This window comes from Thiothrix caldifontis (genome assembly GCF_900107695.1).
In the GTDB taxonomy this organism is placed as follows: domain Bacteria; phylum Pseudomonadota; class Gammaproteobacteria; order Thiotrichales; family Thiotrichaceae; genus Thiothrix; species Thiothrix caldifontis.
In genome coordinates this window covers 1-57,671 of the sequence record NZ_FNQP01000015.1, presented here as the reverse complement: position 1 = coordinate 57,671, position 57,671 = coordinate 1, and the positions used below count along the sequence as shown (strand labels likewise).

57 protein-coding genes are annotated in these 57,671 nt (G+C 50.8%); 26 read left to right on the top strand and 31 right to left on the bottom strand.

All coding sequences use genetic code 11. The annotated features are described in order from the left end of the window. Window positions 1–128: 128 nt before the first annotated feature. Window positions 129–1,610, top strand: a complete 1,482-nt coding sequence (locus BLV87_RS12785; protein ID WP_093069269.1) for a tetratricopeptide repeat protein — start codon at window positions 129–131, stop codon at window positions 1,608–1,610. A gap of 23 nt (window positions 1,611–1,633) precedes the next feature. Continuing rightward, on the top strand, window positions 1,634–4,900 hold the full coding sequence (locus BLV87_RS12780) for a tetratricopeptide repeat protein (RefSeq protein ID WP_093069263.1): 3,267 nt from the start codon (window positions 1,634–1,636) through the stop codon (window positions 4,898–4,900). Window positions 4,901–5,103: 203 nt separating this feature from the next. Here BLV87_RS12780 and BLV87_RS19995 read toward each other — a convergent pair whose 3' ends face one another. Beyond that, complete coding sequence (locus BLV87_RS19995; RefSeq protein ID WP_281241324.1) at window positions 5,104–5,229, bottom strand: hypothetical protein; 126 nt, start codon at window positions 5,227–5,229, stop codon at window positions 5,104–5,106. 113 nt (window positions 5,230–5,342) lie between these two features. Between BLV87_RS19995 and kdsC the strand changes: the two genes are divergently transcribed. The 9 genes from kdsC to corA all read left to right on the top strand — a co-directional run bounded on the left by kdsC (window position 5,343) and on the right by corA (window position 11,885). Next, window positions 5,343–5,897, top strand: coding sequence for a 3-deoxy-manno-octulosonate-8-phosphatase KdsC (kdsC, locus tag BLV87_RS12775; protein ID WP_093069298.1), 555 nt, complete (start codon window positions 5,343–5,345; stop codon window positions 5,895–5,897). Further along, window positions 5,894–6,334: an LPS export ABC transporter periplasmic protein LptC gene (gene lptC, locus BLV87_RS12770; protein ID WP_093069261.1), complete on the top strand. Its 441-nt coding sequence runs from the start codon at window positions 5,894–5,896 to the stop codon at window positions 6,332–6,334. Before kdsC ends, lptC begins: the two co-directional genes overlap by 4 nt. Before the next feature lie 7 nt (window positions 6,335–6,341). Then, a complete protein-coding gene (gene lptA, locus BLV87_RS12765; protein WP_245707025.1) occupies window positions 6,342–6,818 on the top strand; it encodes a lipopolysaccharide transport periplasmic protein LptA in 477 nt (158 codons plus the stop codon). Next, window positions 6,815–7,540 carry an LPS export ABC transporter ATP-binding protein gene (gene lptB, locus BLV87_RS12760; RefSeq protein ID WP_093069258.1) on the top strand — a complete coding sequence of 242 codons (726 nt, stop codon included), beginning with the start codon at window positions 6,815–6,817 and terminating at the stop codon, window positions 7,538–7,540. The genes lptA and lptB overlap by 4 nt, the downstream gene beginning before the upstream one ends. 161 nt (window positions 7,541–7,701) lie before the next feature. Then, complete coding sequence (locus tag BLV87_RS12755) at window positions 7,702–9,147, top strand: RNA polymerase factor sigma-54 (RefSeq protein ID WP_245707024.1); 1,446 nt, start codon at window positions 7,702–7,704, stop codon at window positions 9,145–9,147. A gap of 62 nt (window positions 9,148–9,209) precedes the next feature. After that, entirely contained in the window at window positions 9,210–9,545 is a 336-nt protein-coding gene (gene hpf, locus BLV87_RS12750) for a ribosome hibernation-promoting factor, HPF/YfiA family (RefSeq protein WP_093069255.1), read from the top strand. Between the two features lie 6 nt (window positions 9,546–9,551). Beyond that, window positions 9,552–10,040, top strand: coding sequence for a PTS sugar transporter subunit IIA (locus BLV87_RS12745; RefSeq protein WP_093069253.1), 489 nt, complete (start codon window positions 9,552–9,554; stop codon window positions 10,038–10,040). Continuing rightward, window positions 9,988–10,908 (top strand): RNase adapter RapZ, encoded by a 921-nt coding sequence (gene rapZ, locus BLV87_RS12740; RefSeq protein ID WP_245707022.1) that lies wholly within the window; start codon window positions 9,988–9,990, stop codon window positions 10,906–10,908. The genes BLV87_RS12745 and rapZ overlap by 53 nt, the downstream gene beginning before the upstream one ends. Window positions 10,909–10,931: 23 nt before the next feature. Next, on the top strand, window positions 10,932–11,885 hold the full coding sequence (gene corA / locus BLV87_RS12735; RefSeq protein WP_093069250.1) for a magnesium/cobalt transporter CorA: 954 nt from the start codon (window positions 10,932–10,934) through the stop codon (window positions 11,883–11,885). A gap of 45 nt (window positions 11,886–11,930) precedes the next feature. On the opposite strand, the gene mltB is transcribed toward corA, so the two are convergent. Both mltB and BLV87_RS12725 read right to left on the bottom strand, forming a co-directional pair. Then, complete coding sequence (mltB, locus tag BLV87_RS12730; RefSeq protein ID WP_093069249.1) at window positions 11,931–13,082, bottom strand: lytic murein transglycosylase B; 1,152 nt, start codon at window positions 13,080–13,082, stop codon at window positions 11,931–11,933. 71 nt (window positions 13,083–13,153) lie between these two features. Beyond that, window positions 13,154–13,870 carry a hypothetical protein gene (locus BLV87_RS12725; RefSeq protein ID WP_093069241.1) on the bottom strand — a complete coding sequence of 239 codons (717 nt, stop codon included), beginning with the start codon at window positions 13,868–13,870 and terminating at the stop codon, window positions 13,154–13,156. A gap of 89 nt (window positions 13,871–13,959) precedes the next feature. Here BLV87_RS12725 and BLV87_RS12720 point away from each other — a divergent pair, with 89 nt between their 5' ends. After that, on the top strand, window positions 13,960–15,138 hold the full coding sequence (locus BLV87_RS12720) for a M20 aminoacylase family protein (RefSeq protein WP_093069239.1): 1,179 nt from the start codon (window positions 13,960–13,962) through the stop codon (window positions 15,136–15,138). Between the two features lie 31 nt (window positions 15,139–15,169). On the opposite strand, the gene BLV87_RS12715 is transcribed toward BLV87_RS12720, so the two are convergent. Then, window positions 15,170–16,477 (bottom strand): glycoside hydrolase family 18 protein, encoded by a 1,308-nt coding sequence (locus BLV87_RS12715; protein ID WP_175517933.1) that lies wholly within the window; start codon window positions 16,475–16,477, stop codon window positions 15,170–15,172. Window positions 16,478–16,719: 242 nt separating this feature from the next. On the opposite strand from BLV87_RS12715, the gene BLV87_RS12710 reads away from it, so the two are divergent. The 4 genes from BLV87_RS12710 to folK all read left to right on the top strand — a co-directional run bounded on the left by BLV87_RS12710 (window position 16,720) and on the right by folK (window position 18,525). Further along, a complete protein-coding gene (locus tag BLV87_RS12710; protein WP_093069232.1) occupies window positions 16,720–17,001 on the top strand; it encodes a glycine zipper 2TM domain-containing protein in 282 nt (93 codons plus the stop codon). A 68-nt stretch (window positions 17,002–17,069) separates the two neighbouring features. After that, window positions 17,070–17,546 carry a glycine zipper 2TM domain-containing protein gene (locus tag BLV87_RS12705; protein WP_093069230.1) on the top strand — a complete coding sequence of 159 codons (477 nt, stop codon included), beginning with the start codon at window positions 17,070–17,072 and terminating at the stop codon, window positions 17,544–17,546. A 101-nt stretch (window positions 17,547–17,647) separates the two neighbouring features. Then, entirely contained in the window at window positions 17,648–18,019 is a 372-nt protein-coding gene (folB, locus tag BLV87_RS12700) for a dihydroneopterin aldolase (protein ID WP_093069224.1), read from the top strand. Then, complete coding sequence (gene folK, locus BLV87_RS12695; RefSeq protein ID WP_093069218.1) at window positions 18,001–18,525, top strand: 2-amino-4-hydroxy-6-hydroxymethyldihydropteridine diphosphokinase; 525 nt, start codon at window positions 18,001–18,003, stop codon at window positions 18,523–18,525. Before folB ends, folK begins: the two co-directional genes overlap by 19 nt. Here folK and BLV87_RS12690 read toward each other — a convergent pair. From BLV87_RS12690 to BLV87_RS12655, 8 genes are all read right to left on the bottom strand, one after another. Beyond that, a complete protein-coding gene (locus BLV87_RS12690) occupies window positions 18,491–18,991 on the bottom strand; it encodes an SRPBCC family protein (protein ID WP_093069217.1) in 501 nt (166 codons plus the stop codon). The genes folK and BLV87_RS12690 overlap by 35 nt on opposite strands. 65 nt (window positions 18,992–19,056) lie before the next feature. Next, window positions 19,057–19,227, bottom strand: coding sequence for a 50S ribosomal protein L33 (gene rpmG / locus BLV87_RS12685; protein WP_028487722.1), 171 nt, complete (start codon window positions 19,225–19,227; stop codon window positions 19,057–19,059). A gap of 20 nt (window positions 19,228–19,247) precedes the next feature. Continuing rightward, complete coding sequence (rpmB, locus tag BLV87_RS12680) at window positions 19,248–19,484, bottom strand: 50S ribosomal protein L28 (protein ID WP_093069216.1); 237 nt, start codon at window positions 19,482–19,484, stop codon at window positions 19,248–19,250. Window positions 19,485–19,574: 90 nt separating this feature from the next. Next, complete coding sequence (locus BLV87_RS12675) at window positions 19,575–20,438, bottom strand: DUF72 domain-containing protein (RefSeq protein WP_093069213.1); 864 nt, start codon at window positions 20,436–20,438, stop codon at window positions 19,575–19,577. A gap of 52 nt (window positions 20,439–20,490) precedes the next feature. Continuing rightward, window positions 20,491–21,924: a cardiolipin synthase gene (gene cls / locus BLV87_RS12670; RefSeq protein ID WP_093069212.1), complete on the bottom strand. Its 1,434-nt coding sequence runs from the start codon at window positions 21,922–21,924 to the stop codon at window positions 20,491–20,493. A 21-nt stretch (window positions 21,925–21,945) separates the two neighbouring features. After that, entirely contained in the window at window positions 21,946–22,386 is a 441-nt protein-coding gene (locus BLV87_RS12665) for a molybdenum cofactor biosynthesis protein MoaE (RefSeq protein ID WP_093069211.1), read from the bottom strand. Between the two features lie 2 nt (window positions 22,387–22,388). Further along, complete coding sequence (locus tag BLV87_RS12660; protein ID WP_093069210.1) at window positions 22,389–22,622, bottom strand: MoaD/ThiS family protein; 234 nt, start codon at window positions 22,620–22,622, stop codon at window positions 22,389–22,391. A 70-nt stretch (window positions 22,623–22,692) separates the two neighbouring features. Then, window positions 22,693–23,565: a YihY/virulence factor BrkB family protein gene (locus BLV87_RS12655; protein WP_093069209.1), complete on the bottom strand. Its 873-nt coding sequence runs from the start codon at window positions 23,563–23,565 to the stop codon at window positions 22,693–22,695. Between the two features lie 81 nt (window positions 23,566–23,646). Between BLV87_RS12655 and BLV87_RS12650 the strand changes: the two genes are divergently transcribed. Further along, entirely contained in the window at window positions 23,647–23,844 is a 198-nt protein-coding gene (locus tag BLV87_RS12650; RefSeq protein WP_245707021.1) for a hypothetical protein, read from the top strand. On the opposite strand, the gene BLV87_RS12645 is transcribed toward BLV87_RS12650, so the two are convergent. The 4 genes from BLV87_RS12645 to BLV87_RS12630 form a co-directional block, all read right to left on the bottom strand. Continuing rightward, the gene (locus tag BLV87_RS12645; RefSeq protein WP_093069208.1) at window positions 23,841–29,213 is read right to left on the bottom strand and encodes a DUF7379 domain-containing protein; all 5,373 of its coding nucleotides are present in this window, start codon (window positions 29,211–29,213) and stop codon (window positions 23,841–23,843) included. The two genes, BLV87_RS12650 and BLV87_RS12645, sit on opposite strands and share 4 nt — an antisense overlap. A gap of 116 nt (window positions 29,214–29,329) precedes the next feature. After that, entirely contained in the window at window positions 29,330–30,478 is a 1,149-nt protein-coding gene (locus BLV87_RS12640) for a cytochrome-c peroxidase (RefSeq protein ID WP_093069203.1), read from the bottom strand. Between the two features lie 64 nt (window positions 30,479–30,542). Continuing rightward, window positions 30,543–32,927 (bottom strand): hybrid sensor histidine kinase/response regulator, encoded by a 2,385-nt coding sequence (locus BLV87_RS12635; RefSeq protein WP_093069202.1) that lies wholly within the window; start codon window positions 32,925–32,927, stop codon window positions 30,543–30,545. Window positions 32,928–33,124: 197 nt separating this feature from the next. Next, window positions 33,125–33,727 (bottom strand): hypothetical protein, encoded by a 603-nt coding sequence (locus BLV87_RS12630; RefSeq protein ID WP_093069200.1) that lies wholly within the window; start codon window positions 33,725–33,727, stop codon window positions 33,125–33,127. Window positions 33,728–34,046: 319 nt separating this feature from the next. Between BLV87_RS12630 and BLV87_RS12625 the strand changes: the two genes are divergently transcribed. After that, window positions 34,047–35,453 carry a sigma-54-dependent transcriptional regulator gene (locus tag BLV87_RS12625; RefSeq protein WP_093069198.1) on the top strand — a complete coding sequence of 469 codons (1,407 nt, stop codon included), beginning with the start codon at window positions 34,047–34,049 and terminating at the stop codon, window positions 35,451–35,453. 3 nt (window positions 35,454–35,456) lie between these two features. Here BLV87_RS12625 and BLV87_RS12620 read toward each other — a convergent pair whose 3' ends face one another. The 8 genes from BLV87_RS12620 to bfr (BLV87_RS12585) all read right to left on the bottom strand — a co-directional run bounded on the left by BLV87_RS12620 (window position 35,457) and on the right by bfr (BLV87_RS12585) (window position 42,961). Continuing rightward, window positions 35,457–36,593 (bottom strand): hypothetical protein, encoded by a 1,137-nt coding sequence (locus BLV87_RS12620; RefSeq protein WP_139282183.1) that lies wholly within the window; start codon window positions 36,591–36,593, stop codon window positions 35,457–35,459. Beyond that, the gene (locus BLV87_RS12615; RefSeq protein ID WP_093069195.1) at window positions 36,586–37,077 is read right to left on the bottom strand and encodes a hypothetical protein; all 492 of its coding nucleotides are present in this window, start codon (window positions 37,075–37,077) and stop codon (window positions 36,586–36,588) included. The genes BLV87_RS12620 and BLV87_RS12615 overlap by 8 nt, the downstream gene beginning before the upstream one ends. Before the next feature lie 3 nt (window positions 37,078–37,080). Then, window positions 37,081–38,529 carry a type II secretion system protein GspD gene (locus tag BLV87_RS12610; protein ID WP_093069193.1) on the bottom strand — a complete coding sequence of 483 codons (1,449 nt, stop codon included), beginning with the start codon at window positions 38,527–38,529 and terminating at the stop codon, window positions 37,081–37,083. A 151-nt stretch (window positions 38,530–38,680) separates the two neighbouring features. Beyond that, window positions 38,681–40,228, bottom strand: coding sequence for a hypothetical protein (locus BLV87_RS12605; protein ID WP_093069192.1), 1,548 nt, complete (start codon window positions 40,226–40,228; stop codon window positions 38,681–38,683). 54 nt (window positions 40,229–40,282) lie between these two features. Beyond that, on the bottom strand, window positions 40,283–40,876 hold the full coding sequence (locus BLV87_RS12600; RefSeq protein ID WP_093069191.1) for a hypothetical protein: 594 nt from the start codon (window positions 40,874–40,876) through the stop codon (window positions 40,283–40,285). 207 nt (window positions 40,877–41,083) lie between these two features. After that, the gene (locus tag BLV87_RS12595; protein WP_093069190.1) at window positions 41,084–41,686 is read right to left on the bottom strand and encodes a hypothetical protein; all 603 of its coding nucleotides are present in this window, start codon (window positions 41,684–41,686) and stop codon (window positions 41,084–41,086) included. Window positions 41,687–42,010: 324 nt separating this feature from the next. Next, the gene (bfr, locus tag BLV87_RS12590; RefSeq protein WP_093069188.1) at window positions 42,011–42,478 is read right to left on the bottom strand and encodes a bacterioferritin; all 468 of its coding nucleotides are present in this window, start codon (window positions 42,476–42,478) and stop codon (window positions 42,011–42,013) included. Window positions 42,479–42,490: 12 nt separating this feature from the next. Next, window positions 42,491–42,961, bottom strand: coding sequence for a bacterioferritin (bfr, locus tag BLV87_RS12585; protein ID WP_093069186.1), 471 nt, complete (start codon window positions 42,959–42,961; stop codon window positions 42,491–42,493). 145 nt (window positions 42,962–43,106) lie between these two features. On the opposite strand from bfr (BLV87_RS12585), the gene BLV87_RS12580 reads away from it, so the two are divergent. The 3 genes from BLV87_RS12580 to BLV87_RS12570 are packed head-to-tail and all read left to right on the top strand — an operon-like array spanning window position 43,107 to window position 46,698. After that, on the top strand, window positions 43,107–44,894 hold the full coding sequence (locus tag BLV87_RS12580) for an AAA family ATPase (RefSeq protein ID WP_093069185.1): 1,788 nt from the start codon (window positions 43,107–43,109) through the stop codon (window positions 44,892–44,894). Window positions 44,895–44,918: 24 nt separating this feature from the next. Then, on the top strand, window positions 44,919–45,917 hold the full coding sequence (locus BLV87_RS12575; protein WP_093069183.1) for a GDP-D-glucose phosphorylase 1 family protein: 999 nt from the start codon (window positions 44,919–44,921) through the stop codon (window positions 45,915–45,917). A 16-nt stretch (window positions 45,918–45,933) separates the two neighbouring features. Continuing rightward, window positions 45,934–46,698, top strand: coding sequence for an energy transducer TonB (locus BLV87_RS12570; protein ID WP_093069181.1), 765 nt, complete (start codon window positions 45,934–45,936; stop codon window positions 46,696–46,698). Between the two features lie 53 nt (window positions 46,699–46,751). Here the strand turns inward: BLV87_RS12570 and katG are convergent, their stop codons facing one another. The 7 genes from katG to BLV87_RS12535 form a co-directional block, all read right to left on the bottom strand. Next, the gene (gene katG, locus BLV87_RS12565; RefSeq protein WP_093069179.1) at window positions 46,752–48,929 is read right to left on the bottom strand and encodes a catalase/peroxidase HPI; all 2,178 of its coding nucleotides are present in this window, start codon (window positions 48,927–48,929) and stop codon (window positions 46,752–46,754) included. 128 nt (window positions 48,930–49,057) lie between these two features. Beyond that, window positions 49,058–49,771 (bottom strand): intradiol ring-cleavage dioxygenase, encoded by a 714-nt coding sequence (locus BLV87_RS12560; RefSeq protein ID WP_093069177.1) that lies wholly within the window; start codon window positions 49,769–49,771, stop codon window positions 49,058–49,060. Between the two features lie 73 nt (window positions 49,772–49,844). Next, on the bottom strand, window positions 49,845–50,036 hold the full coding sequence (locus tag BLV87_RS12555) for a hypothetical protein (RefSeq protein ID WP_093069175.1): 192 nt from the start codon (window positions 50,034–50,036) through the stop codon (window positions 49,845–49,847). A gap of 11 nt (window positions 50,037–50,047) precedes the next feature. Beyond that, on the bottom strand, window positions 50,048–50,815 hold the full coding sequence (locus tag BLV87_RS12550) for an energy transducer TonB (protein ID WP_093069174.1): 768 nt from the start codon (window positions 50,813–50,815) through the stop codon (window positions 50,048–50,050). Beyond that, complete coding sequence (gene exbD / locus BLV87_RS12545; protein ID WP_093069173.1) at window positions 50,812–51,195, bottom strand: TonB system transport protein ExbD; 384 nt, start codon at window positions 51,193–51,195, stop codon at window positions 50,812–50,814. The genes BLV87_RS12550 and exbD overlap by 4 nt, the downstream gene beginning before the upstream one ends. After that, complete coding sequence (gene exbB / locus BLV87_RS12540; RefSeq protein ID WP_093069172.1) at window positions 51,192–51,623, bottom strand: TonB-system energizer ExbB; 432 nt, start codon at window positions 51,621–51,623, stop codon at window positions 51,192–51,194. The genes exbD and exbB overlap by 4 nt, the downstream gene beginning before the upstream one ends. A 129-nt stretch (window positions 51,624–51,752) precedes the next feature. Next, complete coding sequence (locus BLV87_RS12535; RefSeq protein WP_093069171.1) at window positions 51,753–52,862, bottom strand: alpha-hydroxy acid oxidase; 1,110 nt, start codon at window positions 52,860–52,862, stop codon at window positions 51,753–51,755. A 164-nt stretch (window positions 52,863–53,026) separates the two neighbouring features. On the opposite strand from BLV87_RS12535, the gene BLV87_RS12530 reads away from it, so the two are divergent. From BLV87_RS12530 to BLV87_RS19405, 5 genes are all read left to right on the top strand, one after another. After that, window positions 53,027–55,324, top strand: coding sequence for a TonB-dependent receptor (locus tag BLV87_RS12530; protein WP_093069170.1), 2,298 nt, complete (start codon window positions 53,027–53,029; stop codon window positions 55,322–55,324). A gap of 2 nt (window positions 55,325–55,326) precedes the next feature. After that, window positions 55,327–56,010 (top strand): Fe2+-dependent dioxygenase, encoded by a 684-nt coding sequence (locus tag BLV87_RS12525; protein WP_093069169.1) that lies wholly within the window; start codon window positions 55,327–55,329, stop codon window positions 56,008–56,010. A gap of 63 nt (window positions 56,011–56,073) precedes the next feature. Then, on the top strand, window positions 56,074–57,081 hold the full coding sequence (locus BLV87_RS12520) for a Fe(3+) ABC transporter substrate-binding protein (RefSeq protein ID WP_093069168.1): 1,008 nt from the start codon (window positions 56,074–56,076) through the stop codon (window positions 57,079–57,081). Between the two features lie 55 nt (window positions 57,082–57,136). Further along, window positions 57,137–57,361 carry a HupE/UreJ family protein gene (locus BLV87_RS12515; protein WP_217629988.1) on the top strand — a complete coding sequence of 75 codons (225 nt, stop codon included), beginning with the start codon at window positions 57,137–57,139 and terminating at the stop codon, window positions 57,359–57,361. Between the two features lie 85 nt (window positions 57,362–57,446). Next, entirely contained in the window at window positions 57,447–57,605 is a 159-nt protein-coding gene (locus tag BLV87_RS19405) for a hypothetical protein (RefSeq protein WP_175517813.1), read from the top strand. The last annotated feature ends 66 nt before the right edge of the window (window positions 57,606–57,671 follow it).

The following is a 57,671-nucleotide window of genomic DNA, read 5'->3' as shown; positions in this document are numbered from 1 at the left end:
TAGTGGCATGGTTGTTTTATCAAAAAAGCAATCGTGGCAGACATAGGCTTAAAAGTATTGTCCTAATTTACTTGGTCATTACAACCCAAAACCACAAAACCGTGAAACTAGCATGAGGCAATACGCGAATGCGTCCATCCATATCCTCTTTTCGTCCATTCGCACTACTCCTGTTGTTGATTCCATTCCTGAACGGATGCAGTGATAAAACCCCATCTGAGAAAACAGCGATACAGGAACCAAAACAAACCACCCAGGCCACCGAGGCAACCGCAGAAAACTTACTAGCAAAAGCTCAGCAAGCGGCTGTAGATTACAGCTTAGGCGACCAGCGCATTGCACGAGCCAGCGAGTATTTTGAGCAAGTCCTCAAGTCTGGCAGAACGGCAGAACACCTGCTTGACTATGCTGAATTTTTACGAGCAAACAATCAGTACCGGGAAGCGGAAAACCTCTACAATGAAGCACTAACCAGCTACCGCCAGCTAACCAAAGGCAATCCAGCGGCTTACACTCTAACGATAGCAGGCATACTCAGCGACCTTGGCATCGTAGTATCAGCAGACAGCCAGCGGCGTGAGGAAGCTGAAGCCCTGTTTCGCGAAGCACTGACTAACTATCGTCAACTTGCCCAAGGTGTTTCAAAGGATGTGGACTTTGTAGTAATCGACCCAGATCAATCAGAGCTGATGCACCCAACGGTATACATATCTTTTGTGGCAATGACCCTGAACAATCTTGCTATCTTGGTAGCGGCTGATAGCCAGCGGCGCGAGGAAGCCGAAGCCCTCTACCGCGAGGTACTGGCCATTTACCGTCAGATGCCCACGGCAATCCAGCCAGCTTACGCACACGCAGTGGCAACGGCTCTAAGCAATCTCGGTAACTTAGTAGCAAATAACAGCCAGCGGGGTGACGAAGCCGAAGCCCTTTTTCGTGAGGCACTGGTCAGCTACCGCCAACTTGCCGAAGACAAGCCGGAAGTGTATTTGCCGGATGTGGCAATCGCGCTGAACAACCTTGGCAACTTGGTGAAAAAAGACAGCCAGCGGAGTGACGAAGCTGAAACCCAGTACCGTGAAGCCTTGGATATCCGTCGTCAACTTGCCAAAAACAACCCTGATGTGTACTTACCGGCCGTGGCAACAACGCTAAGCAACCTTGGCACTGTGGTGGCAACCAACAGCCAACGGTTGAAAGAGGCTGAAGCCTTGTACACCGAAGCCCTCACTATCCAACGCCCGCTTGCCCAGTATAACCCGGTGGTCTATCAGCCTGCTTTGGCAGCCACACTGCATAACCTTGGTAATTTAGTGTCTGCGGACAACCAGCGACGCGAGAAAGCCAAAGCTTTTTATACCGAGGCACTGGACATTTACCGCCCGCTTGTCCAGTACGACCCAGCGGTATACCAACCTGAGATTGCAGAGACACTGTGGGTCTTTGGGTCGGCTTATCTGGATTGGGATGAGCCCACCCAAGCCCTGCCGCTGCTGCAAGAATCTGCTGAACTTTTTGCACCACTTGTCCAAAAAGACCCCGGTGTTTTCGGCAGTCACTACCAGCAAGTATTGCAGTTACTGGAACAAGCCAGTCCTGCCAAGCCGTGAAACCCAAGCGAGGCAAGCTACCTATGTGGTTATCTAACTCCTATTGTCACCCATTGGCACTCCTGCTAGTGTTAATTCCACTCTTGAACGGGTGCGGTGATAAGCCCCCATCAGAGGCGGCAGTACAAGAGCCAGCGAAAACCACACAAATCACCGAGGCATCCGTAGCCGACTGGTTGGCAAAAGCACAGCAAGCAGCAGAGGATTACAGTCTAGGAGACCAACGCATTGCCCAAACCAGCGCGTATTTTGAGCAAGCCCTGGAAGTAGAGCGGACTCCTGAGCATTTGTTTGTTTACGCCCGTTTTTTGCAAGATAACAATCAATATCAGCAAGCAGAGACATTGTACCGCAAGGCATTGGATGGCTATCGCACCCGTGGTAAGGATGATCCAGCAGCTTACCAGGCTGCCGTGGCATTAACGCTCAACAACTTGGGTCTTTTAGTCTCTGCGGACAGCCAGCGTTTTAAGGAGGCGGAATCACTCTACAGGGAAGCATTAGACAGTTACCGTGCGCTTGCCAAGGATAACCCAGCGACCGACCAGCCCGAGTTAGCTAGAACGCTCAATAACTTGGGCATATTGATAGCGGCAGACAGTCAGCGGCGCGAGGAAGCGGAAGCTCTTTACACGGAAGCGTTAGGTATTCTACGCCCCTTGGCTCAAGATAATCCTGCTCGTTATCTGCTTGATGTGGCTAACCTACTGAATAATTTTGGTCTCTTGGTACAAGAAGATCCACATAGGCGCGAGGAAGCAGAAACGTTGTATACCGAAGCCTTGGACAGTTACCGCACTTTGGCTAAGGATAATTCTGATGTGTATTTGCCCGATGTAGCACGAGTGTTAAGCAATTTCGGTTTATTGGTAAATAAAAATAGTCAGCGTTACAAGGAAGCTGAAAGCCTGTTCCGGGAATCGTTGGTGATTCGGCGCAAACTTGCCCAAGATAACCCTGATGTTTACCTGCCGGTGGTCGCAGCCATACTGGACAACCTTGCACTGCCCATATCACAAGACCCGCAACGCCAACAAGAAGCGGAAGAACTCTCCCTTGAGTCACTGGCTATCTATCGCCAACTTGCAGAAGAAAACCCCGGCGTTTATCGCCATGACCTTGGCATAACCCTGAACAATTTGGCGAATATTGTCGGCGAGAATCGCCAACGGCAACAAGAAGCCAAGGCATTGTTTAAGGAAGCATTGGCTATCCATCGAACACTGGCTGAAGACAACCCAGCGGCATACCTGCCGTTCTTGGCGCAGACACTGGGAGGATTTGGGAATGCTTATCTGGATTGGGACGAACCCACTGAAGCCCTGCCACTGTTGCAAGAAGCCGTCGAGCTGTATACCCCTTTAGCCAAACAGCACCCGAAAATTTTTGAGGGTAAATACCATTCCACACTGGAGTTACTAGAACAAGCTACTAAGGCAACAGCAACCGATTGGTTGGTAAAAGCGCAGCAAGCAGCAGAGGATTACAGCTTAGGCGACCAACGTATTGCACGAACCAGTGAGTATTTTGATCAAGTACTTAAAGCAGAACGTACTCCTTACCACCTGTTTGTTTACGCCCATTTTTTGCAAGACAACAATCAATATCAGCAAGCAGAGACATTGTACCGCGAGGCACTGGATAGCTATCGCAAGCTTGCTAAAAGCGACCCAGCAGTATACCAGTCTGATGTAGCGAGTACGCTGAACAACCTTGGCATCTTGGTGGCAGCAGACAACCAGCGATTTAAGGAAGCAGAAACCCTGTACACCGAGGCACTGGATTACTACCGCACGCTTGCCAAGGACAACCCAGCGTCCTACCAGCCGAACGTAGCGCATACGCTGAACAACCTTGGCATCTTGGTGGCAGCAGACAGCCAACGATTTAAGGAAGCAGAAGCCCTGTACGCTGAAGCCCTAGCTATCCGCCGCAAGCTTGCCAAGGAAAATCCGATACTTTATCAGCCGGATATGGCAGGCTCGCTTAACAATCTTGGTTTGTTGTTGACAGCCGACAATCAACGACGCAATGAAGCAGAAGCCTTTTACACTGAGGCATTAGACTGTTACCGCAAACTTGCCAAAGATAATTCAGAAACATATCAGCCAGAGATAGCAAGTACGTTAACCAATTTGGGTATTTTAGTATCAGCAGACAGCCAGCGACGTAAGGAAGCGGAAACGTTGTACACCGAAGCATTGGGCATCGACCGCACACTTGCCAAGGATAACTCGGCGGTACACCTGCCTGCTGTGGCGACAACATTAACTAATCTTGGCGGCTTGGTGGTGGCAGACGGTCAGCGGTTTAAGGAGGCCGAAGCCCTATACACGGAAGCTTTAAACATTCGCCGCACGCTTGCTAAAGATAATCCAGCGGTATACCAACCTTATGTAGCAACAACGTTGAATAACCTTGGCAATGTAGTATCAGAAAATCGCCAACGAAGTAAGGAAGCAGAAGCGTTGTATACGGAAGCTTTAAACATCCGCCGCGCACTCGCCAAAGATAGCCCATCGGTGTACCAACCTGCTGTGGCAAGTACGCTTGGCAATCTTGGTAGCTTGGTGGCAGAGGACAGCCAGCGGTTTAAGGAGGCTGAAGCCCTGTATAGCGAAGCCCTCGCCATCCAGCGGACGCTTGCCAAGGATAATCCAGCAGTATATCAGCCGGATGTAGCAACAACGTTGACGAATCTTGGTAGCTTGATAGCAGAGGACAGCCAGCGGTTTAAGGAGGCTGAAGCCCTGTATACGGAAGCCCTCGCTATACGCCGCACACTTGCCAAGGATAGCCCAACAATATATCAAAATGATGTAGCGAGTACGCTGAACAACCTTGCTAACTTAGTATCAGAGGACAACCAGCGGCTTAAGGAAGCAGAAACATTGTTCTCCGAAGCACTCGCTATCCGCCGTGTGCTTGCTAAAGACAACCCCGTAATTAATCAGCCAGATATGGCAATGGTACTTAACAACCTTGGCATTTTGGTAGCAAATGATAGCCAGCGGCGCGAGGAGGCCGAAGCATTGTACACGGAGGCTCTCGCCATCTACCGTGCGCTTGCCAAGGACAACCCATTGGTCTACCTGCCCGATGTAGCGAATACCTTGAAGTCCTTCGGCAAGTCAAACCTTGAATGGAATGAACCTAACCAAGCCATCCCACTCTTGCAAGAATCTGTTCAACTACTTGAACCTTTTGCAGAGCAAAATCCGAAGGTTTTTGAGGAAAAATACAACTACACGCAGCAATTGCTGAAACAAGCCAAAGCAACAAAACTGTGAAACTAGCATGAGGCAATACGCGAATGCACCTATTCAGCACTCGCAAGCAGGGAAAAAACACTAGGGATCGGATCACCCAGATATAACCCCATTTTTATCCTGCTAGCGTTTTTGTAGGGGCTGTTGCAGGGGCTATTGTAGAGTGGTCGCTGTTGGGGTGGGGATGGCTGGTGACCGGCATGGTAATGTTAGCGATCATTTCTTCATTGCTTACTATCAACGATAGTGGTACTAGTGGCTGTGGAGGTGGTGGAGGTAGCGGCGGTGGGAGTCATGGAGGCGGCGGGGGGGTGGCTGCTAAGGTAATTGACGCAGACGTCACCGCGCATAATGGAACCGCTGCCGTAAGATAAGGCAGTTGGCGCATTAAATAGGGTTGGGTTCCCCCCACAATCCCGCTATCATGCGGCGTAATGACTTTTATGCGCAGGACTCGCCTTACATGATAGCTAATTTCGACCACCTTCCCGAACACGTTCTGGCACGCGCTCGCAATACCCAACTGGTCATTTTCGACATTGACGGTGTATTGACCGACGGTAGTCTGTTTTATGGTGATGACGGGCAAGAATACAAAGCCTTCAACTCTAAGGATGGGCACGGTATCCGTATGTTGCTGGAAAGCGGGCTGGAAATGGCACTGATCACCGGGCGACAATCCGAACTCGTCCTACACCGTGCCGATAACCTAAAAATTCCCCGTAATCGTATCTGGCAAGGCTACCGCGATAAGCGCCCAGCGTTTGCTGACTTGCTCGCCCAAACAGGTCTTAAACCGGAAAATATTGCCTATGTTGGTGATGACGTGGTGGATTTACCCGTCATGGCGCAGGTTGGTTTTGCTATCGCGGTCGGTGATGCGCATTACTATGTCAAAGAGCACGCGCATTGGGTGACACAAACCCATGGCGGGCGTGGTGCAGGACGCGAAGTTTGTGAAATGCTGTTACATGCTCATGGCAAATTGCAAGCCAAACTGGCAAGCTATTTGACATGAAACATGTCATCACGCTGATCGTCGTCTTGCTCCTGATTCTGCTGACCACCCAAGTTGAAGATTATTTGAGCAAAACCGATCTTGGGCGCGTCACCATGCAAAAAGATCAGATTGACTATTACCTAGTGGATTTTTCCATTATGGCAGTCGAGGCAGATGGCAACATCAGTTACGAGCTTTCCGGGCAGCATTTGTCGCATTGGCAAGGTAAACGTCAAAGCCGTATTATCGCCCCAGAAATCAATACCAGCGCCGGATTCAAGCTACAGTCAGACCATTTGTTGTATGATCAAACGACACGGGAAATTTCTACCGATGCCGACGTATTCATTACAGCACCCAACGGCACGATGCAATCAACCGGGCTTACCGCTAAACTCGATGACAACTTACTGAGATTTGATTCAAATGTGCGCTCAACTTACCAGGTTAAATAAATGGCTGTTGTGCCTGCTACTCGCGGGTATTACCTCCACCGCTCACGCCCTGAAATCGGATGTGGAAGCGCCGGTACAAATCGAAGCCGATTCCGCTGTATTTGACAAAATGGCAGGTACTGCTACTTATGAGGGCAACGTTTCCATCAAACAGGGAACCTTGGAAATCCTTGCCACCCGCATTGAGATTAACGCCCCCAATAATGAAATTGTCAGTATTTTTGCCATCGGAGTACCCGTCAGCCTCAAGCAAAAAATGGACAATGGCAAGCTCGCCAGCGGCAAAGCCCGTGAAATGCACTATCTGGTCAAGGAAAAACGCTTAATCCTCGACGGTGACGCTGAACTCTTGCAAGATCAAGACCGTTTTACCAGCAACCATATCGAATACCTCACCGGCACAGGTCAGCTCCAAGCAGGCGGCAAAGGCAAATCCGGGCGGGTATCCGCTGTGTTTTACCCCACCAATAAAGCAGCAGAATGAATACCCTAGCCGCACGTAATCTGCAAAAAAGTTATAAAAAACGCCAAATTCTCAAAGGTGTGGATTTGCACGTTAACAATGCGGAAGTTGTCGGCTTATTAGGGCCAAACGGGGCAGGTAAAACCACTTGCTTTTACATGATTGTTGGTTTAGTAGGTGCTGATGAAGGCCAAGTATTGCTCAACGACAAGGACATCACCGCACAAGCCATGCACGAACGCGCCCGTGAAGGCATCGGCTATCTGGCACAGGAAGCCAGTATCTTTCGCAAACTGACCGTAGCACAAAATATCATGGCAGTGCTGGAGTTGCGTAAAGATCTGAATCACAGCCAACGCCAAGACAAAGTGAATAGCTTGCTGGAAGAATTCCAGCTAACCCACATCCGTGACAGCCAAGGCATTAGCTTATCGGGTGGTGAACGCCGTCGTGCTGAAATTGCCCGTGCGCTTGCCAGTGACCCAGCATTTATCTTACTAGACGAACCTTTTGCTGGGGTTGACCCCATTTCTGTTCTCGAAATTCAAAAGATCATCCGTCATCTAGTCACTCGTGACATTGGTGTACTGATTACTGACCACAATGTTCGGGAAACACTGGGAATCTGCCACCGCGCTTACATCCTCAGCGAAGGCAAAATTTTGGTCGAGGGTTCACCCGAAACCATCTTACAAGACGAACAAGCGCGGCGCGTTTATCTTGGTGAACATTTCAAACTGTGAGTCAGGTGTCATTCACCCCGACTATCGCATCTTTGCACTGGCAAACGATTAGGGTAGTATGAAAGCTGTGGAACGTTAGGATTCATAGCTCACAAGCACAAGGAACAACAAGAAAAATGCTCAGACAGGGATTCGATCTCAAACTTGGTCAGACACTCTCAATGACCCCACAATTACAGCAAGCCATCCGCTTGTTGCAATTGTCTTCACTTGAGCTACAGAACGAAATTCAGCAAGCATTAGAGGAAAATCCTTTACTGCAATTAGCAGAAGAGACCGACGACTCACGCCCAGAAATACCCAGCGAACCGGTGTCAAGCGCTGACAACAGCGATAGCATTGCTGAACCTGATGCCTTCCCGGATGCTCCCGAAGATACTGCACAATTTGATCAGGACATTCCTGACGAATTGCATGTGGATGCGGAGTGGGAAGACGTTTATGACACCCGCAGCAGCAACAGTGATGGCAATGGTGATAACACCGGCTTCCTAGAAAATCAAGGTGATACTGCCGATAGTGGTTTGCAAGAACATCTATTATGGCAAATTCGCATGAGCAACCTCACCAGCATCGACAAACAGATTGCTACCGTGATTATCGGCTCACTGGATGAAGCAGGATACTTATGTGACCCGCTGGAAGATATTGTAGACTCACTTAGCCAAGAACTTCTTATCGAACTCGAAGATGTTGAAGTCGTCCTTAAATTTATCCAACAGCTTGACCCGTTAGGTGTAGGGGCACGTGACTTGCGTGAATGCCTGCTAATTCAACTGGCTCACTTACCAGAAAGCCGCATTTTGTTCAAAGCCCGTCAGTTGGTCGAAAAACACCTGGACTTGATGGAACGGCGCGACTATAAAGAAATCAGCAAACGACTAAAAATAGAACACAGCGAGTTAGAAGAAATTCTCATGTTGCTGCGTAGTTTACAACCTCGACCGGGTAGTGCTTATTCAGCATCCAGCGCTGATTACATCGTACCAGATGCCTATGTCCGTAAGATCAAAGGAGAATGGGTGGTTTCACTAAATGCGCAAGTCACGCCAAATCTGCAAGTTAATCAGTACTATGCCGACATGTTAGGGCAAGTGAAAAGTGAACGCGATGCTACTTACTTCAAGTCCAATCTGCAACAAGCCCGCTGGCTGATTCGCAGCGTGGAAAGTCGCAATTCAACCTTGTTAGGTGTTGCCAAAGCAATAGTTGAACGCCAAAGCGCTTTCATGCAATATGGAGAACAGGCGATGAAGCCACTGATTCTCCGGGACATTGCAGAAGAGTTAGAAATGCACGAATCCACCATTTCCCGCGTCACCACCAACAAATACCTATATACCCCACGTGGTATCTTTGAATTCAAATACTTTTTCTCCAGTCAGGTAGACACCGATACCGGGTCTAGCTGCTCCTCAACGGCGATTCGCGCCATGCTCAAAAAACTGATTACTGAGGAAAATCAACATTCCCCCTTAAGTGATAACCAATTGACTACTTTGCTCAATCAGCAGGGTATCAATGTAGCCCGGCGCACCGTCGCCAAGTACCGTGAAGCAATGTCCATTCCGTCATCACATGACCGAAAAACATTGCTTCCGACCTAAGCCATGCCCCCATATACCAAGGGGCATGGTTTCTTCCATGACCTGAACAAGGAGCTTGCATTATGCAATTAGAAATCACTGGTCATCATCTAGAAGTGACAGAATCCATGAATAACTATGTGCGTGAAAAGGCTGAACGCCTGAAACGCCACTTCGACCAGGTAATGAAAATACATTTCATCCTCGAAGTCGAAAAACAACGTCACAAGGCAGAAGCGACCTTCCACGTCAACGGCAATCACTTGTTCGCGGATGCCTACGCCGATGATATGTATGCAGCGATTGATGCTCTGACAGATAAGTTAGACAGACAGATTGTCAAACACAAGGAAAAAGTGAAAGACCATCATCGCCAGGAAGCAGCCCAAATGGTCGCTGCAACAGAAACAATGGACTGATACCTCATGGACATGACTACCCTGCTCTCTGCCGCACGGATTGCCTGCAAACCTGACGTTTCTAGTAAGAAACGTGCTTTTGAGCAACTAGCGGAAATGCTTGCCTTAGGCCAACCTAATTTGGAGGCAGAGGCTATTTTCGATGCCCTCACCAATAGGGAAAAGCTGGGTAGTACCGCGATTGGAAATGGCGTTGCCATTCCCCATGCGTGCATGTCCATTCATCAACCCTGTGGGGCTTTGTTGTTGCTGGAAGATGGCGTTAAAATGGACACACCGGATAAAAAACCGGTGCAATTGTTCATGGCGATCCTCGTACCAGCCAACCAAGCCCCTGATTACTCAGAACTGATCACACAACTGACCAGTACCCTGATACAAAAATCCCTGATTGAGCAAATTTGCTGTTACCAAGACACGCAAACTATGCTGGATCATTTCCTTGAACTTTTCGATCCACCTAGCCACCCGTTTGCGGGTGCACTTGCGGCTTAATCCCATGCACCTAGTCATTATCAGCGGCATGTCGGGTGCAGGCAAAAGCTACGCCTTGCACACACTCGAAGACAACGGTTACTACTGTATCGACAATCTGCCCTCGCAATTACTGGAAGCCTTACTGGGCACACCACAAATTGCCAAGCAGCCCTATCTTGCGGTCGGTATCGACATCCGAGGCGGGCGTGATAGCCTGCTCGATACACCAAGCATTATTAAGCGGGTACGGCAACGTGTTCCCAGCACTCAGGTCGTGTACTTGTACGCTGAACAAGAAATCTTGCGCAAACGTTATAACGAAACCCGCCGCCGCCACCCGCTCACCAGCGAGACCCAAGAGTTAGACAAAGCGATTGCGCTAGAATCCACCTTGTTAGAACCTTTAGCAATTGATGCTGATTTACGCTTGGATACCTCCCATATCGGCGTATACGAATTAGGCCGAATGCTTAAAGCACGCATTTCTCAAACAGAGCAGCAACATTTATCGCTTATGATTCAATCGTTTGGCTTTAAACACAATCCACCAAACGATTCCGACTTTCTATTTGACGTGCGCTGTTTGCCTAATCCTTACTGGGAGCCTGACCTACGTTCACTCACAGGGCGTGATGCGGGTATCATCGAATGGCTAGAGCAGCATGACGATGTACAACGCATGTATACGGATATCCGCGATTTCATGAGTCACTGGCTACCCAGTTTAGATAGTAATTGCCAGCGAGCCTACCTAACTGTGTCAATCGGCTGTACCGGTGGACGCCACCGTTCCGTTTATTTAGCAGAACGTTTGTATCAACATTTTCGCCAGACCATGGGCGAAAACGTGATCCTGCGGCATCGCGAACTCAATTACGTTCGTTAAATACCCCACACCGGAGATAAGCAATGTTACGATTTTTCGGCTTTGCAGAGGGCAAATTAGTCGAGCATAAGCTCGGCGATCAACTCTTGGATTATGCCATTTCCCATACCGGCTGGATTGATGCCCAAGACACGACCGATGAAGAACGCGATCGCCTAGAAGTCCTGCTCCATACAGAGCTGCCTGAATCCGATGATGTCGAGGAAATCGAATCCTCTGCCCGCTATTTCACCGATAGCAGCGGCATTCACGTTCACTCCTTGTTTGTCACTCAAAGCGAAGGCCGCATGGAAACCACCACCGTAGCTTTCATCCTCCAAACTGACCGCTTGATTACAGTGCGGGAACAGGAACTGGCTGATTTTCGTCTACTTAGAATGCGGGCACGGCGCGGTCAAGTAGAGGCACGCAGCCCTCGCCACTTACTACTCACCATGTTTGAGCAAAAAGTGGAAAACCTTGCCGATACGATCGAAGATTTACACCATGAACTCGAAATTATCAGCCATAAAGTGCTTGAAGAAACCGACACGGATTTAGAAAGTGCCATCGACGATCTTGCAGCCTTGGAAGACAGCAACGGCAAAGTGCGCTTGTGCCTGATGGATACGCAACGTTCTATTTCCTTTTTACAACGCCAGTTACGTGACACCCAGGCAGGCCAAGACATTATCCCTGAAGTCATTCGTGATATTGATACCTTGATGTCTCATACCACCTTTCTGTTTGATAAAATCAACTTCCTGATGGGAACCACGCAAGGTTTCATCAATATCGAACAGAATAAAATCATCAAAATGTTTTCGATTGCTGCGGTGGTATTCCTGCCGCCAACGCTAGTTGCCAGCTTGTACGGGATGAACTTCCGCGTCATGCCGGAATTAGACTGGGTATTCGGCTACCCCATGGCGATTGGCTTAATGATTCTGGCAGGGGTTGCACCTTATTGGTTTTTCAAACGCAAAGGGTGGTTTTGAACAATAAAGGCAAGGGCGCACACAGCGGCGCACCCTTGCCATGCATTACTTACCGACACGCTCACGCACGGATTGCGCCAGCAAATGCACCGTCATCGCATAATAGTTACTGCGATTATAACGGGTAATCACGTGAAAATTTTTGTAGCCAATCCAAGGTTCTTTGTAACCATTCGGCACCGTACTCAGTGCTAATAAATGCACCGGCCCTGCCGCCCCGCGACCATATTGAGGCGTTACCCCGATACGGTTCAAATCAGACATGGAATACTTAACCTTAAAACCATCCGGCACACTGGCATATTGGTTGGAAGTGACTTGGGCAGGAACTGCCACTTCACCACCTGGTTGCCAACCGTTTTTAGCAAAGTAATTGGCAATACTGCCAATCGCATCCACCGGATTCCACAAATCACGCACACCATCGCCGTCAAAATCCACCGCAAAAGCGTAGAAGCTGCTCGGCATGAACTGCCCATACCCCATTGCACCGGCAAACGAACCTTTCGGCGCGAGCGGATCCATGCGTTCACTGCGCGTCATCAGCATGTAGTTTTTCAACTCATCAAAAAAGAATTGGCTACGGCGTTGATTCACGATAGCCGAAGTGGTCAGCGCATCAATCACCCGATGCTTACCGAGGATGCGCCCCCAACGGGTTTCAATCCCCATAATCCCCACAATATATTCTGCCGGAACGCCGTATTGCTGTTGCGCACGTTGCAAATGGGCAGAGTGCTCCTGCCAAAACGCAGTGCCACGTTGCACATTGGCAGCCGTCACGAAACGATCACGGTAAGCGTGCCAACCTTTAGGGCTACCCGGATCAGCACTGGAACCTGCCCACAGCCGTGCAACATCATCGCGGTTACGTACTTGAGAAAACACCCCATACAAGTACTGGCGATTAAAACCGTGCGTTTGTACCATATTGTCGATGAATCTCAGCAACTGTGCGTTACCCGCAAAATCACCGCCTAAATTTGCTGCGGTGTAATTGCCAACACCCTTTCCACCATAGCTGACGACTTGTGCCGAATCACCGTTCACTTGGGGTTGTGCTGACTTACTCACTTGCTGAGCAGTACTACTATTTTCAACAGTATCGACTTTTTCAGGTACGGAACTACAGGCTCCCAAACTAAACACTAGTGCAAGTGCTGCACCACGGCTAAAAGAACTTTTTGGCAAATGCATTTAAATCTCCAATGATCATTTAATATTATTAAGCCCCAAAAACTGCTTAATAGTTTAACACGACCAAGATTTTATTTAAACGGCACTATATTGCCCATATCATCGACGGGAACCATATTTCCTGCTTCCTCTGCAAAAGGTGGCACTTGGTTAGCAATCGCATCACTCACTGTTACAGGATCAGGCATACTGATGGAAGGGAATTTCCAACCTCCCGGCATCCGCCCCATGTCATAGGGAGCATTAATCATTTTATCAAACGCATCGCCCGTAAAATCCGTATAAAAGTCAGGCCAGATATAGCGCGTATCGCCCCACGGCTTGGTTTCCTTTTTTTGTGGAACCGGTGGACGTAACGGATAGGGCATCATCCGGGGCGTTGCATACGGGTTATACATCGGTTGCTGCGCATAATACGGATTGTATGCCTGAGCGTAAGGGTTGTAAGCCTGCTGTTGAGCATATGGGTAATAACCATAAGGATAGGCAGGATAACCATAACTGCGGTAGTTATAATTCGTATAATTGCCATTGCTGTAAGGATAAGTTGTCTGTGGCTGCGTCTGTGGTGCTACTTGTGCAGGAAACCTAGGCCCCGGCTGCCCTACACTCGCACTAGGTGGTGATGGCTGCGAGGTGGCCTGCTGAGTATTCGCCCCCTGCTGTGGCGGGAAGGTGAGTGTGTCCGGTGCTGCGGGTTGTGGTACTGCGGTCGGTGGCTCTTGCGCCTGCACCTGACTTGCTGTTAAACAAGTGGCTAAGAGCACGATGCCTTGTAGTGTTTTCATGAGCGTGATACCTGCGAAGATGAATCATGAGAAGAATACCAGACATACCCCATAAAATCGCGACTACACACGAAAAGAAAGGATGTAATATGACTGCCAAACTTGACCCAATTGCCGCCAGCCACGCCCTCCATGCAGAGATGCAGCAGTGGCGTCGTGATATTCACCAACACCCAGAAACGGCTTACGAAGAATTCCGCACCAGCGCACAAATCGCTACCCGCTTGCAAGCATTAGGTATGGAAGTTCACACCGGGATTGGTGAAACAGGCGTGGTAGCAATTTTGCGCGGCGCACATCCCGGCGACAAACACATTGGTTTGCGGGCAGATATGGATGCCCTACCTCTGACCGAACTGAACACGTTTGCTCATGCTTCCTGCCATCACGGTAAAATGCATGGCTGTGGGCATGATGGACACACCACCATGTTACTCGGTGCTGCCACGATTCTGGCGCAAACCCCTGACTTTGCTGGAACGGTTTATTTCATTTTCCAACCCGCAGAAGAAAGCAATGCCGGAGCAAAACGCATGATTGAAGCCGGTTTATTCGAGCGCTTCCCCATCGCTGAAGTCTACGGAATGCACAATTGGCCGGGGATTCCCACAGGGCATTTTGCGGTACATTCACAGGCGGTGATGGCCTCCACCGACAGCTTCGATATTGAGATTCAGGGCAAGGGCGGGCACGCCGCCATGCCGGATACGGTAACAGACCCCGTATTAGTGGCGGGTCATATCATTACGGCTGCCCAAAGCATTGTTTCCCGTAACCTCAAGCCCACCAGTGGCGGTGTTATCAGCATCACGCGCATGATCGGCGGCAGCGCTTACAACGTTATCCCAGAAACGGTGACATTGCATGGCACGATCCGCAGCCTTAACCCGCAGGATCGCAAACGCTTGAAACAACGTCTGCAACAGTTAGTGGAACACACGGCACAAGCCTTGGATGCCAGTGCCAACGTGCGGTTTATGGAAGGCTACCCTGCCACCATCAATCACCCTGCGAATGCCGAAATTTGTTATCAAGTCACCACTGCACTGGTCGGCGAAGCCTGTGTGCAATGGAATCCACCACCGAGCATGGGGGCGGAAGATTTCGCCTACATGCTTCAGCACCGCCCCGGAGCCTACATCTGGATCGGCAACGGCGATGTAACCGAAAGCCGTGCTTTGCACAATCCGTACTACGATTTTAACGACACGATCTTGCCGCTAGGTGCCAGTTACTGGGTGCGACTGGTACAACATATTTGCCATTAAATCACCCATCAATAATTCGCTGTGAAACGGGCTATTTGCCAGTTTCACTGTTGAGCGCATCACGCAATGCTTTAATAATCGGGCGTTTCTTCCCTTCTGGTTGATCTGCACGATAATCATGTCGCATCTGCCAAATCATGATGCCGCCTAAGCCTTTTTCTTTGGAAAATTTTACCTTTTCCTGTGCAGCACGCTCATCGGTATAAGAAATAAAGGCATCATAATCAGAACCCGGATTATTAATACTTAAGTAGGCCGCCTTAGCTTTATCATCCCAACGGTAATAATCGGGCGAATACCCGCATTTGTAAGCAGCAGCCTCTCCGGCTGGTGTGGTCATGCAAGTGTAGTCCGGGTCTAACAACTGTGCCACACTTGCCCGTGGTGTACCGGTATTCCAACTTTTGGGGGCAATACTCCATTCCTGCATGGGTGCAGTCACACCCTCGCCTGTACCTTTTACTTTACCACCTTGCCAAATTCGCACCTCTAAACTGATGCCTAAGCCTAATTTGCTGGGTGACACACCGCCATCCATAAATTGTTGCAACGACCGACTGACCGATACCACTGAGCGGGCAACATAAGCAGGGTATTTCTGCCCCCCATCATGCAATGCCCCGTCATGCCAAATCACCTCATCACTGAGCGAAGATAAGTCATACCCCATCACATTAATCTGATCTACCTTATCCTGAATGCTAGCTAACAAGGTACGTAATTGCCCCGGACTGTCATCGGCAACATTTTCCACCCCAGTCGTTAAGGTCAATAACGGGCGTTCCACCAACATCTTAGGGTTATTGGTTTTGTTAAGTGTTTGTAAAGCTGTATGCAACTCATTCACAAACGTTTGGTACTCAGCTCCGGCTTGTTCGGCGCGAATCGGCTCCAAATCCAGATCCACACCATCGTAGCCTTCCTTCAGCACTTCAAGAATCTGATTAATCAAGGTTTTACGCGTGCTGGCATTTTTAATCACTGGCTCATACACGTCATACCAAGCCAGCACACTCAACACCAACGGCACATGGCGCTGATGGGCTGCCTGAATGGCGGCGGTGCGATTAGCCTCACTCATTTTTTCCGCATTGAAATCCAGCGTTCCATCAGCATTCACGTGTGCCGAAAAATGTGCAGCATGAGTCAGCATCTTCCAGTCATCTTTATCCATGAAGTCAAAACTGCCACTACCACTTTGCTCATAAGCGGGTAAGTAACCCATCACCCACGGTTTAGACGACTTCTCAGCCGAAGCTTGTAGGGAAGATGCCACTATCCACAGCGCCACCGTCAACAACAGCAACGTCCAAGCCTTTGCAACCCTATGCATAATCATTGAAGATTCTCCCATCGCCTAATACATCAAAACCAAGATATTAGTCTATTATTGCAAATCATAGATAAAATGAATAAATATTTTGCAACCATGTAGTCACACCAGCAGTTTATTTGAACACCTAAAAAAATAATGGCATCCTACTGAACTACTCTGGACATCATCACTCTAAAGAATCACCAGAGTTTGGCAAATAAACGTGGCAACTGCCCAAAAACATGACTTTTACTAAGGAGCTATACATGAAAAGCATTACTTACTCATTGGGGACAATTGCATTGGTGGCAGTATTGACTGCTTGTGGAACAGCACCAATGCCAATGAACAATGCGCAAACAGGCGCAATGGCAGGTGCGGTACTCGGCGGAGTTGCCGGTAATCAATTTGGTCAAGGCGAAGGTAAAACAGCCGCCACTATCGTTGGCACAATGGTAGGCAGTGCAGTTGGTAGTCAAGTTGGTGCTCAGCAAGACCGTTACTATCAACAACCTCAGCCAGCACCGTATTATAACCGGGGCTACTAAGCCTCGTTCCGACTTGCAACCTGAAACCTAGGTTGCAAGTCTTCCCTCTCTCAACAAGGAGTGTCCCAATGAAAACGTTGATCAATCGCTCTCTCGTCGCTAGTGCATTAGTAACATCCATCCTATTAACAGGATGTGTCGGCACTGCTCCTATCAACAATGCGCAAACCGGTTCTATGGTGGGTGCTGTACTAGGTGGAGTGGCTGGTAATCAATTCGGTAATGGTGATGGCAAAACAGCGATGACTATCCTTGGCACCATGGTAGGCAGTTACATTGGCAGTCAGTGGGGAGCGCAACTGGATGCACGTGACCAGCAATACTTAGGGCAATCCATTTACAGTGGACGTCCTGCCACATGGCAAAATCCGAACACTGGCTATCAATATAACGTTAACCCCGGTCAGGTTTATCGTGCTAATGTCAACAACCAAAGCACCATCTGCCGCCCTGTTACCATTGTGGGCACAATTGATGGCAGAAACCAAAATATTCAGACCCAAGCCTGTCAAGACAGCCGTGGTCAGTGGCAACTATCACGCTAACCGCGTGTTAGCATCTTAATTCCCTTAACCCGTACCCTCTTTCACAGGGTGCGGGTTTCTGTATTACAATCCATACCCAACACTGACAACAAGAGCAACGTATGGATATAGTCTATGTACGCGACCTGAAAATAGATGCTCACATCGGCATTTATGAATGGGAGAAGCGCATTCTGCAAAAAATTCGCATTGATCTGGAAATGGGCTGGGATAACCGTATTCCTGCTGCCAGCGACAACATCAAAGACACCCTAAACTATAAAACGGCAGCTAAACGCGTGGTGCAATTAGTCGAAGATTCCCATTACGACCTAGTAGAGCGCTTAGCGGAAGCCATCGCGGATACCCTGATGCGCGAGTTCTCTATTCCCTGGATTCAAGTAACCGTAGGGAAACCCGGCGCAGTGCGTGGTTCCAGCGAAGTAGGTGTTAAAATTGAACGCGGTGACCGTCAATGGCAAATGTCTACGTAAGCATTGGCAGTAATATCGAGCGCGAGCTTAACGTCTGCGCCTGTATGCAGCGTTTACAGCAAGATTTTGGTGAAGTACAGTTTTCTACTGTTTACGAAACCCCGGCAGTTGGTTTTGAAAGCGAGCCTTTTTTCAATTTAGCGGCTGGTTTCACTACAACACTAACGCCTAATGAAGTGAAACACTACTTGCATGCCTTAGAAAGTACCCACGGGCGTGTGCGCAACGACGCAAAATTCAGTGCACGCACCTTAGATGTCGACTTGCTTCTCTACGATGATCTGAACCTGCAACCCAGCGTTAACTTACCGCACAAGGATATTCTGACTTATCCTTTCGTGCTGTTTCCACTGGCAGAAATTGCCCCTGGTGTATTGCACCCTGAACTGAAGCGCACCTTGGCAGACCTTGCACAAACCTCCTCATTATCTGCTGAAGCGCTGCGCGTCGTAGCATTGGATTGCCCCCCACTTACACTGCAAACCGGGCTTTTAACTGCTGAATGAAATGGTCTAAACGACTGTCTGGCTCTCCCTTCATCCGCGCCTTGATGCGCCCAAACGGTGTGCGGGTTTCCAGCATTTCGGTAAATGTGATGCGGGTTCCACCCGGAACTGCACTCAAACGGGCATGAAATGTCCCCTTGCCGCTGCCTTGATTCCGATCAACCAGCAACTCTTTTAAAGGAATTTCTTTGAGTTTACGTAAGACGACTGAACCTTGCCCTGCTGACTGCTCAACCCAGCGCAGCCCCTCATCATCATCCAACATTTGCATACTCGTCAGCTCAGTACGCCATTGGGCTTGTTGAGAAAAGTCAGCTAACGCATTCCACACGTCATCAATAGATGCCTTGATCAACTCAACCCGCGTAACCTGCTGATAAGGCGACATCAACAACCCCACCACCACAGGTATCAACAACAGCAGGATACCCAAGCTTATGACAATCCACATGATACTGTTTTCCATTGCCTTTTCCACAAACGCAAAAACCCGGCAATGCCGGGCTTTGGTAAAGAATCGCAAGTCATCAATTACTTGATCTTGGCTTCCTTAAACATGACATGCTTACGCACAACCGGATCATACTTACTGAACTCTAATTTGTCCGGCGTAGTACGCTTATTCTTGGTTGTAGTGTAGAAAAATCCAGTTCCTGCGGAAGAAACCAGCTTGATTTTATCACGACCGCCTTTCTTAGCCATTCGCTGTTACCTCCAGTAAATTAAACTTTTTCGCCACGAGCGCGAATGTCGGCAAGAATGGTATCAATACCGTGCTTGTCGATAATACGCATCCCTTTAGTAGAAACGCGCAGACGCACCCAACGCCCTTCGCTTTCCACCCAGAACCGTTTCGCGTGCAGGTTAGGCAGGAAACGACGTTTGGTTTTATTGTTAGCGTGCGACACATTGTTGCCGGTGATCGGACGCTTACCTGTTACTTGGCATACACGAGACATCTGGATACTCCAAATCTGCGATTCTTGAACTCTAAAGGCGCGTGAGGATACCAGAACCCCCCCCGGCAAGCAACCCAAGCAACTGTTTTTTTATAACAACACGGCTTGTACCGGCTCTGCCAACCCTAACGGTAAATCAACCAAACCTGAGATGCGTTGCTGAAGCTGATGGTGAAACATCTGCGCTAATGCTGGTGCGAGGTTATTATCCGGGGTGTGTAGAAAAATACGCGGACACTTGCCTTCCCCTAGCCAACGCGCTGTTTGCGCTACCCAACGATCCAACCACGCATGGTTAGCCTCAAGCACCGGGTGTCCAATATAACGTAACACCGGCTGTTGCGCGGTTGTATCCAACTGCACCGGCAAGCGTGGCTTACGGCTTTGCGCTTCACGAGTAGCTACATCCAGCGCTGGGGCAGCATGTAAAGGGCGACTCTCAAAAATCACCCGATCTACCCCCAAAGATTCCAACACACCATTATAAGTCGTGCGGGCTACTTTATCGGTGAAAAAAGCAGGATGTCGCACTTCCACCGCATAACGGTAATCACCGGGCAAACTTCGTAAGAATGTCTCCAGCATTGACAATGAATCAGGCGCAAATGTAGCAGGTAATTGCACCATTAACCCACTCAAGCGCTGCCCTAACGGCTGCATCCGCTGCAAAAACTCTTGTGTCTCTTTCGCCACATGCAGCAGTTGATGTTGATGTGTAATAGTCCGTGGAAACTTGAAGCTAAAACGAAAGCTCTCTGGCGTTGCCGCTAACCAACGCTGCACCATCTCCACAGAGGGCACAGAATAAAATGTGGTATTACCTTCCACTGCATTAAATACCTGAGCGTATTGTGCAAGAAAGGTTGCCGGTTTTACATCAGCACGAAACAACGAACCTTTCCAATGCGCATTCGCCCACAATGGCAAACCCAGATAATAAGGCAGTGCTTGCACAACTCGCTCCTAACACTTAACTATCAAAACCTTAACACAAAATTTCAATAGGTTACAACAAAGGTGCAAGCAAACGGGCAATACTCTCAGCCAAACGTTGGCTTTTACTCAACTTATGGCGCTGTGCTTCAGTCACTTCTTGGGTATTCGCACAAACAGCAAGGAAATCTTGCTCCAGTTTCGTCGCGATTTCAGTGCCATAAAAAAAGATGTTGCCTTCAAAATTCAGACGAAAACTGCGCTGATCCATATTGGCAGAACCCAGCGTGGCAAAATTACCATCAATCATCACCGCTTTCGCATGAGGCATGGCTCGGTACATTTCAAACACCCGCACGCCTGCTGCCAACAAATCATCAATAAAGGAACGTCCCGCATACAATACCAAGGGATGATCCGATTTACCGGGCAATAGCAAACGCACATCTACCCCGCGCAAGGCCGCCGTTTGCAAAGCCATCAAAATCGGGCGATCCGGCACAAAATAGGGGGTTTCAATCCAAATACGTTCGTTTGCCAGATTCATTGCCGCAAACAATACGGTGTGAATAGCCTGCCAACGCTCATCCGCAGGGCCACTCGCAAGGAACTGAGCGCGAATCGTGCCTGCATCAGGAATCACCGGAAAATATACCTCGCTTACCAGATCCTCACCGGCCGCGTGATACCAATCCTGACAAAACGCCTCCTGTAAGGTATACACCACCGGCCCTTGAATACGGGCGTGCAAATCTTGCCAAGGTTCGCCCCTGCCCGCGTACACATCGCCCACGTTCATCCCGCCAGTAAACGCGATGCTGCCATCAATAATGACAATTTTACGGTGATTACGGTTATTCAGATTGAGTTGGCGACTCAGCACATTCACTTTCAGAAAACGCTCGACCTGCCCTCCCGCCAGCAGCAAAGGCTTAAAAAATCTCGCTTTAGCTTGGCGCGAACCCACATCATCAACCAGCAACCGTACCGTCACACCACGCTGTGCCGCACTCACCAAGGCATCCCGCAAACGCTCCCCGGTATAGTCGGGTTCCCAGATGTAGTAAATAAGGTGAATATGCTGCTTAGCCGCAGCAAAGGCTTGCTCCAGCGTATCGAATAAATGCTCACCTTCACGCATAATCTCGACCGCATTCCCCCCTAGCGGGCCGATTTCATCCAATTTATTGACTAATGTGAGTAAAGACGGAGAAATCCCACTAATGCACTGCTCACCATTCAGACTAATTTGCACCTGTTGCAACGCATTAGCAAACTTCTCTTCTACCCGACGGCGTTTACGACGGCGCAAATGCAAGCGTGTTGTGCCAAATAGCCAAAAACTTAGCAGACCAAGGAAAGGCACAAACACAATCACCAACACCCACGCTAAGGTTGCCCCCGATTCGCGGCGTTGTTGCACCACGGTTGGCAACAACACCGCCACGATAAAAATATCCAGCAGCAATAATCCCGTGTTGAACCAACTAGTCAAATAAGCAGTCACAGGTATTCCTTAGTGATGACATCATCCGGGAGTATTTTTATCCACCCAGCGTACTGAACCATCCGTTAAGGTTTCACGCTTCCAGAAAGGTGCGGTGTGTTTCAGGGTTTCCATCAAGTGGCGGCAAGCGTCGAATGCCTCAGCCCGGTGGGCAGACCAAACAGCGACCAATACAATGGGCTGAGCGGGCGCAATTTCCCCGACGCGATGCACCACCAGTGCTGCATCCAGCGACCATTCCTGCACCGAAGCCGCCACCAGCGTTTCTAACTGGCGCTCGGTCATACCGGGATAATGTTCTAAATACATGCCGGTAACATCATCACCTTCATTGAAATCCCGCATCGTACCGACGAAAACAGCCGTCGCCCCGGAACGGGCATCCAGTGGATGCTGGCTTTGCCATTCAGCAAGGTATTGCCAAGGATCAAACGGTGCTTCCCGTACTTCGACGTATTGCATCCTCAACCTCCGGTAACCGGGGGGAAAAAAGCCACTTCATCACCCGGTTGTACCAGGCTACTGGCATTAGCGTAGGTTTGGTTGATGGACATCAGCACATTTCCCGGTAGATGAGATTCGCCGCTGCTGCGTTGCCACACCTCTTGTAAGGTCAACGGCATATCACTTTCCAACAACCGCTGGCTTTGCCCGATACGCTCACGCAGACTGGCAAAAAATAGTACTTTAATAGGCATTTATGATGACTCCGCTTCCAGTTAGGCATTAAGTTTAATGGCTTTAGCGGTTTGTAGTAAGCGATAGTTCTTAAGTATGTAGGGTAGGCGGCGGATTCTCTGCGTTGTCCATATCTTGCCGCTCATATTCTGCGATGACTTGCGCCCCAAACAGCAGAATAATGGCGGCAACCTCCAGAAACAGCAGTGCAATCACGGCGGTGGTCAGTGAACCGTAAATAATATTGACCATCGACAGGGTAGAAAAATACCACACCAACAGGTGGCGCGTGATTTCCCATAAAATCGCGACACAAAAACTGCCCGCCAGTGCATGGCGAAAGCAAATATTGCCCACTGGCATCACCATGTAGAAGGAAGCCAGCAGTAGCGTCAAACCGATAATACCGAACCCGTACAAAATACTGCCGGTGAAACGGTCGAGTTCCAGCGTCCAGAACAGGAGGGTTACAACTTCACCGTGCAGCAAATCCAGCGCACCGCTAACAATAGTAATGAGCAGGATGCCAATGCCCAACACCAGAATATAGGCATACGGGATAATGGCTGACACCAGAAAATGGCGGCGGTGGATATTAACCCGGTGAAAAAAAATCACCGACATAGCATTTTCTAGCACAGTAAACGCCATGGAACTGAAAAAGATCAAAATCACCAACCCGATCCAACCCACGGCTTGCCGGTTTTGCAGGAATAGTTCCATTTGGTAGGTAATGAGCTTCGCCTGTGTGCCAAATATTGGGCTGAGGTTGCTTTCGACAATGTTCAGCAATTGCTGTTCGTTGATCAGGTGAGACAGAGCCACAATCAGCAGGGTGAACAACGGAATAATGGATAACAGGGTGTAGTAAGCAATTGCACCCGCCAGCAGGATGCCCTGATTGGCACGGAAACTAATCAGCGCCCGTTTCAAAAATGAAAGGGCGCGTCTGACTGGTGACATTAATGGAGGTTCTCCTGCGATAGATATGCCGTTAATGCTACTATTGTTCTCATCAAATACACAGTGACAGTACCCACCATCATGATGAATCTACTTGCAGCCATTGGCTTTGTTCTCGTTCTATTTGGCATCACCACACTGATCATTGGTGGCATCCGCTACTTCTTCCCCTTCGTGGAAGACTACATTCCCGAAGAGTTCAAAAAACCACTTACCATCCAATTCTCAGCGTATTACCTGCTCGCGGGATTATTATTGCTGCTGATTCAACCCACCTAAACCGATAGTTTTTCTTCTATCTCCAATAGCGCCACGACGACAGGCTGTAATTGCTGTTTTTCTTCCTGAAACTCACTCAGCATCGTGCGTAAAAAGTCCAAATGTTCCCGCACAAAACGTAATTGCCGGGGTGCTACCCCACGCCCAACCGCTTGCACATAATCGGCTATCACTTTCTGTACTTGAGTGGTTTCATTCAGCCGTGCGCCAATAATGTAATGCAGCAAGCTGTATTCGGCTCGCGTAATCCCCGAACAAAACGAAACTGCGCCACGGTCGCTTGATTCAGCACATTGCCGTGCCTGATCCATCCAATGCTTCAACTCTTGCCGATCCAACTGCTTCACATGCCCGCGCAAGTAGCGCACCACTTTGCACGTCAACCAATTGATCAGCGGATACCCTGCCACGGCATGAGTTTCCTGCAAGGCAAACTCATGCGCTCGTTGGTAAGCTTGCTCCATTTCACGTAGCGCATCCGCACGTTCCCCTCCTGTCGTCATTAATGCCTTGCGCTTCCAGAACTTGCCGACCTCTTCAAAACGTTGCAGGCTGTTGCCCAAACCATCCAGCAACTGGAGTGTTTTGAAACTAGCGTCCATCAACGCAGCGGGTGAGCTTGCCAAACGTGCATCCGGTGCTTCCACCTTGCCTTGCGCCCATGCCAAGGCCCAGGCAGTTTGCAAGCTCACTTTGTCTTCCAGCAAAATCACCGGGTAATCGGCTTGTGGCGAATCCAACGCCGCTTGGTACGCATCCAACGCCGGAGCAAACAAATCCAGCTTGCCATAAGCCCTTCCCAATGCATACAGGATGTCGGCATGAGACAACCATTCTGCCGGAATCGCCCGATGCAATTGCTGCAAACGTTCCTGCAACCACGCAATATCGCTGGTCTGGGCAGTATCCGCTGCATGGATCAGGTTTTGCAACTCAGCAACCACCTCCACTTCTGCCACGAAACGCCAGCTATCGACCGTCTTATCGCTACCGCTGGTATCGGGCTGACGGCTTAACAGTTTGTAATCAGGATCACCGTAACATTGGTAAGCCCCCCAAGTATTACTCTGCGGGTATTGCTGCCAGGTTTCACGCCGAGCCATCAACGTCGCCATGCCAAACGTATACCCTTGCAACAGCGCGTTGTAGCACTGTTCAGCAAACACTTTTGCCGCATTGTCATTGATAGCCCACCCTGCGGCGATGACCGCTCTCACCCCCATACGGATCAACTCTTGCGCCAAACTCGCCGCCAATTTGCTGCGGTCGCTGCTGACGGCGGTTTGCACCTCAGCACTCATGAAATCCATTTGAGCCAAATGGCAGCAATTGATGAATGCTAATTCCGGTACTTTGCGCATTTGCCCAATTTCAACTGGTGTCAGGAAAATTCCATCTCCTAACACCATCCCGCTAACCTCCACGGAACTGTCAGGGTGTGGGCGATAGCGGTACACCCCGTGCCCTGCCAGATGCAATACCCGGTAATCCCCCGTGTGCAAGGCTTTCAAAATCGCTTGTGAATCGGTACCGATTTCGCGGGTCACTTTGCTGAAACCACCTGCTTCGAGCAAATTAGCCACCGTTTCAGCCTCTTGCTTCGCCGCTGGCAACCGTACAAATTCACCGTTAACCGGCGGATCACCAATCACCAGCGCCGAACGATCCACGGGATTCACCACCCGCTGGCGGTATTGTCCCACCTGCAACTGACGCACCAAGCCAAACCGCACGGAAAGCGGCTGTGATTCATGATCAAAACGGTTGTACAATAATTCCCACGGATAAGCTGACGCGGCGCTATCCAACACCATCACCAGATTTTCGGCATTCGGTGCTTGCTCCTTCATCGCCGCCGGTAACAACAATTCAAATAAGATTTTGCCCGTATCCGGGTCATCCGCGTTGGCGGTAATCGCTTTCTCAATAAATTGATCCACTAACTTACGTTGTGTGGCTTGCAACACCAGCTCGGCGCGTGCCTTGTCAGTCAGTGCCGTGTATTTCAGGCCATCAGTGCTGGCCTCGACCTGAATCCGCCGCCACCAACCCGGCGGATCGTTATACATCACCCGACGACGTTTACCCGGCAAACATTGCATTAAACGCTTGACGTTGAAATCGTTGCGAAACTCCGGCAGCAACACCAAATCTTGCACCAATCGTGCCGCCTCCACCGCACGGTCTTCATACAGCTCGATAAACTCGATCACTTGCAAACGCAAACGCAAACCACGTTCGCTCTTATCCAATGCCTGATTGGCATGAGTAATGCCGCGCAATATTGCCGTAATCGCATCCGCCAAGGTGATGCTCCCCCCGCCAACCGTACCGATCAGCAAGGTTGCCACATGGACTGGCACTGATTCCGCCTCGGCCTGTGCAGTGCTTAAGGGCGTGCGCTCTAATTCTTCCCGGATTTTCAGGGAATAGGCCATCATCGCCCGTGTGAAACTGGCGGTTAACTCCCCTGCGGTTAACTTGCCGACCTCACCCAAACCCACGATGACCGCGCCCCCCGGCTTGTGTCCAGGATTCAGGAAAACGTGTGACGTACCCAATTCCCCCGGATACAAGCCCATGCGGTGCAATTCACTGAGTCGCCCATGTAAGCGCTTATCCAGCAAGGCTTCCGCGCTGATAATCGAATCCCCTTCGTAATGCCCGACCACAACCGGATGCGCCACTTGTTCCAGATTGCCATGCACCACACGCACTTCCACGGGCTGGCGCATTTCCTCCTGCGTCATGCGCGTATGGTAGCCCAAGGCGGCTGCCAACAATTCCTGTTCATCCGGGAATAATTCGCTGCGAATCGTCGGCAGCCATTGCCCCACCGCCTTACCAATCGCAGGCGGCTGGGTTTCCAATTGGCGCGACAAACCATCATCCAGCAAATATTGCAAGGTTTGGAAATACTCACTGTGGCTGGCCATACGCCCATGTTCCACTGGCAGATACCAGGTTGGCAATTTGGCGGGCAGTTCTGCCCACAGCGTCACACCATCCCCTGCCCCACTGGCATGAAACCGCCAATTACCGTTGTATTCTTGCACATCGTCCGGGGTCAGGCTCGCTTTGCCATACAGGTAAATAATACGTTGGGTATCCAGCTCCACCGCACGTAAATGTTCACGCACCCGCCGCGCATCCGCCAGTAAGTTGCGGGCAGGCCATGCATGAAACGCCTCGCCTAATAAGGTTTGCCAACGGTCTTCGTGCAAATAAGCGGCAGGCAGCAATTCCAGCACACCGGGGTAACGCGCAAACTGCTGTGCCAGCAAGTGGCCTTCACGCTCATCCATGCGCCCGTCCAGCAAATTCAACAAGCTCAGCAAACGGTGTTGCCCTAACAGAATTTGCACCGCTGCATACGTTCCCTGCAACGGCGTACCCAACATCACCACCCTGCAATCCGCTTCTTCGCGCAGCCGTTGCCACACGTTAGGCGACTCACTCATCAGCGCCAAAGCCACCAAACCGCCACTGGAATGTGCCAGCAAACGCAACACCAACTTGCTATTGCTGGCTTTAGCCTTATCCAATTCTTGCTCTAGTGCATCCCCCAAACGTCGCCCAGCTTCAGCGAAGGAGCGTCGCCAGTCGTAGTCAAATTCCACGAGCGTGTGACTGGCTTCCAGCATCGTCAGCAAGGGGCGATAAGGTGCATCCAACACCCCATTCGGCTGCACTCCGGCACTGTCCATTTGCAGGCGGGAAAAATCGCCCCAACCCAACGCCGACATATCCAACCACACCGGCGTACCGTTAGCCTGTAGACTCGACCCCATAAAACCGGGCAGAAAATACACCGTGCTGCGCTTGGCTTTTTGCGCACTACGGTTAGCACGCGCTACCGAACGTGTGACCGGCGTTTCCGTCAACAACGGGCGTAAGCGCAAATCGCTATCCGGGTGTTGCAACGCGCTAATCAAACGTTCGCGTACTTCGCCCTTACGAAAGTAATTAAAGTGGCTGCTATCATCGCCCTGATCCAGATAAAAACGCATCCCACGCAAGCGCCGCGCTCCGCCGTACATCCCGGCGGTATTCACCACAAAATCGTTTTCCTCACCGAAAAAGCGTTGCGTCACCCATTCCTTAAAATGCCCCAATACCGTTGAGGCACGCATATCCCCCGAAATCACCGTAATGTCAGAATCGAGCTGCACATCGGGGCGATTCAGCAAACGTACCAAGGGGGAAGTCGGCATCATCGCCTCTAAGCCCGGCAACTCTTGCGGGTTGGTACGCTTGCGAGCAGTCGCCATCAACACCATGCGCACAAACTCTGCCAACATCTGAAACCGGGGTGCAGGAATAAAACTCAACACATTAAAAATGACCGACAGGTTATCTTCGAGACGTTCCGAAGCCAACACCGTACCACGTCCCGGACAAGCAACCCGTGCAAAGCGTTCTACTCTGATTTGTTTGTCATTGAGCAAGGCCGCTATTTCCTGCAAGCCTTGCATATCTTGTATGCGGGCATGGTGTTCAAAGGGCTGGAGTTCTGCACGCGCAAACACCTCTTCACTATCCAAAAACTTATCGCCGGAATCACGGGTTTTGCGTTTCAATACCCCTTGGCACAGCAATTCACCCACCAAACCACCCCGTGAATGGCTAATCAGGTGTAAGCGTGTATGCGGCGGTAACAAGCGTAATACTTGCAGCGCATTTTGTACGGGGCTGACGGTGAGCGTGTGATGTTCCAACGCCAATACTTGCTGACCATAAGGCGCAAACAAGCGTTGCAACCATGCTGCCGCGTTGTAACCTTGACGGGATTCCCACAACTCCCCGAAACTGCCATCGGTACTGGAAAACGTGCCATGCAAAAACAGCAAGACGGGCTTGCTGGTGTCGATGTCTCCGGCTTGCGTGATTAATTCCAGCTCCAACTTGTCGGTACTGGCACAACGGTACACACCGGGTTGAGGAATTTTGCGGGTTTCCAGCTTATCGACTAACAGCTCAGACAGGGCATCGCTCATGTCACTGACCGGATCAACTTTGAGCAAGCGCAGAAACTTTAATACCAGACCGACAGCCCCACGCTGATTACTCACCTCAAAACTGCCAGGCGTGAGCATGAACTCGCTCGTAGCGGAGCGACTCGCCTCTTGGGTGGCTTGCGCTCGTAAATCCCCCGCTCGAACCCAGCGTTTGAAACCGCCTTCAAATTCCAGTTCGACTAAGGTGTCGGGGTCAATGTCTTTCAACTCGACGCTTTTACCGCCACTGCGTAAGGCTTCCAGTGTAACTTCTTGCTGGCAAGTAACCGTCAGAATATCGGCATAAGCATTGCTGGTTTTGTGTGGAAAGTCTTGCCCGGTTAACTTGCCACTGATCTTGATGGATTTCATGCGTCCCCCCGCATTATTTTTCGACTGACTATTGTGTAGTACAAAAACAGGGGTTCTACCATGGTGCAGTATACGGTTAGCACAAAAATACCGCGACTACTTAGTTCACCGTGGCATCATTTTCCTAACAAATGTTCGTATCGCTGATCAGTCAAGGTTTTCATAAACGCTACCAGCGCATCGACCTCTTTATCTTTCAGCGCAGGAACTTGGAATTCTTCAGCGTTTAATGCCAGATTTTTATCAACCTCAGGCACATCCCACGGCTTGCCTGTCTCTGGGTTGAGCTGGCGTTCACTGTTATTAAATTTGTCATAAAACAGCACCACAGTACGCAAATCATTGAATACACCGTTATGCATGTAGGGGGCTGTCACCGCCACATTACGCAGTGTAGACACCTTGAATTTGCCGTCATGTTGCGGCTCCGTCACCTCAGGGTTTTCCAGCAACCCATGATCGACAAAATCTTTCGGTTTACCATTCGCAGCACGGACGGCAACATTGGTCGGTACACCCAAATTGTGGTATTGGTAATTGCTGAAGGTTTCGCCATCGCTACCAGGAAAAGTTTTAAGCTGATGGCAGCGATTACAATTGGTGAATTGATTGGAAAAAAACAGTGACTCCCCTAAAGACTCCTGATCCGTCAGTTCGACTTTGCCCTTTAAATAACGATCATATTTAGAATCAAATGGCGCAAACACATCGGTTTTTTCAAACTCTCCCAAACTCTCAGTCATCGCCGCATACGCCGTTTCCGGCTTCTCAAAAATGCTCTCGCCAAAAAGCTGCTTAAACGCGGTGACATACTCAGCATTTTCCTTGATTCGCTCCACCACGCTGATTTTATCGGGCATTCCCATTTCGACCGGATTAATCGGGGGGCCGCCTGCTTGCCCTGCTAAATTTTTTTCACGCCCATCCAGAAATTGCCCACCGATATGTTCGCCTTTTTTGTTCTGGTGAAAATCCGGGCTGAATTTAGCGTAAGCTGCCGTCGGTGCATTCCTATCGCCTAAAGATTTACCATCAGCGCCCAAGGAAACGGCTTGCTCAACCTGAGTGGCGCGGTTATCCACGAAACCGTGGGCTGGATTATGGCAGGAGGAGCAGGATTGGGTACGGTTTTGCGACAAATTGACATCGGCAAACAGCTTTTCACCGAGTAACGCTTTTGTCATAGCAGGCGCGGTGGATGTATTCTCGGCAAGCGCGACGTTGCTACTAGCAAGCAATAACACGTAAAGCAATACGGCTTTCATAAATGTGGATGACTCAACAGCATAAAGCCGACAATATAAATAGGAACAGTTATTATTACAACGCTTAAGATGGCAGCGAAGCCAGCAATTCTTCCAACACCTGCACATCGACTGGCTTGGGCATGTGCAAATCAAACCCAGCCGCTTCAGCCTTCCGCTTGTCATCCTCTTGGCCATAGCCGGTCATCGCCACGATTAGCGTATCGCTCAGCCCGCCATTGCGCATTGCACGACACGCCTGATAGCCATCCATCCCCGGAAGACCAATATCCAGCAACACCACCGCAGGCCGTTCCCGCAAAGCGACTTCGACTGCTTGCTTGCCATCGTGGGCGACCAGCACCTCGTGACCAAAAATCGTGAGCAACATGACCATACTGTCTGCCACGTCGGGGTTGTCGTCCACCAGTAGGATGCGTTGGGTACGGGACGGTGCGAGCGAATTGGCTAATATATCCGTCGCTTGGAGCGCCGCTTCTTCAGACAAACAGGGCAAGCGGATAATAAACTCACTGCCTTTGCCCAGCCCCTCACTGTGCGCCTCAACCTGACCACCGTGCATATCGACCAGACTTTTGACCAGCGACAAACCGATACCCAAACCACCATCGGAACGGTCGAGGTTGCGGTCTACCTGATAGAACAGGTCAAACAAGCTCTTCAATGCTACCGGGTCGATGCCACGCCCATTGTCACGCACCCGAATCACCGCTTCATGACCGACCTGTGCCACTGCCACCGTAATTGAGCCACCGGCATCAGTGTATTTCGCAGCATTATTCAACACATTACTGACCACCTGCGCCAGACGGGTAAAATCACCCTCAACCCGAAGTGTTGAGACCGGCAATTCCACTTGCAGTTGGTGCTGCCGCGTTTCAATGTGCGGCTGGCTGGTTTCAACGGCTTGACGGATGACGGCTGCCACCTCCACCGTTTCTTTCTGGAGTACAATCTTGCCACGCGAGACCCGCGATATATCCAGCAAATCATCCACTAAGCGAATGAGTTGCTTCACCTGACGTTCAATCATCGCGGTAGCACGGTGCAAAGTCGGCTCCTGCGCCCCCTGCAAATGGATCACATGCACGGCATTACAGATGGATGCCAACGGATTGCGTAATTCGTGTGCCAACATCGCCAGAAAAGCATCCTTTTGGTGATTCGCCTCCTGCAAAGCCAGCTCTGCCAGCTTGCGCCCGGTAATGTCTTGGGTAATGCCGAAAGCGCCTTGCAGCCCTCCGGCTTTATCGAATTCCAGATAAGCTTTCTCCCGCACCCATTTCACCTGCTTATTGACCACAATTCGGTGTTCAATAGCATATGGCGTGCCATTCAGAGCTGCCTGCCACTGCGTATTCACAAACTCGCGATCGTCAGGGTGAACGATTCCGAGAAAAGTTTCATAGGTTAAGGGCGTCTCTTTCGGTACGCCAAAGATGCGGTAGTTCTCATCAGACCAAGACAGCACATTTCGACCAACATCCAGCCGCCAACTGCCAAGCTGCCCGACGGCCTGCGCCCGGTTCAAGTCCTCACGGCTTTGGTGCAAGGCTTTTCGAGCCAGCATCCGCTCGGTAACTTCTTCCGCTGCGGTCAGAATACCGCCTACTTGCCCATCAGCCGTGAACCACGGGCGCACTTCCCATTTTAGCCACTGCGTTGTGCCATCCAACCGTTCAAAGGGGTCTTCGTCGGCATTCAAGGTTTCCCCCGCCAGTCCCCGGCGATGCAACGCCTTCCAACGTTCGGGAATCTCTGGGAACACCTCATAATGCGAACGTCCGATAATCACCAGCTCATCCGGCAGACCAAAATCCTGCTTCCAGCGATTGCTGGCGGCTAGATAACACATTTCATGGTCAAACATGGCAATGCTGGCGGGCGCATGTTCGATGAATAGCCGTAAGCGGGCTTCGCTCTCGCGCATCGCGGTATCAACGAGTTTGCGTTCGGTGACGTCCAGATTTGTGCCCACCACCCATTCGATTTGCCCGCTCGCATCGGTACGCACAGTTTCCACCGCTTGGATACAGCGATATTCCCCCGTATTGGGCTGCCGAATACGGAATTCGCGGGAACTCTGCCCACCTTGTGAAGCGGTTTCTTTTAAGATGGCTTCTTGTTGGGGCAAATCTTCTGGGAATACACAATGGCTCCAGTCGCTATACGCCAGAATGCCGTCCGGCGTTGGGGTAATGCCATAAATCCGAAACATTTGCGGATCCCAGCGGATCTGGTTAGTGCTGACATGCCATTCCCAAATCCCCACACCCGTCGCTTCGGTCGCCAGCCGCATCCGTTGCTCGGCGGCACGCAGCACATCAAGTTCTTCGGCGCGGATAATGCGCAAATTATCCTCAACCTGCGCCAGCCGCGTTCGCAACTCGTTACTTTCATTGATTAGCAATTGTTTGGCAGACAATACGGCAGGTAATTTTTCATGCATAACAACGACTCCATTCTGCGCAAGCCTGTTTTAGGCTCACGTTAAGAATAGTCGGTTTCACCCCCCCGAACCAGTTATTCAAACCTGCCAGCAATAATGAAATGCGAGAACCATCTGTCTTACTACGCCACCTGCCCCATGAGAAATGCCCCCCATGATGAATCATGAGAGGCTGTAATAAAGCGTTCTAAGGAAAATTAGCCGCCGAGTTGCTCTTCAGCCGTGACGGTCAGCATGACTTCGCTGTTGTAGATGCCGGACTGATCAGACGCATCCGCAATACCTTTGGAAAACAAGCTGATGGTCGCTTTGCCTGTCTTGTCGCCAGTCATAACGCGCCCCATGGTTCCGTAAGGGGAAGTTGCGTCGGAGGTGTCCGCTACCAGCGCCTTGGCTTCACCTACGGCTGCTTCACCTTTCCCCCAAGTGTTACTGTTCTGTACAGACTCATAGTCAGATAAGGCAACACCGAAGCTAGTGTCCAGTACGTCATAGTTTTTATCGACCAAGTTGCCGTTGGCATCCACGTCCTGCTTAATAAACTGTGGGTATTTCAAGTCAGCACCAGCGTCATCCTTGGATGTGCCGCTGAAGGAATATTTAAAAGCATTGTTGCTGTTAACAGTCCAAGCAACATTAATCGCTTCACCCGCTGCGGCGGTGGCTGGGTCAGCCGGGCTGTCCACGCTAATGGTCTGATCAACTTCAACTGACTGCTTGATAGTGTCGCTTTCAGCGGCAAAGCCAGTAGCAGAAACAGCGAACAGCGCGATAGTCAGAGCGATTTGTTGGAATTTCATGATGTAGTCTCCTTGTAGATTAATTTTAATATTGGTTTCTATTGTTGAGCAGACTGTGTTTGCTGCTCTTGTTGGGGATATTGCAGGCACTGTGCCAACTGAACCAGTAATTTTATTTATATTAAAATCAATTACTTAATTATTTTATTAATCGTAAGCGAGCAGCGGTTTTGTAGATTCTGAACAGTTTCAGGGTTGGGTTTAGCCAAAGCATGTTGGATTTCTCCAATGGCCGAATACAGCTTGTCGTAAAGCGGCTGTGCCTAGCCATGCTTTAAATTATGATGGGGAACAAGCGCTTAACAGGAATAACACCATAATGGCTGAGCAAACTGCACTGATTGTTGATGGCGACCCCGCCTTCCGTGAACGGCTGGAATTAACGCTGTTACGCATGGGCTTGAATACCCTGAGCTGCGGTTATGTGCAGGAGGCACGCGACAATATCAACAAACACCAGCCGACGTTCTGTTTGACAGAATGGGAATTGCCTGATGGCGGTGGGCTGGATGTCATTGGGTTTGCCCGCGCACAGTACCCTGCCATGCCAGTCGTGGTGGTAACTGGCAAAGCCAGTGTTGAAGCCGCCGCCACTGCCTTCAAAGCCGGGGCAACCGATTTTATTGCCAAGCCGCTGGAATTACCCAAATTACGCGAATTGCTCCAGAGCCTGACCCAACGCCAGAACGGGAAAGCCGCTTCACCACCAACGCCGTCAACCGTTGCAGGCAATGCTGCCAATGACAGGATTTTGGGCAATTCCCCCGCGATGCAACAGCTCAAAGCCACCATCGGCAAGTTGGCACGTAGTCAGGCACCAGTCTACATCCACGGCGAATCGGGCAGCGGTAAGGAATTGGTGGCACATCAAATTCACTTGCAAGGCGCACGCGGCAAGGGAATGTTCGTACCGGTCAACTGCGGGGCGATTCCTGAAAATCTGATGGAAAGTGAATTTTTTGGTCACAAAAAAGGCAGTTTCACCGGGGCTGTCACCGACAAACAGGGATTGTTCCAAGCGGCTCATCAAGGCACGTTGTTTCTGGATGAAGTCGCGGATTTGCCCCTGAACATGCAAGTCAAACTGTTGCGGGCTATTCAGGAAGGTGCCGTAAAGCCAGTCGGTGGGCTGGAAGAAATGCCGGTGGATGTGCGTATTCTCAGTGCTACCCACAAACCTTTGGAACAGGAAGTAGCCAGCGGGCGCTTCCGGCAAGATTTGTATTATCGCCTGAATGTGATCACATTGGACGTGCCGCCCTTACGCGAACGGCAAGGTGATCTGGAATTGCTGGTGGATTTTTTCCTGCAAAAAATAGCCAAACGCTGGCAAATCCCGGTGATCAAACTCGCGCCGGATGCCCTAGCAGCTTTGCAGGCATACCATTTCCCCGGCAATGTGCGTGAACTGGAAAATATTCTGGAACGTGCCTGCACCTTGTGTGATGACAATCTTATTCGGCAGCGTGATTTGCACTTGCGACCTGCCCAGTTTGAAGCAGCGGTTGCCATTAGCCACGCACCCGTCACGCCGCCGGTGCTGGTAGATGAATCTATCCCGGATGATGTCTGGAACCCGGAAGATGCCGATGCCGAAAAGGATCTGGTGCAGCGGGCACTGGAATACACGCGCTGGAACCGGACACGGGCAGCACACATTCTAGGCATGACCTTCCGGCAATTGACCTACCGAATTCAAAAATACGGGCTGGATGAGAACCAATAAGGCTTAGTGGATGGTGATCGCGTAAACATGCTTACGCTGGTATTTACCCGCCAGTGTCACGTAGATGTCTGCGGTCAGCGGCTGGTGCTGGTATTCGGCAAAACCCGGAAATTCCAAGCTAAACGTCGCTTCCTGTTGGGGCAAAATAACCGGCTGTGTCTTCAGCATTTTGCCGCGTATCACGGGTTTGTTTTTGCTGTTTCTGAGCTGCAATTCGATGTCGGCAGCAAACGGTAATTCATCCTGATTGCTGAGCGCCACATCCAGCCACAGGGTATTTTCTACCCGTCGAAACGTGGCGGCGGCTATCCGGTAATCGGGCAAGGTCTGGCTCTTGCGGGTAAAGACGAACACATCCGCGCCTATTTGCGTGAAACGTTCCCCTTCCTGCCTGATTTGCTCCAAGCTCAGGACAAAATAACGGTGCTGCTTGCTTGGAATAATGTGCAAATCGCTTTGCTCCCCCGCCGCCAAAGTTTTGGTATCAGTCTGAAACTCCTGGGCATTCAGCGGTTGGCGGTTGCGGAGGCTGCCGTCTTCATCAAATTCAAGTTGGTAAAAGTTGTACTGGAGTTGTACCGGAAATTCATGCCGGTTGCATACCCGAATCGCGGGATAGCTGGCAAATTCAGACCAATACAAACCGCCACTAGCATCTGCCATGTCCTGCCCGTTTGAATTCTGACAGACAGCGGTGGTTGTTTTTTCCTGCTCTGGTACGGCAGCCGCTTTGGTTTGCACTTTTAACAAGATTGGCGCTTGGTCACTATCGCCCCACAGACGAGCACGTAATTCTTTGCCCTCCATTGCTGCGTCGGAATGGGCGCTAATACCTAACACAATCGGCTGCGCCTCATGAAAATTCAGGATTAAATAGGGTGTTTCGATGGATAACGTGACTTTCTTGACCCGATCAATACTGACTTCCAGACGGATAGAATTGTCCCATTCTTCGGCAGTCACTGGACGCAGTTTGTAAACAACTTGCGCGGTATCCGCCTCTGGCAATAAGGTGACATTGATGGACTGCCCATTCAGATCCAGCTTGGCAATATCCGGAGTGGCAGCGACTGCCGCCCAACCGCTGGCAGGCAACACGGCTGTCAGCAACCATAACAGGTAAACGCACCATTTATTCAATTTTGGTAAATCCGCCATTGTCATCCGCCGCTGGTTTATCAGCAGCTTTATCGGCTGCTTTGTCAGTAGAGGTGGCACTTTCCGCGAAGCTGGCCTCAGGCGCTGCGGCCTTGGTGGAAACGGGGCGGTCTTTGCTGGATGATGATAGGGCTTTTTTGGTTTTGCTTTCCAGATCATCCATATCCGCGATCAGTTTGTCGAGTTTCTTGCTGTTTTCTTTGGCTAAAGCCAAGGCTTCGCTGGCAATGTCACGACTGACGTTAGCGGTGCGCAAGGAGTCAGTCAGCCCTTTAACCAAAGCTTCTTCCAACCCCTTCATACTGCCATCCATCTGGCTGATACGGTTCTGGTATTGTCGGTCAATCGACATTTCCTTTTGCATCATGATTTGAGTCATGGCGTTGTCCTGTTTGATATTGCCATCGCTGCAAGCACCGAGCAGCAATAAAATCGGGATAAACAATAGGTGGCTTGTTTTGTTCATGGGTTATTCCAGCTTAAGGTTTTTGTCTTTGATGACACGGGGGGAAATGAAAATCAACAGATCGCGGGTTTCGCGCTTGGCTTGTTCGGTGCCGAAAATGTGGTTCATAACACCCGTGCCGAGACCGGGGATGCTTTTGTCATCTTCCGATGTTCTGACATCCAACAAACCGCCGATGACCAAGGTTTCATTGTTTTGCATGGTGACATTGGTGCTAATGGCGCGTGAGGTCAACACCGGCAAGCGCTCACCCGTGGTTTGGGCTTCACCCGCCATTTCAATGGTGGCAACTTGGGCATTTTCGATTACCAAATTGATAGCGCCGTCGCTGGCGACTTTCGGGGTAATCATCATGCTAACCCCGGATTCAAAATTTTTGGTTTCTACCTGTAAATATTGTTGAGGCCCGGAAACAATCGGGAAGGTTTCTATCGACTTGACAGAAATATTCGCTTTCTTGCCATTGGAAGTTAGCACCTTAGGGGCAGCCCAAATTTTGGCTTCGCCGATGTCAACCAAGGATTCAATCCGCAATGACAGCATATTCAGCGGGCTTAGCAGGTTAAAACTGCCCTCCGTGCCTTCAAACCCGATTGCTTTACGGTTCACGGGGCTGGCAAGAATGCCGCTATTGCTCGACCACCAGTCAATGCCCATACGACTTTTGGCGGTCTTACTAATATCCACCACTAACACTTCTAGCATAATTTGTTCGGGTTGCTGGTCGATCTGGCGGATGTCAGCCACGATTCGTTGCAATACGACCGGATCAGCGGTGATAGCAAGGGTGCTGTTGTCATCATTGGCTTTGACCAGCTTGGCATACTTTTCTGAGAGCAATGCCAGAATTTCACTGGGTTTCAGGAAAGCCGGGGTCATGACCTCGGTTTGTTTATTGTCGTCAAAGGCTGGGTTGGCAGATTCGGCAGCACCTATCAGGATGTAGCCATCCATTTCCTTGTAACGGTAGCCACCTGCTGCCAGCATCATTTCCATGACTTTTTTCATTGGTGCTTTTTCTTGCTTTAGGGTAACAAAACCCTGTACGGCATCTTCCAGGATGAAGGGAATGCGTGTCTGATTGCCCAGCTCATGAAATGCTTCACGGATATTGGCTTCGATGAATTCAATGCTGACCACATGCCCGTCGGTCAGATGGCGAGTGCTGGCAAATGCCTGCTGGCTGGCGGGTATATTTTGTGCGTCTAGCGCTTCATACACGGAATCGAATACCCGGTTGAACTGCTGTTTGGCGGCGTTATTGTAGTCATAATCGGTGGGTAACGCAGTTGCAGGTGCTGGTATGGGTGCTGGCGCTGCGGGTGTCGGTACAGGTAGCGCAATGTCGGGTAATTCCAAACGCTCACTTCTGACAAACTCTTGGGCGTGCAACGGCATTAAGCCTGACAGCAGCAGCCATGTCTGTAGGATTATTATTATTCTTGTGTGCATTCAAGATACCAGACGTGGGTAGGAGGCAGGTTTCGCCGGTTGCCCATTATCAGTGGCATTCTAGCGTAATTAGCTTAATCACGGATGAAATCAGGGGGGTAGATGGCTTGTGGGGTCTTCCCTGACCCCGACAAGTATTTGATATGACAGTTTAGTTGATGCTGGCGTCAATTTCCTGCTGGTAAGTCTTGCCAGCACGGTCACGCAGGCTGATGTCGAGTTTGTAAGAACCCGCTTCCAGCTTATCGGAAACCCCGTACAACAAAGTTTGTTCACCGGGTAACAGCGCGGTATCTTTGAAAGCAGGCTTCAGTTTATCCACGATCTGCCCAGTAAAAGTCTTCACTGTAATGTCACCGCTAATTTCTGGGACAAAATCAGCACCCGTATTGCTCAGTTGCAGCTTGATGTGCTTGTACTTTTCGTCCGCTTCGACCTTAATGCCTGTGACCTTGATTTCGCTGCTGCCTTCCGTACCAGCGGCTTTAAGGGCAATCGGCAACTCGTAAGGCGCATAATCTTCCATCTCCGGCGCAGTCAGCAGCAGATGACCGTAGATGCTAGCAGTATCGGCGGCGGCATCCATTTTGACGGTCAGAATGGCGCTTTTGCCGCCTTCGATTTCCAGTGTTTCCGGTTCAAAGCTGGTTTTCACGTCAGTACCTTCCGCCAATTCAATGCTGGGTTCCAGTTGCAAGGTTTCGGTGGTCGGGTTGGTCACTTTGATCTTGAACGGTTTAACTTGCCCGCTGAACTGGTCTGCCAGTTCGGTTAGGTCGGTAATCACCGGGGCTGGCAGGCCAGTATCCAGTTCAGACTGAAGCGATTGCGCCAATTCTGCGGATACTTGAAAATCTTTGCGCTGAGAAGTTTTCTCGCTGATTTCAGTATTGCGCACATTCAGGTCGTAGTAATTCACTACTTCATAGTTGCCGGTTGGCAGCACACCGGGGAAGAAACATTCGACGCGGCGGCGTTCGGTTGGCAACAGGGCAATTTTCTCTGGCATCCCTTTGGCGGATTTCAGTTTGGCTTTGTTTTCAGCGTTCACCATGTCGCAACGGGTATCGACGAGGGTTTCATACATGCCTGTGTTCTCAATCACTTGACTGGATTTAACACCCTTGATGCCTTTGGTCAGCGCGTGCATTTCCATCGGGTCGTACTTGATGACGCTGCCGATCTTGATGCTCATCATGTCTTCAGACGCTTTCCTGATGTAGATGGGGATACCTACCCGCATCAGTGGCAGGATTTGTGCACCAACCTTCTGCCCGGTTTTGTTTTCGGTGGACAGTTTTTCGCGCATTTTGTCCTGATCCTGTTCTAGCATCAGCGCAAGGTTGAAATCGCCGACCATACCGGGTTTGATTTTGATGATAATCTTGAGATCACCTTTATCACCTGGTTTGATTTCCATCATGTCTTTGTCCAAGGCTGCCCAGTCAATCGCAGCCTTGTTTTTAGCGGTGGTCGCGTATACCCAATCTCCGTCCTCGTTGCGGATATTGTTGCTCAGGTAGGTTTGCAAATAGCTCATTTCTTTGTCGGAAGTGTTCTTAACGGTCAGGGGGATTTCGTATTCACTGCCTTTGGCTTCGATCCTGACAATCGCAGGCGTGACTTGGATGCCCGCGAAGGCTTCGTTCATCAATACCCAGAACAAGGTAAACATTAACAAACTTTTTTTGATATTCATGATGGAATGACCTCGACTTAATTTTTATAAATGACTAAAAACGGATGTTATTAATTATTGTTCTTCGGCGGTGATGGTCAGCTTGACCTCCGTATGGTAAAGACCAGACTGGTCAGCCGCATCCGCCTTGCTGATGGCATACAGGGCAATGCGTGCTTCGTTGGTGGCGTCTGCTGTCATGATGCGTCCCATGCTGCCGGAAGGTGATAATGGATCGTGAGGCAATTTGACCAAATCAGGTGCATTGCCGCTTGCCATCTGGCCTTTTCCCCACTGATTCCGGTATTGGATGGAACCGTAATCCGACACCTCCACACCAAATTGCGTATCCAGCACTTCGTAACGATTAGCGACCTGCTTGCCGCTGGCATCCACTTCCTGCTTGTACAGCGAGGGGTAAGCCAATTCATTGCCTGACTCATCCCTAGTTGTACCGGAAAATTGGTAGCGGAACGCATTGTTGCTGTATACCCGCCAATGCAAAGCAAGGGTTTCACCGGCTGCGACTGGCGTTGGAATGGCTTCGGTATCGACACTGATGGCAACGGGAACATTAATACTGTAGTAAACATTATCTTGTGTCTTGGCGGATGCTGCACCGACCATGCAGCAGGTAAGCAACACAATAATGGAAGCCACGCTATTCAAGGGGGACACCTCGCGATACGGCGTATTGTTATGATTCGGGGTTGGTGACACTGCTTCCCCATTAGTCTAGCAACAAGATTACATAAGAAATAGTAATTCATGCTTGACTTAGGTCAATTTCAACCATTATCCGATAAAGTCACAATCGTGCCGTAAAAATAGCCCCTCATGGTTCATGAGGGACTCAAACGAGGGTCACTCGAAAACTTAGCCGCCGAGTTGCTCTTCAGCCGTGACGGTCAGCATAACTTCACTGTTGTAGATGCCAGACTGATCCGTTGCATCCGCAATGCCTTTAGAAAATAGGTTGATGGTAGCCTTGCCGGTCTTGTCGCCCGTCATGACACGCCCCATGGTTCCGTAAGGAGACGTTGCATCGGACGTATCGGCAACCAATGACTTAGCTTCACCGGCGGCCTCTTTACCGTTACCCCACATATCACCACTTTGTACGGACTCATAATCAGACAGCGCAACCCCAAAGGTAGTACCCAATGAGTCGTAGTTGTTGTCAACCAAGTTGCCATTGGCATCCACGTCCTGCTTGATAAACTGGGGGTATTTCAGGTCAGCACCGGCATCATCCTTGGAGGTGCCGCTGAAGGCATATTTGAAAGCATTGTTACTGTTGACTGTCCAAGCCACGTTGATCGCTTCACCCGCTGCTGCGGTGGCTGGGTCAGCCGGGCTATCCACGCTGATCGTCTGGTCAACGTCAACGGATTGCTTAATGGTGTCGCTTTCAGCCGCAAAGCCAGTAGCAGAAACAGCGAACAGCGCGATAGTCAGGGCGATTTGTTGAAATTTCATGAGTTAGTATCCTTGTAGATTAATTTTAATATTGGTTTCTATTATGGAGCAGACGGTGTTTGCTGCTCTTGTTGGGGATATTGCAGGGGGCGTGCCAAACCCATCAAATAAAATTTATCTTTTACTTAACAAAGACTTATGAATTATTAGCCATTTCTGTTCACAAGTGACTTTGTAGAATTCCAACACTTGTTTGCAGAAATTCAACGGCGGTGTGTAAGTTTGAAACTATCGGGATAAGCTGTCGGAGTGCGAGAAATCCCTGTCTGGGTAATGCGCCGCATCCGAAGACCGCATGTGCCTGAACAGAGGATGAGAGGGAACTTACATCTGCGATTGCAGGTAATTTTGCAGGCCAATTTTGTCAATCAAACCCAACTGTTTTTCCAAAAAGTAAGCATGATCTTCTTCGGTATCAGACAGTTGTAAGCGCAGCATTTCGCGGGTGACGTAATCGCCTTCATCTTCACAGATTTTCATCGCCGCTTTCAATGCGCCGACAACGTGGTATTCCAGCGCTAGATCGTTTTTGAACATGCCAACGACATCCTTGCCCACATTCAGGTTATCCTGATTGTTCAGATCCGGCACGCCTTCGAGGAACAGGATGCGCTTGATAATGGCATCGGCATGGCTGCTTTCTTCCTGACGCTCGTGCTCATAATGTTCAAACAACTTGCTTAACCCCCAGTCGTCACACATACGCGAATGGATGAAATATTGGTCGCGTGCTGCCAATTCACCCGCTAACAGGGTTTTCAGCACGTCGATAACGCGGTCGTTGCCTTGCATAATGTCGTCTCCTTATGCGTTCATCATGGATTGTAAATAGTTCGGCAAACCGGCGTTCTGGATTGCCCATTGCTGAGATTCCAGCCAGTCGATTTGCTCTTCTTCCTCTTCAAGGATTTCTTGCAGCATGTCGCGGCTCACGTAATCCTGCGCTTGTTCACACGCGGCAATCACGCTGCGCAATTCAGCCACCACTTCACCCGCTAAACGCAAGTCGTTGGCGATTATTTCCGGCACATCTTCGCCGATGTACAGCTTGCCGAGGTCTTGCAGATTGGGCAGTGCTTCAAGAAACAGGATGCGTTCGATCAGCTCGTCAGCTTGTTGCATGGCCTTGATGGAGCGTTTGTATTCGTGCTTGTTGAAACCTTCCAAGCCCCAGTTTTTACACATGCGGGCGTGCAGGAAGTATTGGTTGATCGCCGTCAACTGGCTGCGTAACGCCAGATTCAGCGAACGGTTAATGTCGGGGTTTCCTTTCATAGGTTCTCCTTGTCGCATTGTTGGTATTGATGGGTGAATGGTCATGCTAACGTGCCACCCCATCGCGGTCAAATAGCACCCCATGCCGCTACCCACAACCCAATTATGCTATCCTGTAGAAATCCAAACTCCGGGATTTGTCAGTATGATTCGGTTTCCCTACGGCATCAGTAATTTCCCCGCCATCCGCACGGAAGGCTATTTGTACCTTGACCGTACTCAACACATTCCTCTGCTGGAAGAAGCGGGTAAGCAACTGGTATTCCTGCGCCCGCGCCGCTTCGGTAAATCCCTACTGCTCTCCACACTCGTCAATTATTACGATGTTAAAACGACGAATCAGTTTGAGACCTTGTTTGGCGGGCTGGAAGTGGAGCGTAACCCAACCCCAGAGCGTAACCGTTACCTGATCCTGCGCTGGGATTTTTCCAAAGTATCGGCGCAAGGCAGTATTGATGATATTAAAAGCAGTTTGTTCAATCACTTGAATGCCAGCGTGGAAGGTTTTATCCAAACCTATCAGGATATGCTGCGCTTTCCGGTGCGTATGCAGGATGACGATGCCTTGGCTTCTTTTCAGTCCCTCACCAATGCAGTACAGGGAAGCGGGCAACAAATTTACCTTTTGATCGACGAATACGACAACTTCGCCAACGAAGTGCTGGTACGTGACCCGCACAACAGTCGCCGTTATCAGGATTTACTGGAAGGCGAAGGCATTCTCAAGTCCTTATTTAAAATCGTTAAGGGCAGTGTCGCCGAAGGCAGTATCGGGCGCGTGTTTATCACTGGTGTCTCACCGCTGGTGCTGGCGGATATGACTAGCGGTTATAACGTCGCTACCGACATTTCCCTGATGCCACGATTCAATACCCTGTGTGGCATTACCCAACCGGAACTGGGCGAACTGGTAACAGGTGTTTTGCAACACTGCGGGCAGGATGAAAATCAATTCGATGGCTTGCTGCAAACCTTGAAACAATTTTACAACGGCTACCGTTTCTGTGACCAACTAGACAAGCCGCTGTTATACAACCCCATTCTGTGTTTTTATTTCCTGCGTCACTATCAGGATGAGTGCAAAGCCCCGCGCCAAATGCTCGACGGCAATTTGATGATGGACGCGGCGCGTATCCGTTACCTCGCCAGCCAACCCAGCGGCACAGGTGTGGTGGAACGCATCCTCGACGAAGAAAGCACCATCACCCTTGATGTGCTGGAAAACCGTTTCGGCGTGGAAAAACTCACTGATTTACAACAGGATGAAAGCTACTTGTTATCCCTGCTGTATTACTTCGGCGTACTGACCATTGTTGATACGAATATTTTGGGCAAACTGACGCTGGGCATCCCCAACCTAGTGACCCGCGCTTTGTATGTGGACGAATTGCGCCAGCGCATCCTGCCTGCCCCCAAAGACCGCATTGCCGTTGCCAATATGGCGGAAAAGTTCTACCAATCCGCCGACCTGCAACCTTTAGCTGATTATCTGGAGCAAAAATACTTTGCGGCCTTCAACAACCGCGATTATGCGTGGAGTAACGAACTCACTATCAAAACCGCGTTCCTGACCTTGCTGTTCAATGACATCTATTACGTGGTGGATTCAGAAACCGCGCTGCAACGCCGTTACGCCGACTTGGTGCTGGTGATCCGCCCCAGTATGCGCCAATACCCTACCCTCAAAGACATTGTGCTGGAATTCAAATACCTGTCACTGAGCGACCTGAAACTGACGGGAGAACAGGTGCGCGAACAATCCCGCGAAACGCTGGCGCAACTGCCTGCGGTACAAGCCGCTTTGCACGAAGCCTTACAGCAATTGCAACATTACCGTGCGGTATTGGCGGAAAAATACCAAGAACCACAGCGGTTACATTGCCTCGCAGTTGTTGCACTGGGCTTTGATCGAGTCGTGTGGCAAACGTTGTAACATCCAAAATTCAGGCAAATTACTATGCTCTTCACCACCTCCCCCGACACTTTCAAAACCCGCTTTACCGACGGTTTGCAACAGATGCTTACACCCGACGGCTTGGGCGCGTTTATTTTAGTACTCGCCAACAGTATGCAAGACGCAGAACTGCGCCAACAACTCGCCACGCCCTTACGCGAAACCTTTGCACAACTGCAACAACGCGAGCCTGATGGCCCGGTGGATGATGTCGCCACCTTCGCCGCGCTACTGGAAACCGGCATTGAAATGTTCTCTGGCTGGGAATATGAACGGGTTGAACCGTGGGAATTGGTGGTAAACCCATTACGGAGTCTGCGCCCGGTGCGGGTGTCTGGCGAGGTCTTCTGCGAACTGCACCAGCCGTTTGCAGTGGATAAGTTTCATTTCAATAAGCCCTTCCTGCGCCCGGAAATCTTATGGGAAGGCATAGCGGAAGGCATGAATTTGCGGGTGTTGTATAACAAATTTTCATTTGTGCCTTGGCACATGCTGATCGTGCCTGAGCCACTCGCCACCCTGCCGCAATTTCTGACACGACACTACCATGAACGCATGATGGCATTGGCTGCCAACACAGCCACATACTTACCGGGTTTTGGTATCGCCTTTAATAGTGTTGGAGCCTATGCATCCGTCAATCACTTGCATTTTCAGGGATTTATTCGCCCATTACCCTTTCCGGTGGAAGCAGCTCAATGGCAGCATAACGGCGGCACACAAACCTACCCGCTGCACTGCTGGCGTGCCGATTCTGCACAAGCCGCATGGGAAATCATTGAAGGGTTACATCGGGCTAATCAACCTTACAACCTGCTTTACCGCCCAGAAGGGTGTTACATCATGCCACGCAAGGGGCAAGGCACCGTGAGCTTACCGGATTGGCTGCAAGGCATCGGTTGGCACGAGGTGTGCGGCGTTTTTACCTTAGTGAAAAAACACACGGTTTTGCGCATGGAGAGCAAAGTATTCACACAGGCATTGGCTCGCTTAGCTGATTGAGCAAAGGGTAATAATTGTGAAATACCACCTGACCGGTTTTGGCGTTTCAGCTTTGGTACATGTCAGCCTATTGCTGGCTAGTCTGCCGTTGTTACTGTGGCAGGATAAGCTGGGAAAGGTGGAGGAGCCGCACCCCATACCATTGTCATTGGCACAATTTGCTCCTCCCCCCCTGCCACCCGTAAAATCGCCAACACCTCAAGCGGTAACCGAACTGCCCAAACCGGAACCTAAACCTGTCGAAAAACCTAAACTCAAACCAGAAAAGAAGCCTATCGAAAAGCCTAAATCCAAACCAGAGACAAAGGCAGCCGACAAACCCAAGCCCCGGCCACAGCCCGCACGCGAACGCGAGCCGTCACCGATTCCATCACCACCAGCCGCCTCAGCATCGGTTGCCCCTGCTGTTCCGCACCCAGTAACACCTGCCCCGCGACCAGCAGCCAAATCTGCTACCACGAAACCAGCTCCCGTAGCAGATAACAACGCTGCCGAAGCCGCTTACCGCCAAAAACTGCAAAACCTTATTGCCACGCGCAAGCAATACCCGCGTATGGCAATAAAGGAAGAGGTAGAAGGCACGGTGACAGTTTCTTTCACAATGTTGCCGAATGGCACGATCACCGGGGCAAGAGTGAGTCAGAGTTCTGGCAATGCATGGCTGGATAAAGCAGCAGTACAAGCGGTGAATGCCACATCCGGTGCATTACCCTTTCCGGCAAGTATTAACAAAGCACGGTGGGATTTTGCCCTGAAGGTGAATTTCAAACTGGATTGGTAGTAAAAGCGGCATCACCCATGGCTGGGCAACACCGCTCCCGCCTTCACTCAACCTCAAGCCAAATCAAAACGGTCGAGGTGCATCACCTTACTCCAAGCCGCTGCAAAATCATGCACGAACTTCGCTTGTGCGTCGTTCTGCGCATACACTTCGGCTATCGCCCGCAGTTGAGAGTTTGAACCGAACACAAGATCAACCCGTGAACCTATCCACTTCACATCACCAGTGGTGCGATCACGTCCCTCAAACACATTAGCATCGTCGGTAGGCTTCCATTCAGTACGCATATCCAGCAAATTCACGAAGAAATCCGTGGTAAGAGCTTCAGACTGCTGGGTAAAAGCCGTATTTAACACCCGCATCCCACCGACCAATACCGTCATTTCCGGTGCAGTCAAGGTCAGTAATTGCGCCTTATCGAGCAACATTTCTTCGGCTGTCACTGAGTATTTGCCTTTGAGGTAATTGCGGAAACCGTCTGCCACCAGTTCAAGCACGGCGAAAGCTTCAACATCGGTCTGTTCCTGTGTGGCGTCGGTACGCCCCGGCACAAACGGCACGGTGACAGTATGTCCTGCATTCTGTGCCGCCTGCTCCACTGCTGCACACCCACCCAATACGATCAGGTCAGCCATTGATACTTTTTTGCCGCCCGCCTGCGCTGCATTGAACGTGCTTTGAATACCTTCCAACACGCTCAATACCTTGGCAAGTTGCTCAGGCTGATTCACTGCCCAATCCTTTTGGGGGGCAAGACGAATCCGTGCACCGTTCGCGCCCCCGCGCTTATCCGAACCCCGGAAAGTGGAGGCTGAAGCCCAAGCCGTTGTGACCAGTTCGCGAATACTCAAATCAGATGTCAGAATTTTGCTTTTGAGGTCAGCAATATCCTGCGCGTCGATCAAGACATGATCCACTGCCGGAACAGGGTCTTGCCACAACAACACTTCCGCTGGTACTTCCGTGCCCAAATAGCGGGAACGTGGCCCCAAATCGCGGTGTGTCAGTTTGAACCATGCCCGTGCAAACGCATCCGCGAATTCATCAGGATTCTGCTGGAAATGCCGTGCAATCGGTTCATAAATCGGGTCAAAACGCATTGCCATGTCAGCCGTGGTCATAATGATCGGCACACGTTTGGCTGGGTCATCTGCTGCTGGGGCAAGATTGCTTGCGGTCGCGGTTTTGGGAGTCCATTGCCATGCACCGGCGGGACTTTTGGTCAGTTCCCATTCGTTATTGAATAACATATCTAGATAGCTGTTGTCCCACTGGGTCGGCGTTGGTGTCCACGAACCTTCCAAGCCGCTGCCGATTTGGTCGCCACCTTTGCCGCTGCCAAAGCTGCTTTTCCAGCCTAAGCCCATTTGTTCAATGGCTGCGGCTTCCGGCTCAGCACCAACGTGAGTAGCACTGCCCGCGCCGTGGCATTTGCCGAAGGTATGTCCGCCCGCTGTTAGGGCAACGGTTTCGTAGTCGTTCATTGCCATACGCGCAAAGGTTTCACGCACATCACGACCTGAACCAAGCGGGTCGGGTTCACCATTCGGGCCTTCGGGGTTGACGTAGATTAAGCCCATTTGCACCGCTGCGAGTGGGTTTTCCAGATCGCGTTCGCCGCTGTAGCGTTTGTCACCCAGCCATTCAGCTTCCGTGCCCCAGTACACATCTTCTTCGGGTTCCCAGATGTCTTCGCGCCCGCCCGCAAAACCGAAGGTCTTGAAGCCCATTGACTCCAGCGCACAATTGCCGGTGAGGATGAATAGATCAGCCCACGAAATCTGGTTGCCGTATTTTTGCTTGATCGGCCACAGCAAGCGACGTGCCTTGTCGAGGTTGACGTTATCCGGCCAGCTATTGAGCGGGGCGAAACGCTGGTTGCCGTGACCCGCACCGCCACGCCCATCGCTGATGCGGTACGTGCCTGCGCTGTGCCACGCCATGCGGATGAACATTGGCCCGTAGTGACCGTAGTCGGCAGGCCACCAGTCTTGCGAATCGGTCATTAGCGCGTAGAGGTCTTGTTTGATGGCAGCCAGATCAAGCTTTTTGAACTCATCGGCGTAATTGAAATCAGCGCCCAGCGGATTGGATTTGGCAGTGTGCTGGTGCAGGATATTGAGTTTCAACTGGTTAGGCCACCAGTCGCGGTTGGATGTGCCACGCCCAGCATTGCTCGCGGCGGGTGTGTTGGCATGTCCCATAACAGGACATTTGCTTACGTCACTCATGGTGTTTCTCCTCGTGGTGATTGGTGTTGTATAAAGCTCCTTAACAGTTTTAGTCTTTTCGCATCAATCTATCAAGCTGATTAAAACGAACATATCGTTCTATTTTTTATCAAAAAAAGTGGCAGCGTTTAGCCGACTGCCATGCCTATATCCAAACTCGCGGTATATCCCGATGCATCCCCAGCCAGTTGCAGCAACAACTTATCACCATTAGCACGCCGGAAAATACCATCGTCATCGTTACGCGGAAAACGGGCTTCGCGGCTGTTGTACGGCGCAAGTTTGTACACTTCGTCAGTGAAAGCATCGTCGAAATACAGTTGGGAGGTGAATTCCTGCGCCTTACCGTCGGCAGTGTCTACCCGGACTTTGATGTGAATATGCACGGTGCGCCCTGGATACCAGCCGGGGTAAATGGTGGTGAACGTGACGTTGCCATCCGCATCCGTCACCTGATAGCCGCGCAGGAACTTTTTGCCAACGGTGTTGAAGCTGGAATCCTGCACGTCGGAATACACACCGTTGGCATCGCAGTGCCAGATGTCTACCAGCGCTTTGGACAAAGGCGAGCAAGCTGCACCATTGACGGTATGGATACGTAATTGCAGTTGCAAGGGAATGCCGGATACGGTTGTGCCGTCGGTGGGATCGGTGCGGATGTCGGTACGGTTGAGCATTTCATCAACGAAATACGGGCCTTCCATTTGTTCGGGGGTGATGACACAGGCGGGAGGAGTAGCTGCGCTGGCGGGTTGCCATGTGACACGCCATGCCAGCCAAGCAACCCCGCCTGCGCCCATTGACAGTAATACCTGACGGCGCTGGCTGTTGATGGTTTCCATTGCTCAGTTCCTGATAATCAATAGAATTAACAGGATGCCTGAAGCACGCAACAGACACAAATAACACTACACGCTAACGTTTCACCGCTGGGCCGGTGGGTGAATGAAATGTCATGCAATCGTTCATCGACGTTCCCGAACACCCGTAGTTGATCGGTTTAGCACCCGCTGCTTGTTCCTTTACAGGGTCGTTAGCACAAGCCCCCAACATGCCGATTAAGGTAATGGCTATACACGTTTGCCAGGCTTTGGCTAATGATTTCACGAGAGTTCTCCTCAATTGATTCTGAAATTGACTGGCACTTGCACAATCGACTCAATATTTTGCCCGCCACGGGTCGCGGGTACAAAGCTCCAACCGCGTACCGCTTTGACAGCAGCAGAATCCAGTGATGCATTACCAGAGGATTTCTGGACTCTGACGGCTATCACGCTACCGCTGGGGCTAACGTTAGCACGTAAAATGGTAGTGCCTTCCGTACCCGATTCCAGCGCACGGCGTGGATACTCCGGTGGGCGCGGTGGGCGGCGGTAACGCGGGTTGGTAATCACCGGCACTTCGTTTTGGGTCTGGGCAGACGCACGCGCAGCAGCTTCCTGTTGCGCACGGTGGCGTGCCTGACGTTCGGCGGCTTCACGTTGTTGCTGTTCGCGCATTTCCTGTTGGCGTTGCTGTTCCTCACGCTCACGACGTTCTGCTTCACTGCGTTCGCGCTCCTCTTGCTCTTTGCGCAAATCCTTTTCCGGCTTGGGCTTGGGTAAGGGTTTTTCCACCTTTTTTTCCGGCTTTGGCTTTTCCTTGGACTTAGGCTTGGGCTTCGGCGGTGGTGGTGGGGGCGGTGGCGGCGGTTCCGGTGCTACCTGCGGTACGGGTTCAGGGGCAGGTTCGGGCGCTTTCGGCTCGAACATACTCAACTCCACCGGCAGAATAGGGGGTTCTTCCGGCTTTTTTTCGGCAGCAAACAGAATCGGCATCAGCAACAACGCCAGCCCAATATGGACAGCCGTGGAAATACCAAAGCCACTGATATGACAGGTTTTCATGGCTCTTGCTGTGCCTGTATCGAAAGGTTGTTGAGTTCCTGTGCTTTCAGCAAATCAATCAGTTTGACGAAATGCTCAAACACAGCCGCTTTATCAATGCGTAACACGATCAGGGTTTCTGGCTTGGCTTGCACTTTGAGCTTTTCAGCCATTTGTTCCAGCGTGACTTTTTCCTCACCAAGGAAAAACTCATTCTGCTTGTTAATCGCAATTTCTAACGGTTCTTCATCTTCCGATGGCTCGCTGACTTGTGCGGCAGTGGGTAAATTAACCGGAATCAGCCCTTGCGATACAAAACTTGCTGTGGTCAGGACAATCGCCAGCAACACCAGCATAATGTCGATGAAGGGGATCATATTGATCTGGTCAAAGCGTTTCATACGTGACCGTCCTGCAAGGCAGTCCAACGCCCTACCAGCACGTCCACTTTGCGCATCAAGCCGTTGTAAAACAGGATAGCGGGAATCGCGACAAGTAGCCCGGCAGCGGTAGCTTTCAGTGCCATTGCCAGCCCTAGCATAATGCTGTTCACATCCAACTTATTGCCTTGCCCCATTTCATGGAAGGTAATTAAAATCCCCAAGACTGTGCCTAACAGCCCCACATACGGCGCATTCGCGCCAACACTGGAAATCGTGGTCAGATTGCGGGTCAGCGCGACCTTCAACAGTTCAATGTGCTTGAAATCCGCCAGTTTAATGCGCCAGAAGTAGATGTAACGCTCCACCGCGAACGCCAGCATAATAAAGCTCATAAAGCCCAGCGTGCCTAGCACCATGTGATCCAAATAGAGTTTGAGAAATTCCATTGTGTTAGTAAAACCTCTTAAAGTTAAGCGCAGGGTTTTACTGAACCTTGGCTACCGTGGCTGTTGGGGCGGATGGCTAGTGGTGTCAAGTAAATCTGCGCGAGATGGTAATTGTTACTATTTACATTTTCAAGTACTAATCTCAGTTAATACCGTGCGCTGCTGAATGTCTGTCAAAGTACGGCAACCTGTCAATGCCATCGCCACCTCCAATTCCTCCCACAACACGCGTAATACATGCGCCACGCCCAGCGCCCCCGCCGTTGCCAAGCCGTAAATCAGCGGGCGACCAATCAGCACCGCACTTGCACCCAATGCCAGTGCCTTGACAATATCCGTCCCGCGCCGGATTCCCCCATCCAACAGCAAGGGAATTTGCCCCTGCACCACCGCCGTAATCGCTGGCAACAGATGCAGGGATGGGGGTACGGTATCCAAGGTGCGCCCGCCGTGATTCGACACGATTAAACCGTCTACACCCAGCGACAGCGCCAGTTTGGCATCCTCTGGGTGGGTAATCCCTTTCAACAGCAAGGGTAAATCCGTCAGTTGGCGTAAGCGTTCAATATCGCGCCATGTCGGGGCATGTGCCATCAAACCGTCAAACACCTGACTTTGCCCTTGCGCCAATGTCAACAACGGCTGTTGCATTCCCTGCAAATTCACCGCACTAATCCCCGCAGGCAAATGGAAACCGGCACGTTGCTCGCGATTGCGCACCCCGGCAAGCGACGCATCCACCGTTACCACCAATGCTTGATAATCCGCCGCTTCCGCCCGCCGTACCAACCTCAATGTAAACGCCCTATCCGCTTGGAAATAAAGCTGAAACCACAAGGGCGTGTGTGCCTGACGCGCAATGTCTTCCAGCGTATGGTTTGCCAAGGTACTCACCACCATTGCCGCATCCATCGCCGCCGCTGCCCGCACGCTGGCTAATTCACCTTCGGGGTGAAACAAGCGTTGGTAAGCCACGGGTGCTAGCAATATCGGGTGCTGCAAGGTTTGCCCAAACAGCTCCAAGCGCGTATGCCCACCGCGCACATCCACCAATGCCCGATTCCGCAAACTGCACGTATCGAATGCCAAACGGTTGTTACGAAAGGTGATTTCATCCGCAGCACCGCTGTGCACATACGCCCAAGCATTGTCATCCAACCGCGCACGGGCAAACGCCTCATAATCACTCACTGCTGCAATTTCCTCCGGAATTTGCGTTAAATAGGGTTCAAGAGGCATGTTTTGTTGCTCAAATAGAAATTATTCGCATTTTTACCACAAAAGCCTTGACCTGTGAAATAGAATGATTATCATCTGCAACCCATAGAGTACGCATCGCATAGCCACTAACCTGACAGCCACGGATGCTTCTTCAGTAACCATTTTATTTTAGGAGTATCCCAGTGAGCTGTCAGAAAAAACCCCTTGCTATTCGTAGCAGCGTTAACCGTGCTGAATCCCCCGCTATTGCCCTCGCGTCGGCTGCATTTGTCGTGATGGCAAGTATTGCTGTCCCTAGCCAAGCGGCGGATGACACCAAAAAAACCAAAGATGCGAAAGCTGACGTTACCCAGCTCGAAGGCGTGACCGCTGAAGCCAAACAAGCCGTTCCCGGTTCTAACCCGAATGCTGACCCAGAAGCGCCGTACAAAGTCGACAAATCCGCCAATACCAAATTCACCGAACCCCTCTTGAACGTTTCCAAAACCATCACTGTGGTCGGCAAAGAACAGATGGAAGACGCAGGTGTCATGGCGCTAAAAGACCTGATGCGTACCCAACCGAGCGTGACCATGGGAACCGGCGAAGGCGGTAACGCCGAAGGCGATCGCTTCCTGATCCGGGGTTTCGATACCCGTAACGACATTTTCGTGGACGGAATGCGTGACCCCGGTTCCACGACCCGTGATGTATTCGCTTCTGAGCAAATCGAAATTGCCAAAGGTCCAAGTTCCACCTTCGCAGGTCGCGGTACAACGGGCGGCGCGGTCAACAGCGTTTCCAAAAAACCGCAGGATGCTAACTTTGCACGCGGCACATTGACGGTAGGCGACGACAACCGTGCAACCCTTGACGCTAACCGTGTGGTTAACGACAAGGTGAAAGTGCGCAGCAACCTCATGATTCAAGATTCCGAGATTGCCGGACGGGATCACCTGTACAAAAAAGGTCACGGTGCTGCCATCGCTGCTGATATTGCAGCTAGTGAGAAAATGGATGTTGCCTTGGATTATTACCACCTGCGCAACGAAGCCATGCCAGACCGTGGGCATCCGTGGGATCGGACAACCGGCGCACCGGCAGCGGTTGACCGGAACAACTCCTACGTGATTGTTGGACGTGACTTCCACGATACCGGTGCAGATATTTTAACAGGTACGGTGGACTACAAAGTATCACCGAATACCACGATCAGCAGCAAAACCCGTGTGGGCGAAACCACCAATAAGTACATCGTTTCCAAACCCGGCAGCGTCCCTGCCACTGGCTTGACCGCAACGTCGACGATCACCAACAGTACCAATACCGCTGATTTCACCAATACCTTCACCGGCAACAGTACCCAAATCACCCATGAATTCCACAAAGGTGATGTCGAACATACCGTGGTGGCAGGTTTTGAAGTGAGCAAGGAAAAAATCAAAAACGATGTACCGAGTTTGAATACCTTTAATGCCACAACCAATCCGACTGGCGTTCCCGCTCCCGTACTGAACATTATCAACCCCAATAATAACGTTGCCGCACCGGGCATCAATGGTGTAAGCCGTACCTCCAACATTAATGCCGATGTGAATTCGGTTTATGTCATGGATACCGTCAAGCTCAACCCCAAATGGGAAGTATTCGGCGGTATCCGTCACGATACCTTCGACATTACCAGCGAATCCCTCACTTACGGGGCGGGTGCAACCAGTGGTGCGGTGAATGGGGTCGCGCCCCCGGTCAAATACAACGAAGGCTTTACCAACGGTCATGCCGGTGTCGTGTATAAGCCCAAGGAAAACGGCAGCGTTTACGCCTCGGTCAGTACCTCATCCAACGTACCGGGCGAAATGTATGACGGCGTGGGCGATGTTGCCTACGGTGGTTTGAATGCTTCAGTTGCTGCATTTGAGCCAGAGCGCAATAAGAGTGTGGAACTCGGCACCAAATGGAACCTGGCCAACGATAACCTCGCGGTCAGTGCGGCAGTGTTCCAATTGGATAAGAGCAACAAAATCGAATCCAACACCAGTAATAAAGGCGAAGTACGCCTCCAAGGTATAGAGCTGGGTGTTTCCGGTAATGTCACCGAAAAAATCAGCCTTGCCGGTGGTGCAGTCTACATGGACAGCGAAATTACCGGTTCAGCAACCCCGGCGAACCTTGGCAAACCGTTAGCCAATATTGCGGAAAAGAGTGCAAGCATCCAAACCAAGTATCAGGCCACACCGAAAATCGCCGTCGGTGGTAGCGTGATTCATACCGGTGAAGTGGGCGGTGGTGCATTTGCAGCAACGACGGGTAACACCATCAAAGCCTCCAACCGCCTCGATTTGATGGGTGAATACAAAATCAACAACAAGTTGTCAGCGCAGTTGAATGTGAAAAACGCGACCGATGAAACCATCTACGAAGCGTTATACCGCAGCGGTGCGCCGTTTACTTACGTTGCCCCAGGTCGCACGACCAATGTCAGTCTCACCTACGACTTTTAATTATGCTACTGTGTATACCCAATGTTCTGACCAAACAACAAGTTGCCCAGTGTCGCGCCCAACTGGATGCGGCAGAATGGGTCAATGGCAAAGTGACGGCAGGTCAACAAGCCGCCACTGCCAAAAACAACCTGCAACTGGCGCAGACTTCGCCACTGGCGCAAGCGTTAGGCGATTTCATCCTTGATGCACTCGCCAACAATTCGCAGCTCATTTCTGCCGCGCTGCCACTGAAAATTTACCCGCCGCTGTTCAACCGTTACGCAGGCGGCGGTAATTTCGGTGTCCATGTCGATAACTCCATCCGCTACGTGCCGGGAACGATTGTGAGAGTACGCACCGATGTTTCCGCCACATTGTTTCTCACCGAACCGGAAGAGTACGAAGGTGGCGAACTGGTGATCGAAGACAATTTCGGCGCACAGGAAGTGAAACTCGCGGCAGGCGATATGGTGCTGTACCCCGCCACCAGTTTGCATCAAGTACTTCCCGTTACGAGCGGCGCACGTATCGCCTCGTTCTTCTGGATGCAAAGCATGATCCGCGATGACGGGCAACGCACCCTGCTCTACGACCTCGACCAAAGTATTCAAGAGTTAACCATGGAACTCGGCGTAGGGCATCCGCAAACCGTCAAACTCGCAGGGATTTACCACAATTTAGTTCGCCGTTGGGCGGATACGTGAAGAATTCCCCCCATCCCCAACCCTTCCCCCGCAAGGGGTGAAGGGAGTAAGAAGGAGTATCTTATGTTGAAAAAATTGACTGCTACCATACTGCTGTTGTGCAGCATCCAAGCGCTGGCTAATGAAGTGAATGTGTATTCCGCCCGTGAGGAGCAGTTGATCAAGCCGCTGTTGGATGCGTTCAGCAAAGACAATGGCGTGAAGGTTAATCTGATTACCAGCGATGATGACCCGCTACTGGAACGTTTGAAACGCGAAGGCGCAAACTCCCCCGCTGACGTGCTGATTACGGCAGATGCGGGGCGTTTGCACCGCGCAGTGGAAGGAGGCACGTTACAACCCATCCAGTCCGCCAAGCTGAATCAGGCGATTCCAGCAAATTTGCGTGACCCTGCTAATCAGTGGTTTGGGTTGACTTACCGCGCACGGGTGCTGTTCTACAATCCCGCCAAAGTGCAGGCGAATGAGCTTTCCACCTACGAAGATTTGGCTGATCCGAAATGGAAAGGGCGCGTGTGTGTGCGTTCTTCCAGCAGCATTTACAACCAGTCATTGCTGGCGTCGATGATTGCTGCCAAAGGCGAGGCGCAAGCCGAACAGTGGGCGCAAGGCTTGGTGGCAAATCTGGCGAAACCACCCAGCGGCGGCGACCGTGACCAGATCAAAGCGGTTGCTGCGGGTCAATGCGATGTGGCGATTGCCAATACGTATTACTACGCGCAAATGTTGTACGGTGGTGATGCCGCGCAAAAAGCCGCTGCCAGCAAGGTGAAAGTGTTCTTCCCCAACCAGCGTGACCGAGGTACACACATCAATATCAGTGGTGCGGGCGTAACCAAATCCGCCAAGAACAAGGAAAACGCGGTGAAATTGCTGGAATACATGGTACTCGACGACGCACAACGCTGGTATTCCAACACCAACGGCGAATACCCTGCCAAACGTGGCATTGCCGCCAGCCCGGACTTGCAAAGTTGGGGTACGTTCAAAAGCGATGCGCTGAATCTGTCTAACCTTGGCAAGCACAATGCCCAAGCGGTGATGATCATGGATAAGGTGGGTTGGAAATAAAATCGCGGGAATACGCTACACTTTGTCCCATCAACAGATCAGAGGTAATCAGCAGATGATTTCAACACAACAACGTTTCGGCATCGCTTTACTGCTCTTGAGCATGACCGGCAGCGTGTGGGCGCATTCCGATGCGGCGGGCATGAGCGGCGGCTTTTTCAGCGGTTTTACCCATCCCCTGTTTGGCTGGGATCACGTCGCCGCAATGGTTGCAGTCGGCTTGTGGGGTGCATTTTTAGGGCGCCCTATACGCATCAACTTTAAGCCCTCCATTCCCTAACTTGCTGTAATCTCATCCAATTATTAGGTTTTTTCCTCCGTTTGTTTTGTCGGCAAGCGGTTGAAGAAGCGAAGAGTTTTGCCAGTTGCTTGAGGCATTTTATCAAGCTGCGTCGCTCAGCGATGCAGGCGGCAAGATGGGAAGCCTGTTCCTGAATGGCTTGAACACCTTTGGTGAGGCTGCGCTGGGGTATTTCCCACAATCCGGTGAGCATGATCCAGTGTTGGATGAGGATAATCAGTAATTTGACGTAGATTTCACACAAAATTCGCCATACGTTGGCACTTCTGGAAACCGCGAGGCGACTTTG

Bases quoted from the DNA above. Each gene is read 5' to 3' on its own strand.
- BLV87_RS12785 (WP_093069269.1), top strand. From the start codon at position 129: ATGCGTCCATCCATATCCTCTTTTCGTCCATTCGCACTACTCCTGTTG.
- BLV87_RS12780 (WP_093069263.1), top strand. From the start codon at position 1,634: ATGTGGTTATCTAACTCCTATTGTCACCCATTGGCACTCCTGCTAGTG.
- BLV87_RS19995 (WP_281241324.1), bottom strand. From the start codon at position 5,229: ATGCGCGGTGACGTCTGCGTCAATTACCTTAGCAGCCACCCCCCCGCC.
- kdsC (WP_093069298.1), top strand. From the start codon at position 5,343: ATGATAGCTAATTTCGACCACCTTCCCGAACACGTTCTGGCACGCGCT.
- lptC (WP_093069261.1), top strand. From the start codon at position 5,894: ATGAAACATGTCATCACGCTGATCGTCGTCTTGCTCCTGATTCTGCTG.
- lptB (WP_093069258.1), top strand. From the start codon at position 6,815: ATGAATACCCTAGCCGCACGTAATCTGCAAAAAAGTTATAAAAAACGC.
- BLV87_RS12755 (WP_245707024.1), top strand. From the start codon at position 7,702: ATGACCCCACAATTACAGCAAGCCATCCGCTTGTTGCAATTGTCTTCA.
- hpf (WP_093069255.1), top strand. From the start codon at position 9,210: ATGCAATTAGAAATCACTGGTCATCATCTAGAAGTGACAGAATCCATG.
- BLV87_RS12745 (WP_093069253.1), top strand. From the start codon at position 9,552: ATGGACATGACTACCCTGCTCTCTGCCGCACGGATTGCCTGCAAACCT.
- corA (WP_093069250.1), top strand. From the start codon at position 10,932: ATGTTACGATTTTTCGGCTTTGCAGAGGGCAAATTAGTCGAGCATAAG.
- mltB (WP_093069249.1), bottom strand. From the start codon at position 13,082: ATGCATTTGCCAAAAAGTTCTTTTAGCCGTGGTGCAGCACTTGCACTA.
- BLV87_RS12725 (WP_093069241.1), bottom strand. From the start codon at position 13,870: ATGAAAACACTACAAGGCATCGTGCTCTTAGCCACTTGTTTAACAGCA.
- BLV87_RS12720 (WP_093069239.1), top strand. From the start codon at position 13,960: ATGACTGCCAAACTTGACCCAATTGCCGCCAGCCACGCCCTCCATGCA.
- BLV87_RS12715 (WP_175517933.1), bottom strand. From the start codon at position 16,477: ATGATTATGCATAGGGTTGCAAAGGCTTGGACGTTGCTGTTGTTGACG.
- BLV87_RS12710 (WP_093069232.1), top strand. From the start codon at position 16,720: ATGAAAAGCATTACTTACTCATTGGGGACAATTGCATTGGTGGCAGTA.
- BLV87_RS12705 (WP_093069230.1), top strand. From the start codon at position 17,070: ATGAAAACGTTGATCAATCGCTCTCTCGTCGCTAGTGCATTAGTAACA.
- folB (WP_093069224.1), top strand. From the start codon at position 17,648: ATGGATATAGTCTATGTACGCGACCTGAAAATAGATGCTCACATCGGC.
- folK (WP_093069218.1), top strand. From the start codon at position 18,001: ATGGCAAATGTCTACGTAAGCATTGGCAGTAATATCGAGCGCGAGCTT.
- BLV87_RS12690 (WP_093069217.1), bottom strand. From the start codon at position 18,991: ATGGAAAACAGTATCATGTGGATTGTCATAAGCTTGGGTATCCTGCTG.
- rpmG (WP_028487722.1), bottom strand. From the start codon at position 19,227: ATGGCTAAGAAAGGCGGTCGTGATAAAATCAAGCTGGTTTCTTCCGCA.
- rpmB (WP_093069216.1), bottom strand. From the start codon at position 19,484: ATGTCTCGTGTATGCCAAGTAACAGGTAAGCGTCCGATCACCGGCAAC.
- BLV87_RS12665 (WP_093069211.1), bottom strand. From the start codon at position 22,386: ATGCAATACGTCGAAGTACGGGAAGCACCGTTTGATCCTTGGCAATAC.
- BLV87_RS12660 (WP_093069210.1), bottom strand. From the start codon at position 22,622: ATGCCTATTAAAGTACTATTTTTTGCCAGTCTGCGTGAGCGTATCGGG.
- BLV87_RS12655 (WP_093069209.1), bottom strand. From the start codon at position 23,565: ATGTCACCAGTCAGACGCGCCCTTTCATTTTTGAAACGGGCGCTGATT.
- BLV87_RS12650 (WP_245707021.1), top strand. From the start codon at position 23,647: ATGATGAATCTACTTGCAGCCATTGGCTTTGTTCTCGTTCTATTTGGC.
- BLV87_RS12645 (WP_093069208.1), bottom strand. From the start codon at position 29,213: ATGAAATCCATCAAGATCAGTGGCAAGTTAACCGGGCAAGACTTTCCA.
- BLV87_RS12640 (WP_093069203.1), bottom strand. From the start codon at position 30,478: ATGAAAGCCGTATTGCTTTACGTGTTATTGCTTGCTAGTAGCAACGTC.
- BLV87_RS12635 (WP_093069202.1), bottom strand. From the start codon at position 32,927: ATGCATGAAAAATTACCTGCCGTATTGTCTGCCAAACAATTGCTAATC.
- BLV87_RS12630 (WP_093069200.1), bottom strand. From the start codon at position 33,727: ATGAAATTCCAACAAATCGCTCTGACTATCGCGCTGTTCGCTGTTTCT.
- BLV87_RS12625 (WP_093069198.1), top strand. From the start codon at position 34,047: ATGGCTGAGCAAACTGCACTGATTGTTGATGGCGACCCCGCCTTCCGT.
- BLV87_RS12615 (WP_093069195.1), bottom strand. From the start codon at position 37,077: ATGAACAAAACAAGCCACCTATTGTTTATCCCGATTTTATTGCTGCTC.
- BLV87_RS12610 (WP_093069193.1), bottom strand. From the start codon at position 38,529: ATGCACACAAGAATAATAATAATCCTACAGACATGGCTGCTGCTGTCA.
- BLV87_RS12605 (WP_093069192.1), bottom strand. From the start codon at position 40,228: ATGAATATCAAAAAAAGTTTGTTAATGTTTACCTTGTTCTGGGTATTG.
- BLV87_RS12595 (WP_093069190.1), bottom strand. From the start codon at position 41,686: ATGAAATTTCAACAAATCGCCCTGACTATCGCGCTGTTCGCTGTTTCT.
- bfr (WP_093069188.1), bottom strand. From the start codon at position 42,478: ATGCAAGGCAACGACCGCGTTATCGACGTGCTGAAAACCCTGTTAGCG.
- bfr (WP_093069186.1), bottom strand. From the start codon at position 42,961: ATGAAAGGAAACCCCGACATTAACCGTTCGCTGAATCTGGCGTTACGC.
- BLV87_RS12580 (WP_093069185.1), top strand. From the start codon at position 43,107: ATGATTCGGTTTCCCTACGGCATCAGTAATTTCCCCGCCATCCGCACG.
- BLV87_RS12575 (WP_093069183.1), top strand. From the start codon at position 44,919: ATGCTCTTCACCACCTCCCCCGACACTTTCAAAACCCGCTTTACCGAC.
- katG (WP_093069179.1), bottom strand. From the start codon at position 48,929: ATGAGTGACGTAAGCAAATGTCCTGTTATGGGACATGCCAACACACCC.
- BLV87_RS12560 (WP_093069177.1), bottom strand. From the start codon at position 49,771: ATGGAAACCATCAACAGCCAGCGCCGTCAGGTATTACTGTCAATGGGC.
- BLV87_RS12550 (WP_093069174.1), bottom strand. From the start codon at position 50,815: ATGAAAACCTGTCATATCAGTGGCTTTGGTATTTCCACGGCTGTCCAT.
- exbD (WP_093069173.1), bottom strand. From the start codon at position 51,195: ATGAAACGCTTTGACCAGATCAATATGATCCCCTTCATCGACATTATG.
- exbB (WP_093069172.1), bottom strand. From the start codon at position 51,623: ATGGAATTTCTCAAACTCTATTTGGATCACATGGTGCTAGGCACGCTG.
- BLV87_RS12535 (WP_093069171.1), bottom strand. From the start codon at position 52,862: ATGCCTCTTGAACCCTATTTAACGCAAATTCCGGAGGAAATTGCAGCA.
- BLV87_RS12525 (WP_093069169.1), top strand. From the start codon at position 55,327: ATGCTACTGTGTATACCCAATGTTCTGACCAAACAACAAGTTGCCCAG.
- BLV87_RS12520 (WP_093069168.1), top strand. From the start codon at position 56,074: ATGTTGAAAAAATTGACTGCTACCATACTGCTGTTGTGCAGCATCCAA.
- BLV87_RS12515 (WP_217629988.1), top strand. From the start codon at position 57,137: ATGATTTCAACACAACAACGTTTCGGCATCGCTTTACTGCTCTTGAGC.